Annotated in this window: 58 protein-coding genes (1 of these 58 only partly in view); 14 read left to right on the top strand and 44 right to left on the bottom strand. The window is 61.9% G+C overall.

Features of this window, described 5'->3' with window-relative positions; translation table 11 throughout:
* From tmk to VMA09_04545, 13 genes are all read right to left on the bottom strand, one after another.
* On the bottom strand, nt 1-383 hold the 5' portion of the coding sequence (tmk, locus tag VMA09_04605; protein HUA32861.1) for a dTMP kinase. It extends 262 nt beyond the left edge of the window; only the first 383 of its 645 coding nucleotides appear in the window; its start codon is at nt 381-383; the stop codon falls past the left edge of the window.
* A complete protein-coding gene (locus VMA09_04600) occupies nt 383-1,213 on the bottom strand; it encodes a prepilin peptidase (protein ID HUA32860.1) in 831 nt (276 codons plus the stop codon). The genes tmk and VMA09_04600 overlap by 1 nt, the downstream gene beginning before the upstream one ends.
* A gap of 9 nt (nt 1,214-1,222) precedes the next feature.
* Nucleotides 1,223-1,627, bottom strand: coding sequence for a secondary thiamine-phosphate synthase enzyme YjbQ (locus VMA09_04595; GenBank protein ID HUA32859.1), 405 nt, complete (start codon nt 1,625-1,627; stop codon nt 1,223-1,225).
* A 52-nt stretch (nt 1,628-1,679) separates the two neighbouring features.
* Nucleotides 1,680-3,137 (bottom strand): M20/M25/M40 family metallo-hydrolase, encoded by a 1,458-nt coding sequence (locus VMA09_04590; GenBank protein ID HUA32858.1) that lies wholly within the window; start codon nt 3,135-3,137, stop codon nt 1,680-1,682.
* A 32-nt stretch (nt 3,138-3,169) separates the two neighbouring features.
* Nucleotides 3,170-4,003, bottom strand: coding sequence for a bifunctional DNA-formamidopyrimidine glycosylase/DNA-(apurinic or apyrimidinic site) lyase (mutM, locus tag VMA09_04585; protein HUA32857.1), 834 nt, complete (start codon nt 4,001-4,003; stop codon nt 3,170-3,172).
* The gene (gene rsmA / locus VMA09_04580; protein ID HUA32856.1) at nt 4,003-4,815 is read right to left on the bottom strand and encodes a 16S rRNA (adenine(1518)-N(6)/adenine(1519)-N(6))-dimethyltransferase RsmA; all 813 of its coding nucleotides are present in this window, start codon (nt 4,813-4,815) and stop codon (nt 4,003-4,005) included. The genes mutM and rsmA overlap by 1 nt, the downstream gene beginning before the upstream one ends.
* Before the next feature lie 71 nt (nt 4,816-4,886).
* Nucleotides 4,887-5,891 carry a tRNA (adenosine(37)-N6)-threonylcarbamoyltransferase complex transferase subunit TsaD gene (tsaD, locus tag VMA09_04575; GenBank protein ID HUA32855.1) on the bottom strand — a complete coding sequence of 335 codons (1,005 nt, stop codon included), beginning with the start codon at nt 5,889-5,891 and terminating at the stop codon, nt 4,887-4,889.
* 43 nt (nt 5,892-5,934) lie between these two features.
* On the bottom strand, nt 5,935-6,894 hold the full coding sequence (locus tag VMA09_04570) for a tetratricopeptide repeat protein (GenBank protein HUA32854.1): 960 nt from the start codon (nt 6,892-6,894) through the stop codon (nt 5,935-5,937).
* Entirely contained in the window at nt 6,894-9,260 is a 2,367-nt protein-coding gene (locus VMA09_04565) for a PBP1A family penicillin-binding protein (protein ID HUA32853.1), read from the bottom strand. Before VMA09_04565 ends, VMA09_04570 begins: the two co-directional genes overlap by 1 nt.
* Before the next feature lie 61 nt (nt 9,261-9,321).
* Nucleotides 9,322-10,683 (bottom strand): DegQ family serine endoprotease, encoded by a 1,362-nt coding sequence (locus tag VMA09_04560; protein HUA32852.1) that lies wholly within the window; start codon nt 10,681-10,683, stop codon nt 9,322-9,324.
* 112 nt (nt 10,684-10,795) lie between these two features.
* On the bottom strand, nt 10,796-11,218 hold the full coding sequence (locus tag VMA09_04555; protein ID HUA32851.1) for a DUF1844 domain-containing protein: 423 nt from the start codon (nt 11,216-11,218) through the stop codon (nt 10,796-10,798).
* Between the two features lie 5 nt (nt 11,219-11,223).
* Nucleotides 11,224-12,129, bottom strand: a complete 906-nt coding sequence (htpX, locus tag VMA09_04550; GenBank protein HUA32850.1) for a zinc metalloprotease HtpX — start codon at nt 12,127-12,129, stop codon at nt 11,224-11,226.
* A 128-nt stretch (nt 12,130-12,257) separates the two neighbouring features.
* Nucleotides 12,258-13,262 carry a glycosyltransferase family 9 protein gene (locus VMA09_04545; GenBank protein HUA32849.1) on the bottom strand — a complete coding sequence of 335 codons (1,005 nt, stop codon included), beginning with the start codon at nt 13,260-13,262 and terminating at the stop codon, nt 12,258-12,260.
* A gap of 29 nt (nt 13,263-13,291) precedes the next feature.
* Between VMA09_04545 and cysK the strand changes: the two genes are divergently transcribed.
* From cysK to VMA09_04530, 3 genes are all read left to right on the top strand, one after another.
* Entirely contained in the window at nt 13,292-14,227 is a 936-nt protein-coding gene (gene cysK / locus VMA09_04540) for a cysteine synthase A (GenBank protein HUA32848.1), read from the top strand.
* A 14-nt stretch (nt 14,228-14,241) separates the two neighbouring features.
* Nucleotides 14,242-15,084 (top strand): ATP-dependent sacrificial sulfur transferase LarE, encoded by an 843-nt coding sequence (larE, locus tag VMA09_04535; GenBank protein HUA32847.1) that lies wholly within the window; start codon nt 14,242-14,244, stop codon nt 15,082-15,084.
* Nucleotides 15,085-15,169: 85 nt separating this feature from the next.
* On the top strand, nt 15,170-15,907 hold the full coding sequence (locus VMA09_04530; GenBank protein ID HUA32846.1) for a hypothetical protein: 738 nt from the start codon (nt 15,170-15,172) through the stop codon (nt 15,905-15,907).
* An 18-nt stretch (nt 15,908-15,925) separates the two neighbouring features.
* On the opposite strand, the gene lysS is transcribed toward VMA09_04530, so the two are convergent.
* On the bottom strand, nt 15,926-17,548 hold the full coding sequence (lysS, locus tag VMA09_04525) for a lysine--tRNA ligase (protein HUA32845.1): 1,623 nt from the start codon (nt 17,546-17,548) through the stop codon (nt 15,926-15,928).
* Nucleotides 17,549-17,553: 5 nt separating this feature from the next.
* Nucleotides 17,554-17,799, bottom strand: coding sequence for a hypothetical protein (locus VMA09_04520; protein HUA32844.1), 246 nt, complete (start codon nt 17,797-17,799; stop codon nt 17,554-17,556).
* A gap of 192 nt (nt 17,800-17,991) precedes the next feature.
* On the opposite strand from VMA09_04520, the gene VMA09_04515 reads away from it, so the two are divergent.
* Together VMA09_04515 and VMA09_04510 are read left to right on the top strand one after the other, a co-directional pair.
* Nucleotides 17,992-19,032: a DHH family phosphoesterase gene (locus VMA09_04515; protein HUA32843.1), complete on the top strand. Its 1,041-nt coding sequence runs from the start codon at nt 17,992-17,994 to the stop codon at nt 19,030-19,032.
* Between the two features lie 64 nt (nt 19,033-19,096).
* Nucleotides 19,097-19,348, top strand: coding sequence for an HPr family phosphocarrier protein (locus tag VMA09_04510; protein HUA32842.1), 252 nt, complete (start codon nt 19,097-19,099; stop codon nt 19,346-19,348).
* Nucleotides 19,349-19,360: 12 nt separating this feature from the next.
* Here VMA09_04510 and VMA09_04505 read toward each other — a convergent pair whose 3' ends face one another.
* Entirely contained in the window at nt 19,361-19,717 is a 357-nt protein-coding gene (locus VMA09_04505; GenBank protein HUA32841.1) for a hypothetical protein, read from the bottom strand.
* 216 nt (nt 19,718-19,933) lie between these two features.
* On the opposite strand from VMA09_04505, the gene metK reads away from it, so the two are divergent.
* The 3 genes from metK to VMA09_04490 are packed head-to-tail and all read left to right on the top strand — an operon-like array spanning nt 19,934 to nt 22,764.
* Complete coding sequence (metK, locus tag VMA09_04500; GenBank protein HUA32840.1) at nt 19,934-21,118, top strand: methionine adenosyltransferase; 1,185 nt, start codon at nt 19,934-19,936, stop codon at nt 21,116-21,118.
* Between the two features lie 50 nt (nt 21,119-21,168).
* Nucleotides 21,169-22,485 carry an adenosylhomocysteinase gene (ahcY, locus tag VMA09_04495; GenBank protein ID HUA32839.1) on the top strand — a complete coding sequence of 439 codons (1,317 nt, stop codon included), beginning with the start codon at nt 21,169-21,171 and terminating at the stop codon, nt 22,483-22,485.
* Nucleotides 22,486-22,500: 15 nt separating this feature from the next.
* A complete protein-coding gene (locus VMA09_04490) occupies nt 22,501-22,764 on the top strand; it encodes a hypothetical protein (protein HUA32838.1) in 264 nt (87 codons plus the stop codon).
* Between the two features lie 19 nt (nt 22,765-22,783).
* Here the strand turns inward: VMA09_04490 and VMA09_04485 are convergent, their stop codons facing one another.
* Nucleotides 22,784-23,488, bottom strand: a complete 705-nt coding sequence (locus VMA09_04485; GenBank protein HUA32837.1) for a TVP38/TMEM64 family protein — start codon at nt 23,486-23,488, stop codon at nt 22,784-22,786.
* Between the two features lie 117 nt (nt 23,489-23,605).
* Here VMA09_04485 and VMA09_04480 point away from each other — a divergent pair, with 117 nt between their 5' ends.
* The gene (locus VMA09_04480) at nt 23,606-24,388 is read left to right on the top strand and encodes an SDR family NAD(P)-dependent oxidoreductase (protein HUA32836.1); all 783 of its coding nucleotides are present in this window, start codon (nt 23,606-23,608) and stop codon (nt 24,386-24,388) included.
* Nucleotides 24,389-24,398: 10 nt separating this feature from the next.
* Here VMA09_04480 and rapZ read toward each other — a convergent pair whose 3' ends face one another.
* The 17 genes from rapZ to VMA09_04395 form a co-directional block, all read right to left on the bottom strand.
* Nucleotides 24,399-25,289, bottom strand: coding sequence for an RNase adapter RapZ (gene rapZ, locus VMA09_04475; GenBank protein ID HUA32835.1), 891 nt, complete (start codon nt 25,287-25,289; stop codon nt 24,399-24,401).
* Nucleotides 25,290-25,319: 30 nt separating this feature from the next.
* Nucleotides 25,320-25,781, bottom strand: a complete 462-nt coding sequence (locus tag VMA09_04470) for a PTS sugar transporter subunit IIA (protein ID HUA32834.1) — start codon at nt 25,779-25,781, stop codon at nt 25,320-25,322.
* A gap of 109 nt (nt 25,782-25,890) precedes the next feature.
* Complete coding sequence (raiA, locus tag VMA09_04465; GenBank protein ID HUA32833.1) at nt 25,891-26,316, bottom strand: ribosome-associated translation inhibitor RaiA; 426 nt, start codon at nt 26,314-26,316, stop codon at nt 25,891-25,893.
* A gap of 26 nt (nt 26,317-26,342) precedes the next feature.
* The gene (gene rpoN, locus VMA09_04460; protein HUA32832.1) at nt 26,343-27,917 is read right to left on the bottom strand and encodes an RNA polymerase factor sigma-54; all 1,575 of its coding nucleotides are present in this window, start codon (nt 27,915-27,917) and stop codon (nt 26,343-26,345) included.
* Nucleotides 27,918-27,932: 15 nt separating this feature from the next.
* Entirely contained in the window at nt 27,933-29,276 is a 1,344-nt protein-coding gene (locus VMA09_04455) for an LptA/OstA family protein (protein HUA32831.1), read from the bottom strand.
* Entirely contained in the window at nt 29,254-29,808 is a 555-nt protein-coding gene (lptC, locus tag VMA09_04450) for an LPS export ABC transporter periplasmic protein LptC (GenBank protein ID HUA32830.1), read from the bottom strand. Before lptC ends, VMA09_04455 begins: the two co-directional genes overlap by 23 nt.
* Before the next feature lie 173 nt (nt 29,809-29,981).
* The gene (gene kdsA, locus VMA09_04445; protein HUA32829.1) at nt 29,982-30,824 is read right to left on the bottom strand and encodes a 3-deoxy-8-phosphooctulonate synthase; all 843 of its coding nucleotides are present in this window, start codon (nt 30,822-30,824) and stop codon (nt 29,982-29,984) included.
* On the bottom strand, nt 30,821-32,476 hold the full coding sequence (locus tag VMA09_04440) for a CTP synthase (protein ID HUA32828.1): 1,656 nt from the start codon (nt 32,474-32,476) through the stop codon (nt 30,821-30,823). Before VMA09_04440 ends, kdsA begins: the two co-directional genes overlap by 4 nt.
* A gap of 17 nt (nt 32,477-32,493) precedes the next feature.
* Nucleotides 32,494-33,300, bottom strand: a complete 807-nt coding sequence (gene kdsB, locus VMA09_04435; protein HUA32827.1) for a 3-deoxy-manno-octulosonate cytidylyltransferase — start codon at nt 33,298-33,300, stop codon at nt 32,494-32,496.
* 174 nt (nt 33,301-33,474) lie between these two features.
* Nucleotides 33,475-34,035, bottom strand: coding sequence for a putative glycolipid-binding domain-containing protein (locus tag VMA09_04430; protein HUA32826.1), 561 nt, complete (start codon nt 34,033-34,035; stop codon nt 33,475-33,477).
* 555 nt (nt 34,036-34,590) lie between these two features.
* A complete protein-coding gene (locus VMA09_04425; protein ID HUA32825.1) occupies nt 34,591-34,716 on the bottom strand; it encodes a hypothetical protein in 126 nt (41 codons plus the stop codon).
* A complete protein-coding gene (locus VMA09_04420; protein HUA32824.1) occupies nt 34,713-35,987 on the bottom strand; it encodes a D-alanyl-D-alanine carboxypeptidase family protein in 1,275 nt (424 codons plus the stop codon). The genes VMA09_04425 and VMA09_04420 overlap by 4 nt, the downstream gene beginning before the upstream one ends.
* 23 nt (nt 35,988-36,010) lie before the next feature.
* Nucleotides 36,011-36,655: a tetratricopeptide repeat protein gene (locus VMA09_04415; protein HUA32823.1), complete on the bottom strand. Its 645-nt coding sequence runs from the start codon at nt 36,653-36,655 to the stop codon at nt 36,011-36,013.
* 259 nt (nt 36,656-36,914) lie between these two features.
* The gene (locus VMA09_04410; GenBank protein ID HUA32822.1) at nt 36,915-37,166 is read right to left on the bottom strand and encodes a hypothetical protein; all 252 of its coding nucleotides are present in this window, start codon (nt 37,164-37,166) and stop codon (nt 36,915-36,917) included.
* A gap of 197 nt (nt 37,167-37,363) precedes the next feature.
* Nucleotides 37,364-38,092, bottom strand: a complete 729-nt coding sequence (locus VMA09_04405; GenBank protein ID HUA32821.1) for a glycosyltransferase family 2 protein — start codon at nt 38,090-38,092, stop codon at nt 37,364-37,366.
* 75 nt (nt 38,093-38,167) lie between these two features.
* On the bottom strand, nt 38,168-38,644 hold the full coding sequence (locus VMA09_04400; protein HUA32820.1) for a flavin reductase family protein: 477 nt from the start codon (nt 38,642-38,644) through the stop codon (nt 38,168-38,170).
* A 73-nt stretch (nt 38,645-38,717) separates the two neighbouring features.
* Entirely contained in the window at nt 38,718-39,245 is a 528-nt protein-coding gene (locus tag VMA09_04395) for a flavin reductase family protein (protein ID HUA32819.1), read from the bottom strand.
* A gap of 115 nt (nt 39,246-39,360) precedes the next feature.
* Between VMA09_04395 and VMA09_04390 the strand changes: the two genes are divergently transcribed.
* From VMA09_04390 to VMA09_04380, 3 genes are all read left to right on the top strand, one after another.
* Complete coding sequence (locus VMA09_04390) at nt 39,361-40,203, top strand: L,D-transpeptidase (protein HUA32818.1); 843 nt, start codon at nt 39,361-39,363, stop codon at nt 40,201-40,203.
* 96 nt (nt 40,204-40,299) lie between these two features.
* Entirely contained in the window at nt 40,300-40,698 is a 399-nt protein-coding gene (locus tag VMA09_04385) for a nuclear transport factor 2 family protein (protein ID HUA32817.1), read from the top strand.
* A 28-nt stretch (nt 40,699-40,726) separates the two neighbouring features.
* The gene (locus VMA09_04380; protein ID HUA32816.1) at nt 40,727-41,680 is read left to right on the top strand and encodes a TIGR03560 family F420-dependent LLM class oxidoreductase; all 954 of its coding nucleotides are present in this window, start codon (nt 40,727-40,729) and stop codon (nt 41,678-41,680) included.
* A gap of 78 nt (nt 41,681-41,758) precedes the next feature.
* On the opposite strand, the gene VMA09_04375 is transcribed toward VMA09_04380, so the two are convergent.
* Genes VMA09_04375 through VMA09_04335 form a run of 9 tightly spaced genes read right to left on the bottom strand, consistent with a single transcriptional unit; the run spans nt 41,759 to nt 53,008 of the window.
* Complete coding sequence (locus VMA09_04375; protein HUA32815.1) at nt 41,759-42,580, bottom strand: cytochrome c oxidase assembly protein; 822 nt, start codon at nt 42,578-42,580, stop codon at nt 41,759-41,761.
* A 24-nt stretch (nt 42,581-42,604) separates the two neighbouring features.
* Entirely contained in the window at nt 42,605-42,952 is a 348-nt protein-coding gene (locus VMA09_04370) for a cytochrome C oxidase subunit IV family protein (protein ID HUA32814.1), read from the bottom strand.
* Entirely contained in the window at nt 42,949-45,423 is a 2,475-nt protein-coding gene (gene ctaD / locus VMA09_04365; GenBank protein ID HUA32813.1) for a cytochrome c oxidase subunit I, read from the bottom strand. The genes VMA09_04370 and ctaD overlap by 4 nt, the downstream gene beginning before the upstream one ends.
* Before the next feature lie 8 nt (nt 45,424-45,431).
* Nucleotides 45,432-46,448 carry a cytochrome c oxidase subunit II gene (coxB, locus tag VMA09_04360; GenBank protein HUA32812.1) on the bottom strand — a complete coding sequence of 339 codons (1,017 nt, stop codon included), beginning with the start codon at nt 46,446-46,448 and terminating at the stop codon, nt 45,432-45,434.
* Entirely contained in the window at nt 46,445-47,674 is a 1,230-nt protein-coding gene (locus VMA09_04355; protein HUA32811.1) for a hypothetical protein, read from the bottom strand. The genes coxB and VMA09_04355 overlap by 4 nt, the downstream gene beginning before the upstream one ends.
* Nucleotides 47,675-47,710: 36 nt before the next feature.
* Nucleotides 47,711-48,223, bottom strand: coding sequence for a DUF3341 domain-containing protein (locus VMA09_04350; GenBank protein ID HUA32810.1), 513 nt, complete (start codon nt 48,221-48,223; stop codon nt 47,711-47,713).
* Nucleotides 48,220-49,578: an NrfD/PsrC family molybdoenzyme membrane anchor subunit gene (nrfD, locus tag VMA09_04345; GenBank protein HUA32809.1), complete on the bottom strand. Its 1,359-nt coding sequence runs from the start codon at nt 49,576-49,578 to the stop codon at nt 48,220-48,222. The genes VMA09_04350 and nrfD overlap by 4 nt, the downstream gene beginning before the upstream one ends.
* The gene (locus tag VMA09_04340; protein HUA32808.1) at nt 49,579-52,470 is read right to left on the bottom strand and encodes a molybdopterin-dependent oxidoreductase; all 2,892 of its coding nucleotides are present in this window, start codon (nt 52,468-52,470) and stop codon (nt 49,579-49,581) included.
* Nucleotides 52,471-52,483: 13 nt separating this feature from the next.
* Complete coding sequence (locus VMA09_04335; protein HUA32807.1) at nt 52,484-53,008, bottom strand: cytochrome c3 family protein; 525 nt, start codon at nt 53,006-53,008, stop codon at nt 52,484-52,486.
* 560 nt (nt 53,009-53,568) lie between these two features.
* Between VMA09_04335 and VMA09_04330 the strand changes: the two genes are divergently transcribed.
* Both VMA09_04330 and folK read left to right on the top strand, forming a co-directional pair.
* Entirely contained in the window at nt 53,569-54,738 is a 1,170-nt protein-coding gene (locus tag VMA09_04330) for an LL-diaminopimelate aminotransferase (GenBank protein ID HUA32806.1), read from the top strand.
* Nucleotides 54,739-54,746: 8 nt separating this feature from the next.
* Entirely contained in the window at nt 54,747-55,298 is a 552-nt protein-coding gene (folK, locus tag VMA09_04325) for a 2-amino-4-hydroxy-6-hydroxymethyldihydropteridine diphosphokinase (protein HUA32805.1), read from the top strand.
* On the opposite strand, the gene VMA09_04320 is transcribed toward folK, so the two are convergent.
* Nucleotides 55,299-55,961, bottom strand: a complete 663-nt coding sequence (locus VMA09_04320; protein ID HUA32804.1) for a tetratricopeptide repeat protein — start codon at nt 55,959-55,961, stop codon at nt 55,299-55,301.
* Nucleotides 55,962-56,127 lie beyond the last annotated feature (166 nt).

The raw sequence follows: 56,127 nt of genomic DNA, 5'->3' as shown, positions 1-56,127 counted from the left end.
TTCAGGCCGTCGCTCGCGAGCCGATTCAGCTCGCCGAGCAGCTTCAAATCGAAGCCGCGGCCGTAGCCTTGATACGCGGTGGTCGAATCGGAGTAGCGATCGCAGATTACGATCTCGCCGGCTTCCAAGGCGGGCCGGAGCTTCTCGCGCACGTGCTGCGCGCGATCGGCGAGTACGAGCAGCAGCTCGGCGGAGACGTCGAGCCTGACCGCGGGATCGAGAAAGATCGCGCGAATCGTTTCGCCCGCGCGCGTACCGCCGGGCTCGTGGGTGACGATCGCGCTGCGGCCCGCGGCGCGGAGCGCGTCGGCGAGGATCGCCGCCTGCGTGGTCTTGCCCGAGCCCTCGACGCCTTCGAGGGTGATGAACAGTCCGCGCGCCATCAGCCGCCAAAATACCAGTGCGTCAACTGCGGCTGAAAGAGCGTGTAGATTCCGGCCGCGATCGCGAGGAATGGGCCAAACGGAACTTCGGTTTTCAGAATCGATACGTCGGCGTCGGTCTTTTCGAGCTCGGGATTGGCCGGCGGCGCAGTTCCCTTGTCATTGGAAAGTGCGCTCGCGACGCCGCCGACGACGCCGAAGATCGAGCCGAAGAAAAGCGTGAACACGACGCCGATCCATCCGAGAAAGGCGCCGATCATTCCGAGCAGCCACACGTCGCCCATGCCGATACCCTCGTGGCCGCGCACGAGCTGGTAGAGCTCGCCGGTGAGGAACAACACGCCGCTGCCGATCACGAGGCCGAGCAGCGCGCCGCCGAGTCCAATCTCCGGCATCAGGAGCCACGAGGCGACGAGACCGATGACCATGCCCGGGAACGTGATCACGTGCGGCACGATGCGCCAGTCGTAGTCGATCATCGCGACGATCCACAGCGCCGAGCAGAGGATGAAGCGCGCGATCGCGCTGCCGAGCGGGAACATCAGGAACAGGAAGAGCGCCGTAACGGCAAGTGAGATTTCAGCCAAGAAATGGCGGAATGAAATCGGCGCACCGCACATCAGGCAGCGCCCGCGCAGTCCGATGTACGCTAGGATCGGGATATTCGCCCAGAACGGCAGCGCGCGCTCGCAGCTCTCGCAATACGAGCGCGGCGAGACGATCGAAACTTCGCGCGGCAGCCGCCATGCGACAACGCTCACGAAGCTGCCCACGCTCGCGCCGAGCAGGAACGCGATCGTGCCGCCCACCCACACCGGAATCTCGTCCATGCAGTCCCCCTACGACTTCGCCGCGGCCGCCACGCTCACCACGACCGTGCGCTCGCGCGGGCCGTCGAACTCCGCGAGCATCACGCCCTGCCAACGTCCCAGCCGGAGCTTGCGGCTCTCAACCGGGACATTGATCGACGTGCCGAGCATGACAGATAGGATGTGCGCCTGCGAATTGCCCTCGCTATGGCGAAAGCCGCCGTCGCGCGGCACGAGATACTCGAAATGCTTGAGCATGTCGGTCGTAACGTCGGGATCCCAGTTCTCCGACACGATCACGGCGCAGGTCGTATGCGGGACGAACAGGTTGCAGAGGCCCGACGCCGCGCCGATCTTGCCGAGCGCGTCGTTCACGTCGCCCGTGATATCGACGAACTCGGCGCGAGCGTTGGTTTTTACCCGAATCTCGATCACGCAGATGAAATTTTATGTTCGCCGCGTTCCGACCGCTATCGCGACGCGATCGCTATTTGCCGGGACCACAGAGCTGCATCGTCAGATCATATGTCGCGCGTACGCCGCGATTGAGGTTGTCGATCGACAAGCGCTCGTTGTCGCCGTGCACGCGCTCCATCTCCTCCGGCGCGAGGATGATCGGCACGAAGCCGTACGATGGCACGCCGTGCGCGCGCAGGAATCGCGAATCGGTGCCGCCGGTCGTCATCCAGGGAACGACGCTCGCGTCTTTGAAGTCCTTGGCGGCGACCGCTTTGATCGCATCCCAGGCCTCCCCGCTGGTCGGCGAAGGCTCGGCGTCGTCGGGCTTCTGCAGCACGTCGATCGCGATCCGATCGTCGTTGCCCATCAGCTCGTGAAGATGCTTCAGGAACGCATCGGAGTCGGTGCCGGGCAGGAGCCGGCAATCGAGTCCCGCCTCAGCTTCCGACGGCACTACGTTCACCTTGTAGCCCGACTTCAGCATCGTGAGCGAAATCGTATCGCGCATCAGAGCCTGGATATCGTACGGCGCGAGCGGTCCGCGCGCCGCGAAGTCCGCCATATAGGGCCATCCGAGATGCGCCAGCTCGAACGAGGTGGGGAAGCTCTTGGACTCTGCGACGGTCGCCATCGCCTCGGCGAAGATCGGCGTGATTCGCCACGGCGGCTGATTCTCGGCGACGTTGTGCAGCGCGTTGATCAAAATGAGATTCGGATTGTCGGGCCGCGGCACCGAGCCGTGACCCGCGTGGCCCGTGGCCGTCACGTGCATCCAGAAAACGCGCTTCTCCGACACCGCGACGAGGAACGTCGTGCCGGAAGTGCCGAGCCATCCGGGCTCGGCGCCGCCGCCCTCGTTGATCGCGAAGGCGGGATCGATCGCGTCCCAATGATTCTTCACCATCCATTCGGCGCCGTTCGCGCCGCCCGCTTCCTCGTCGGGATTCACCATCATCTCCACCCCGCGGCTGAGCGGAATGTTCTGACGCTTCAGCGCGAGCAGCGTCATCAGGGCCATGATGCCGTGGGCCTTGTTGTCGATGGCGCCGCGTCCCCACACGAAGCCCTCTTCGAGATCGGCGCTGAACGGAGGATGAAACCAGTTCGAGGCGATCGCCGGCACGACGTCGGCATGCGACATCAGTAGCAGCGGTTTCTTGCCCTCGGGACCGCGCAGCTTGGCGACCAGCGAGACCATCCCGGGTTTGCTTTCGAAGACCGTGTTCTCGATTCCTTCCTTGTCGAGGATTTGCTTGAGGAACGCGATCGCGGCGGTGGTGTTGCTGGGAGGATTGGTCGTGTCGAATTGCAGATAGGTTCGGAAGTAGCCGAGGGCTTCGTCGTTGAGCGCTTTCCAGTCGAGAGCTTGCGTTGGCTGCGGCGCGGATGCATCGGCGCTGAACGCGGGAGCAACGCTGAAGATCGCGAGCGCGATCGCGCACGCGGACATGAGGATCGTAAGTCGCGCGCGGCGTCGTTGATTCATGCGGGTCTCCTCGCGATACGTTCGGTTCATCTTCAGCGCTGGCACTTCGGGCAGTAGAAGCTCGCGCGCTGGCCCACGACGACGTTGCGAATCGGCGTGCCGCAGACGTAGCACGGTTCGCCGTCGCGGCCGTAAACTTGGAGTTGTTTTGCGAAGCGGCCGGGCTGGCCTTCGGAATCGCGATAGCTGCGGAAGGTGGTGCCGCGGCTGCCGATCGCGGCGCGCAGGATCACGGGCGTCGCCGCGACGATTCGCTCGAGCTCGTCGCGTTTGACCTTGCCGGCGCGCCGCGTCGGGCGGACTTTCGCGCGAAACAGGATCTCCGACGCGTAGATATTGCCGATACCGGCGACCACGCGCTGGTCCATGATCAGATTTTTGATCGCGACTTTCTTGCCGCGCGCTTTCGATGCGAGGTAGTCGGCGTTGAATTCGCGCGACAGCGGCTCGGGGCCGATCCCACGCAGCTCGGCGAGGCTCGCCAGCTCGGCGCGCGCCACCGCCATCATCAGGCCGAAGCGGCGCGGGTCGTTGTAAACGAGATTAGTGCCGTCGTCGAGCGCGAGCGTGACGTGATCGTGCTTGGCGTCGAATTCGTCGTCTTTGAAGTCGCGTCCGCGATGCGTCAGGCTGCCGCTCATGCCGAGATGGGTCAGCAGCGTCATCTCGCCGGCGAGCTCGAGCATCAGGTACTTGGCGCGGCGCGTGATGTCGTCGATGCGGCGGCCGGCGAGCGCCGCGGCAAAATCGGCGGCGACGCGGCGGCGCAGGCGCGGCTCGGTCACGCGAACCTTCGTGATCGTGCGGCCCACGGCAGAGCGATGCAGGATGCGGCGGAGCGATTCGACTTCAGGCAGTTCAGGCATCAGCGGTTATCGAGAGTGATTAGATCGCCGCGCATCGCGCGCGCAAGGCTTACGAACGCGCCGACCGCGAGAGTCTCGGCGCGCGCGCTCGGGTTGATACCGGCGTCGTTGAGCGCGGCGTCTATCTTCGTTGGCTCGATCGACAACGCGCCGATGAGAGAATTGCGAATCGTTTTGCGCCGCGCCGCGAACGACGCGCGCACGACAGCGAGCACGGCGCGCTCGTCGCTCGCCTCGAAGGGCCGAGGGTTCAGCGGTACGAAGCGCAGCACTTCGGCATCGACCTTGGGCCGCGGATGGAAGCTGCCGGCTGCGACGATGAAGTGCGCATCGATTCGCCAGTAGAGCGCGGTGTACACCGTCAGCGCCGAGTAAGCGTCGTCGCCCGGGCGGGCGCGAATCCGCTCGGCGACTTCGCGCTGAAACATCAGGACCAGCCGCTTGAACATCATGGCGTCGTCGCAGAGCTTGCGCAGAATCGCGGCGGCGACGTTGAACGGCAGGTTGCCGATCGCAATGGCCGGTGCGGGAAGCTCCGACGCCAGATCGATCTCAAGGAAGTCGGTGTTGAGCACGTGCACGAGATCGATCTCGGCGAAGCGATCGACGAGCCGCTGGGCGAGACGCGGATCGAGCTCGATCAATGTCAGCTTGCCGATCGGCTGCTCGACGATTCTTTCGGTGAGGATGCCGAGGCCCGGCCCGATCTCGATGACATCGTCGCCCGGCTCGATCTCGGCTAACGAGACGATTCGGTGCGCGACCGCTGGCGCGACGAGAAAATTCTGCCCGCGAGATTTGGTCGGCCGCACGCCGGCCGTGGCGAGCGCGGACGCGGGGCGCGTCGGCGACGATCTTAAAGGAGGCTTGCGCGGCAACTGCACTACAGCGCGAGGTTGGCCTCGGCGTCGATCGCGAGGTCGTCGCGCTCGCCGCGGAGCAGCCGGTAGCTGCCTGCGAGCGCGATCATCGCGGCGTTGTCCGTGCAAAACTTAAACGAGGGCGCAATAAGGCGGCGCCCATCCTCGGCCGCAGCCTGCGCCAGCTTGTCGCGCAGGCGCGAGTTCGCCGCAACGCCGCCGGTGAGCACGATAGTATCGACGCCGAGCTCGCGCGCCGCGGCGATCGTCGGCTTGACCAGCATGTCGACCACGGCTTCCTGGAAGCTCGCAGCCAGATCGGAAGACTCGAGCGCCGCGCCGGCCTCGGAGCGCAGCAGCGTCGCGACCGACGTTTTAACGCCGCTGAAGCTGAAATCCATCGGCGCGCCGCGCACGTGGGCGCGCGGAATGCGCACGCTCTTGCGGTTACCCGAGCGTGACAGCTCGTCGATAATTTTGCCGCCCGGATAGCCGAGGCCCATCAGCTTCGCGACCTTGTCGAACGCTTCGCCCGCGGCATCGTCGCGCGTGCGGCCGAGCCGCCGATAGCCGCCGAAGCCTTCGACCGCGAACAGGGCGGTATGACCACCGGATACCACCAGCGCGAGGAACGGGAACTCGACGCGATGCTCGAGCAGCGGCGCGAGAATATGCCCCTCGATGTGATTGACGCCGACCATCGGGATGCCCGTGCTCTGCGCGAGCCCCTTGGCGCACATGAGGCCCACGAGCAGCGAGCCGACAAGGCCGGGACCGCGCGTCACGGCGATTCCCTCGATATCGGCGAGCGTGCATCCCGCGGCGGCGAGCGTGCGCTCGATCACCGGCAGAATCGTGATGACGTGATTGCGCGACGCAAGCTCGGGCACGATGCCGCCGTACGCGCGATGGATATCGTCCTGGTTGGCGACGCTGCTCGCGCGCATCTCGACGATGCCCGGCACCGCAGTCTCGATTACTGCTGCGGCGGCATCGTCGCAGGACGATTCGATTCCGAGAATCAACATGCTGTCAAAGATATCCCGCTTCGATCCGCGGTTGAAGAAGCGCCTAGTTGTTCGGCGAAGCCTCGGGCGGAGGACCTGACGGCGGCGGCGGAGGCGGCTCGGCCTCGGGCGGCGCTTCGGGAGGTGGTGCGCTCTGAGGAGGCGATTGGATGAGCGAGGCATTGCCCTCGGTGGTCGATACACCAACGGGAGCCGCGGGCGCGTAGTCGGCGAGGCGGGTCGCGCCCACGCGCGCGGTCAGATTTCCGGGCTCGATGGCGAGCGCCTTCTGGTACGCGGTCACGGCCTGCTGTTGCTGACCGGCTTCCTCGAGCGCGACGCCCTCGAACGCGAGCGCCTCGCTATGCCACGCCGGGTCGGCACCGAACGAGACCTCGGCTCGCCTGAGGAATGCCTCGGCCTGCGTGTAGTTCTGTTTCGCGATGTAAGCGCGACCCAGGTAGAGATACGCGTAGCCATTGCCCGCGTCGATTGAGACTGCGCTGCCGAGATCGCGGATCGCCTCGTCGGTGTGGCCCGCGACGAGTTCCTTGCGGGCCTGTTCGGTCGCGCGCAGCGAGGCGGCTCGGGCGGGATTCGGCGCGCTCGCAATCAAGTTCGTCAGCGGCGCGTCACTGACCTGCACCGACGGAGCGACCGCGCCGATGTCGAGCGCGGGCGGAATGTCAGTCGGCGTTGACGATGGCGATGCCTCGGCGGCGGGAGAGGCGGCCGCAGCTTCCGAGCCTTGTGCCACAGGCGATTCCGCACTCGAAGGCGATTCTTCCGCAGCGGAAGTATCTTCATCAGATGGGGACGCTGGCGCGGCTGGCGATCCCGCCGCGGCGGCGCTCGGCGCGGCCCCCGGAGAAGCAGCGCCTGCCACAGGCGAAGGCGTTGCGGTAGGAGTCGGGAGATCGGCGCCGCCGATCGACTGCTCGTTGAAAGCCAGCGCCGGTCCATTCAGCGCGAGCGAAGCGGCGAGAATTGCGAGCGCGAATCGCGCCGTGACTATCAGGCGCATCAGTCGTTGGGATCCGCGGCGCCGTCGGGCTCGGGCGGCGCTCCGCTATCAATTGAAGTGAGCGTGCCCCCGCCCTTCTGAATCGAACAGGCTACGGTCGGCGCGAGGTCCTGGGGGAACACGCCCATGATCGCGACAGGCCAGTTTGGCCCAGCTTTGCAGCCTGTCGTCGGGTCGATTCTTTCTACGACGATGTCGGGCGGCGCGACAAAATCGAGCGCCGGGCGCGAGGCCGTCGCGGCTTTCATGAACGCGGTCCACGCCGGCAGCGAGGCTTGCGCGCCGGTGAGACCCAGCACTTCCTTCTGGTCGAAGCCGGTCCATACGATGGTCAGCAGGTTGGGCGTGAAGCCTGCGAACCATGCATCTTTCTCGTCGTTGGTCGTACCGGTCTTGCCCGCGGCCGGCCGCGTGAAGCCCATCGTACGCGCGCCCGCGCCGGTGCCGTGATTGATCACCTGCTGGAGCATGAACTGGCCCATGTACGCGAGCTCGGGCGAGATCACCTGCTCAGCCTTGAATTCGTGTCCTTCGATGACCTTGCCGTTTTCGTCGACGACGGCGGTTATCGCGTAAGGGTGAACTTCGAGGCCGTCGTTGGCGATAATCGCGTAGGCCTGCGCGACCTGCATCGGCGAGACTTCGATACCGCCGAGAACGATCGACGGATAGTTCGGCAGGTCGCCGAAGCCCAGCTTCGCCGCCATCGCGCGGATGCGATCGAGCCCGATATCGTTGGCCAGCCGCGCGGTTGCCGAGTTGAGCGACTCCTGGAGCGCGAACTCGAGCGTGACGTGGCCGAAGAAACGATCCTTGTAATTGTTGGGCGTCCAGCTCATGTCGCCGTACTGCCACGTGAAGGGTGCATCCTCGATGTACGAGGTCGGCAGCAGCTTCTCAGCACCGCCACTCAGCGTTTCGTCGAACGCGGCCAGATAGGTCACCGGCTTGAACACCGATCCCGGCTGGCGCTTGCTCTGCACGACGCGATTGAACTGGCTCTCCTGGTAGTCGCGGCCGCCGACCATCGCGCGAATCTTGCCGCTCTGCGGCTCGATCGAAACGAGGCACGATTCGAGTTGCTCCTTCTTCTCGCGCCTTCTGAGCGCCGCATGCTTGGCCTCAAGATCTTCGAGGTTCTTCTCGATCGCATGTTCGGCCAGCTTCTCCGTATGCACATCGAGGGTGGTGAAGATGCGCAGGCCCTCGGCGTCGAGGACCGACGGCGGATAGCGCTCCTCGAGCTCCTTCTTCACGTAGTCGAAGAAATACGGCGCGTCGTTGTTCTCGGTAAAAACCTCGCGCGCATGAATCGGCTCGGCCACGGCTACGTCGTAGGCGGCCTTGCTGATGTAACCGTCAGTCATCATCGAGGCGAGCACTTCGTTACGGCGCTGACGGGACGCATCAGGATGCCTCAGCGGGTTCAGCCGGTTCGGCGAGCTGATCATGCCGGCAATCGAGGCCATCTCGGCGATCGTCAAATCGCGCGGATCCTTGGAATAGTAATATTGCGAGGCTTCGAAGATTCCGTAGATACCTTCCTGCCCGCGCTGACCGAGATAAATATCGTTGATGTAGTTTTCGAGGATATCGTCCTTGGAATATTTCTGCTCCGCGATATACGCCATCAGCGCTTCTTTGATCTTGCGCTTGTAGCTGCGCTCGCGGGTGAGGAAGAAGTTCTTCATCAACTGCTGTGTGAGCGTCGAACCGCCCTGGCGCACCTGGTGCGAGGTGAAATCGATGTAGGCGGCCTTGATCGTGCGCACCACGTCGATACCGTGATGCTCATAGAAGCGGTGATCCTCGGCGGCGAGGATCGCGTCGATCATCGACGGCGGCACCTGCGAGAGCGGAACCAGATGGCGCTGCTGCCAATCGCCCGAGAAGATGCCGTTGATCATTTCGGGCTCGAGCTCGAAGGAGAAGATCGGATGGTTGCTCGAGGGATCTTCCATCGAGACAATCTGGTCGCTCTTGATATCGAGCTGGATCATTTCGCCCGGGAAGTTGCGGTACGGGTACGAAAAGCTGTGCAGGAAGATCACGAGCTTGCCGTGCGGCTTGTCGAAGTTGTACTCGCCGCGCATCGCGACCTTGCCCGGATCGACGGGATGGTAATTGAGCCGCGCCAGGCGCTCGAAGAAACCGATGTCCTTGAGCGTGACGCCGGGGTAGATCAGCGTCGAATCGGAATAGACGCGCGACGGGATGTTCCAGCGCTTACCCGAGAAGCGCGTGACGACCTCGTTCTCGAGCTGATGGTAGTAGTTGAAGAACAGGTAGAGCGTGGGCGGCACCGCGAACAGCACCAGCAGACCAAACACGAGCAGCACGATCTTGAGGATTCTTTTAACGGTCATTGCGCCGCGCCCGTCGGGGCCTCTTCGCTCCGGTCCTGAACTGTCTCACCGTGCCGCGGGCTCACGCCTCGGGCTTGAGCGCGATGTATTCGGTCTTCTCGGCGCGTTTAATCAGCAGGAGGACGATCTTGTCCCTGCCGCCCTCTTGCAGTGCCTTTTCGTAGGAATGCACGTCGAGGATCGGCTGACGGTTGACCTCGATTATGACATCGCGGGCGCGCAGACCCGCCTCGTCAGCGCGGCTTCCCGGCTGCACCGAAGAGACTACGACGCCGCTCGTGATATCGATACCCAGCTCGTGCGCGAGGTCGGGGCTCAAATCCTTGACGTGTAGCCCGTAGGGCGACGGCCCGCCGATATCGGGCTTGTCCTGGTTCTCAGCCGACGCGAGCTCCTGCTCCTGCGATTCAGTGATCTTGAGCGGCAGCTCGAGCGTATGCTTGTCGCGAATGACCTTGAGCGTCGCGTCTTCGCCGAGCGGAGCGCGTCCGACGAGCAACGGCAGCTCGCGTGAGTCGGTTATCACCTGGTTGTCGAACGCGACGATTACATCACCGCGCTTGATACCTGCCGATTTCGCGGGGCCATTCTTAAGAACCTCGGCGACGAGCGCGCCGCGCGAATCGGGCAGTCCCAGCGACTCGGCGAGCTCGGGCGTGATCGGCTGGATATAGACGCCAAGCCATCCGCGCGTCACTTTGCCCGCGGTCTCGAGCTGCGCCAGCTCCTGCTTGACCATGTTGACCGGGATCGCAAACCCGATTCCCATGCTCGAGCCGGTGCGGGTGTAAATCGCGGAGTTCACCCCGATCACTTCGCCGCGCAGGTTGATCAGCGGACCGCCCGAGTTGCCGGGATTTATCGACGCGTCGGTCTGGATGAAATCGTCGTAGTTGCCCGGGATGAAGCGGCCCTTGGCGCTCACGATTCCGACTGTCACCGAATGATCGAAGCCGAACGGATTTCCGATCGCGAGCACCCACTGCCCGACCTTCACATCGTCCGAGTTGCCGAGCGGCGCGACGGGCAGGTCACGCTTGGGCGCGATCTTCAGAACGGCGATGTCGCTCTTCTCGTCGTGCCCGATGAGCTTGGCGATGTAGATCGTTCCGTCCTGAAGCGTGACGGTGATCTTCGACGGATGGTCGACGACGTGGTCGTTGGTCAGCACGTAGCCGTCCTTGCTGACGATAAAGCCGGAACCGAGGCTCTTGGAATGCTGCGGCTCGCCGAAATCCTCCAGTGGGTTGTGCTTGTGCGGCTCGGGCTCGTCGCTGGATTCGCCCTCCTCCGCTTCTTCGGTTGAGATGTTGACGACGGCGGGGCTGAGCTTCGCGGCAAGATCGACAAAGTCGGGCAGCGTCTGCGCCTTGGGGCGACCGTTATCGGCAGGCAGCTCCGTCCACGGCAGTTGCGACGCCATGCATACGGAATGGGCGGACGCGAAAACCGCTATCAGGGCGAACGCTAAGCAACCGATCAGAGTGGAACGCAAAAACTTATGAGGCATTTCCAACCAGGGAGCGGACGACCCGTCAGCCAGCGGTCGGCTTCGCCAATTCAACGTATTTCATTCGCAACTCAAAGAGAATCGCCTCGATGAGGTTCTGTTCCTCGCGATCGAGATTGCCGCGCGTCTTGTCGCGCAGGATCCCAATTATATCGATGAATTGACGTGCAGCGCCAAGGTCGCGATGCCGCTTGCCGGTGACGGGATCGGGCATCTCGCCGAGCGCCACCAACGCCTCGGTCGAAAGCCCCACCAGGAAGGTCGAAAACGACATTTCGAGATGCTCATGAGCCTCAGGGGGTGGCGGCGGAGGTGGCGGCTCGGGAGCAGCGTGCGCGGCAGACGCAGCCTGCTGAGCCTCGGCATCCTGCCGCGCCTCGCCCTCGGCGTCGAATCGCCGGCGATCTTGAACCTTGAAGCCTTTGCCCTTTTCTTCGGAATCTTCCATTGCGATCAGTTCACGCCTTTTGCCGCCATCTGTTCAAGCCTGCGGATTCGTTCCTCGATCGGCGGATGAGTCGAGAACAGGCGCGCCATTCCAGCCGCGCTCAGCGGATTGACGATAAACAGATGCGCCGTCGCGGGACTAGCCGGCAACGGCATCCGCTCGTTTGCGGCTTCGAGCTTGCGCAAAGCATTGGCGAGCAGCAGCGGGTTATGGGTCAGCCGCGCGCCGCTGGCGTCGGCCTGGTATTCGCGGGTGCGTGAGATCGCAAGCTGAATCAGCGACGCGGCGATCGGCGCGAGCAGGCCGGCGATCAGCAGGCCGGCGATACCGCCTTCCTCGTCGTCGCGCTCGCCCATTCCGAAGATCGCGCCCCACCGTATCCACGTCCCGATCATCATCACGGCGCCCGCGAGCGTGGCCGCGATCGAGCTGGTCAGGATGTCGCGATTGATCACGTGCGACAGCTCATGGCCGAGCACGCCTTTGATTTCATCGCGCGTGCAAATCCGCATGATTCCGCGCGTTACCGCGACCGCGGCGTGATTCGGATTGCGTCCGGTCGCAAAGGCGTTGGGCGTGTCGGTGTCGATCATGTAGAGGCGCGGCATCGGGATGTGCGCCTCGGTCGCGAGTTCCTGCACGATCGAGTAAACCTCGGGCGCGCTCGACGCGTCGATCTCCTGCGCGCCATATGCCCGCAGCACGAGTTTGTCCGAGAACCAGTAGCTGAAGAAATTCAGGACCGCGGCGAATACCAACGCCAGCGCCACACCTTGGCGACCTCCAAGCAGCCCGCCGATCACCATCAGCAGCCCGGTCATCAGGCCAAGTAAAAGCGAGGTTTTGAAGAAGCTCGACATGATCATCTGCTCCAGGCCGCAACGCAGCTCTCGGGCGTATTCGATGACCAAGGCGTCATGGACGATACGTGATCCCGCTGCCTGGCGAGGCGCTCGTGACGTTGTCGTCTGGAGCACCGGCCGGCTGGCAATTTGAAGCTACGCCTGCGAATTTTTACAGTCAACGCAGCCACCGTTTCTCACTCCTTCACTCGAGTTTGGAATCGCTCCGATCGTTGAAGCCGTTCTCTGAGAGCGCTTGCGATATCGTCGGTGGTTGTCGATTCAAGCGACTGATGGGCGACAATAGTAACTTCTCCGATAGGACGCCAACGATCCGGACTCGTCGGTCCGAAAATCGCAACGCCGGGCGTGCCGACCGCCGCCGCAAGATGCGATACGCCCGAATCGTTGCCGACGAACGCCGCCGCCATCCGTGCGATCCCCGCCACGACCGGGAGCTCGAGACCGCTGAGCAAAGGGAGTCCGAGGCCGCTCATGATGAGCGCCAAGTCCTCTTCGGCCGGCCCGAGGATGAACACCGGCCGAGTACCGTCAGGCATCGAGGTCGCGAGGTTCAGGTAATTTCCGATCGGCCAATTCTTGGCCCGGCTACCACTGCCAGGAAAGATCGCGACGAAGGGCTCATCCGGCCCGATTCCAGCGAAGCGCAGCGCCGATGCTGCGGCGTTCAAATCATCGGCGGCAACGACGATGCGAAAAGTCGAAACATCGGCATCCTTATCAATCATTTTCAGATACTCGGCCGCGACGTGGCCGGCGCCGGGGGGGCGAAACGGCAGACACGTCGTGCGCCCGGGAGCGTATCGTTCGAGACGGTCGCGAAACCCGGAATCGTCGTAGGCAAGGTACGAATAGAGACGGCGGAATTGCGAGAAAAATTCGCGCGCCTCGGCGGTTTCGCCACTGAACAGCGCCGCCACCTCGCTCCGATCGATTGAATGTCCCCGCGCGATGCGAAACCGGCCGGCCGCGAATCGCGCCAGCTCCGGCTTGGCCATCAGTTCAATCTTCGCGCCGGGATTTGCCCGCGCGATCGCATCCAAGGCGGGACCAGCACAGACAAGGTCACCCAACGCCCCAGGGAAAATGACGAGTACGCGCGCCGATGACGTAGCCAACTGGATAACGACCTTCGAGGGTAACTTAACCACGGTTTCGAGCACTTTCCGCAGTGTTCGCATCGTGTTCGGATATGGGTAGAATCGGCACCATGCCCGTCAGCGTTGCGCAATCGCCGCTCGATCTCATCGGCCACACGCCAGTCGTGCGCCTTAACAGGATTCCCGGTCCTAACGACGCTGAAGTGTGGGCGAAGCTCGAGAACTTCAACCCGGGCGGCAGCGTCAAGGACCGCATCTGTCTCGGGATGATCGAAGCGGCCGAAAAGGCAGGCCGGATCAAGCCCGGCGATACCATTGTCGAGCCGACCTCGGGCAACACCGGTATCGGCCTCGCCCTGGTCGCGGCTGTCAAAGGCTATCGGCTGATCTTGACGATGCCCGATACGATGAGCGAGGAGCGGCGCTCACTGCTGGTCGCGTATGGCGCCCAGCTCGTGCTCACGCCCGACACCCGCGGCATGCATGGCGCGATCGCCAAGGCCGAGGAGCTGTGCCGCGAGAATCCCAGCTACTTCATGCCGCAGCAGTTCAGCAACGCCGCCAATCCCGACATGCATTACAAGAGCACAGGACCCGAGCTTATCGAGCAGTTCCCGTCGCTCGATGCCTTCGTCGCGGGAGTTGGCACCGGGGGAACCATTACCGGCGCGGGGCGCTACCTGCGCGAGCATTCGAAGACTCGCGTGCATATCGTCGCCGTCGAGCCGCGCAACTCGCCCGTGCTGTCTGGCGGCGAGCCGGGCTTTCACAAGATCCAGGGTATCGGCGCGGGCTTCGTGCCGAAGAACCTCGACACCAGCGTCTATGACGAAGTGATTCCAGTCAGCGACGAAGACGCGACGATTTATTCGCGGCGTCTCGCGCGCGAAGAGGGCCTGCTGGTCGGCATCTCGTCGGGCGCCAACTGCTGCGCCGCGATCCAGATCGCCAAGCGCCTGGGCAAGGGCAAAATCGTAGTCGTCGTGTTCTGCGATACCGGCGAGCGTTACCTGACGACCGATCTTTTCCAGGCCGAGGGCATCTGAAGAAAGACTCGAACATGACCCAGGCATTGCAGGACAAGCTCGAACGGATACGCGCGATCTTCAGCCCGATGAAGTCGGTGATCGTGGCGTTCTCGGGCGGCGTCGATTCGACATTCGTCATGCGCGTAGCGCACGACACGATTGGCGAGCGCGCGCTCGGGCTCACGACGACCTCGCCGACGATGCCCGACCAGGACCGCGAATCGGCGATGAATATGGCGGCGCTGATCGGCGCGCGTCATCTCGTGATCGAGTCCAACGAGCTCGAGGTTCCCGGCTACGCGCAGAATCCGCTCAACCGATGCTACCTGTGCAAGCACAACCTGTTCACTGTTTGTGAAGCGAAGGCCGCCGAGCTCGGCATCGACGAAATCGTTGACGGGCTGAATCTCGACGACTTGCACGATTATCGGCCCGGGATGCAGGCCGCGTCGGAAAAGCGCGTGCGCCATCCGTTGGTCGAGGCCGAGCTGACCAAGGCCGAGATCCGCGAGTTGTCGCGCGCGATGGGCCTGCCGACATGGGACCGCCCGGCGTCGCCATGCCTGTCGTCGCGGTTTCCATACGGCACGGAGATCACGCCCGAAGGACTGCATCGCGTTGGCGAAGGCGAGAAAGTGCTGCACGAGCTCGGCTTCAAAGTCGCCCGCGTCCGCTACCACGGCGACGTCGCACGGCTCGAGCTCGAGCAAAGCGAAATTGCGAGAGCATTCGAGCCGCGGATTCGCGACACGATCGAACGCGAGCTGAAAAAGCTCGGCTTCCGCTTCATCGCGATAGATCTCAAGGGCTTCCGCTCGGGCTCGCTCAACGAAGGTGTCATCGCCACAGCTTCGCCGCAGCGCGCTCCGGAATAAAGCCAAATCCGTTGAACCTCGGCGGATTGTTTGGCAAATCAAATAGCCGGTGGCTGATGGTTTAAAGTCGATTGGCTCGCGTACGATGACCGTGCTTAGCGGTCTCGGCGCGACGGCTACTGCGATCGCCGCGGTCGTCGGTCTGCTGACGCAGTTCGGCTGGATCGGTAGTCGCGGCAAGACCAATGCGACCCCCATCGCGGCAGTGGCGACGACAGCCGCAGCATCGCCGGCTCCCACCAAGGCGATCCTGCAACAACAAGTTTCAGCGCTCGCGACTGCGGCGCCGCAGGTGGCGGCCGCGACGCCGCGGCCGCATCACAGGCACAAGCTGAAGAACCTCAGTGCCGAGGAACTGATCGCCGGCGCTCCCGTCCCTCGTACCGTGATGCAGGCATCCAGAGCGGCGGCAACGCCGAAGGCCGTCGCGATGGCTGATGCTGCGCCGGCTGTTCCTTTAGCAGCAGCGCCCGCGGCCTCGCCGGCCGCGCAACCTTCGGTCGCGATGATCGAGCCCGCGAAGCCGCTCACGTTAACCGGAGCATGGCGCGACGGCGGTATCGGCGCGTGCCATCTAATCAATCAGAGCGGCAACAGCTTCGAGCTGACGAACTTCGATCCGACGACCGGCGAAATCATGGGCCATGGGATGGGATCCATTGACGGCAACCATGTCGAGATCACTTTCCCGCGCGGCCGCGTGCTAATCGACCTGCACGTCTCGCCCGATGGCACGACGATGTACGGAAAAGTTACGCGGCCGGCCGGAGTGTTCCGCGCGATGTGGTTTTATATCGGCCCGCAGTGCTCGAAGACGAGCTGACCGGCAGTTTCTGAAAATTTACGCGGTGCGCGCGATTGCCGCGTCGACCAGCTCGACGAAGCGCGCCGGCGTTGCGAGCCGGATGAACGCACCCAGGCGCGGGCCGCGCTCCTGCCCCAATGTCGAGCGATAAATCAGTGGAAAAATCTTGCCCGGCTTGTCGTAGTTGGCGCGCCCGAGATCGTAGATCTGCTTTTCGATGTCCTCGGCGTTAGAATCCGGATTCGCGCGAAGCCATTCCGCGAGCGAGGCGAGCTGCGCGCGCTCCGCGTCGGTCGGCGCATAAGGCGTTTTGTTGGGCTCGATAAAATCGCGATAGAAATTCAGCGTGCATTCAATCAGCCCGCGGCCCATTGCTTCGGTCTCAGGATCGCCGGCGATCGCGGCGTCGTAGCGGACCAGATAATTCCAAATGAATTCGCGATCGGAGCTGCCCAGCGCCGCCACCAGGTTCATCATCATCCCGAAGCTGAGCTCGCTCCTGAACTGGCGCGGGCTCTTGCTCTGCAGCACGAAACCCAGCGGCGAGTTGGCCTGCGTCTCCTTGTTGGCTGCGGAGTACTCGCGCAGCGCGTCGAGGTATTCGTCGACGTACTGCGGAATCGATTCGAGGAAGAGCTTGCGCGCCCGGCGTGGGTTGAGCAGCAGGAAAAACTTGAGCACCTCGATCGGCGCATAGCGGCGCCATTGATCGACCGTCACGCCGCGCCCGACCGACTTCGAAACCTTGTGGCCTTCCTCGTCGAGGAACATCTCGAACGGGAATCCGAGCGGCGGCCGCCCGCCGAGCAGCTTCACGATTGGCCCCGAGAGCCGCACCGAGTCGGTCAGATCCTTGCCGTATAACTCGTAGTCAACCTTGAGCACGAACCAGCGCAGGGCCCAATCGACCTTCCACTGCACCTTGGCATTGCCGCCGAGCACGCTCTGCTCGCCTTTGAAGGCGCATCCGTGAGCGCCGCCGAAGGCGCGTTCGCATGAGAACTCGACCGTGCCGCGATCGGGATGATACGCCGTGACGAGGGTCGAGTTGACCTGCCCGCAGTTGGGGCAGATCGGCATGAACGGCGACCATCCTTTACGATTTTCTTCGCGCAGCGTGGGCGCGACGATCGCGATTATCTCGCGATGCTTTTGCAGAATCAGCTTGAGCGCGTCGTCAAAGCCGCCGCTCGCGTACATCTCCGAGGACAGGATCAGCTGGTATGCGACTTCGACGGGCGAAAGAAAATCGTCAAGCAGGCTGACCATGTGTGCGGCGAAACTGCGATGGCAATCGCCGAAGGGATCTTCGATGCGCGAGACGGGCTTGCCCAGATGCGGCACCATCCGCTCGCGATTCGGTACGTTCTCCGGCACTTTGCGCAGGCCATCCATATCGTCGATGAAGACGACGAGCTTGGTCGGCCGCTCCGAGTCGAGGGTCTCGAAGGCACGGCGGACGTAGGACGGCCGCAGAATCTCGGCCAGCGTGCCGAGATGAGGCAGGCCCGACGGCCCGAAGCCGCTCTGAAAGACCACCGGCCGCGAGGGTTCGTAGGAAGCGACGCGTTCCTTGAGTTTCTGCGCCTCCTCGTAGGGCCACATATCGGCGCTTTGAGGAGTCTGCCGCGCACTTCCTGCCTGTGACGCACCCGCCATCGGAGCTACTCTTCCTTTTCGTCCTTACCGCGAAGTATTCGCGCGAACGCTTCGTGAATCCACGGATCGATCTGGAGGTCGCGCGCTTTTTCGGAGGCGAGTCTGAGCTTAACCCCGCAGTTGGCGCAGATAAAGGCCTCCTGGCGGAAGCCGGCTGTATCCTCGATCGCGATCTTCACAAACCATTCGGCCGCGGGGCGGCGGCAAATCGGGCATATAACCTTGGTATTTTCGGCGTCGGTGGTGCTCATAAATCGGCCTTATTGTAGCTGATTTGCTTCAACTCCGGAGCCTATGGTATTCCGGGTTCTCCGATGGCCTCTTCCACGGATCCCGCGAAAGAACCTCCACCAGCCCAAATTTGTGGCTGCGTCTACGCGTCTCTTTATTAGAAACCATAGTGCAATGACCTCGCAGACCTGCGAGAGATTTAATTAGTCTGAATGGATTCCGTTTTAACAAAGCAAAAGATTAAGGACCTGCGCTCGATGGTCGGCGAGGGCGATCGCGTCGCGATCGTGCTCCAGGACGATCCCGACCCCGACGCGATGTCGAGCGGGATGGCGTTGCGCAGCCTCCTTGGCCGCAACAAGCTGACCACGCCGCTGTTTTCATTCACGCCGGTTACCAGGCCCGAGAATCGCACGATGGTGCATCTGCTGGAAATCGAGATCCTGCCGGCCAGCACCGAAGAGCTTGCGACCTTCGACAAGATCGCGATGGTCGATGTGCAGCCGCCGTTCTTCGGCGGCAAGCTGCCGCGCGCCGATATCGTGATCGATCATCATCCCGGTTACGAAAGTGGGATCGCGCCCTTCGAGGACGTCCGCACGAAGTACGGCGCGACAGCCACCATCATGACCGAGTACATGATGACGGCGGGCGAGAAAATCAGCGAACGCCTCGCGACCGCGCTGCTTTACGGAATCCGCAGCGACACGCTGCTGCTGTCGCGGCGCGTGACCGAAGACGATATCCAGGCGTTCACCCATCTTTACCCGCTTGCCAACTATTCGCTGCTCAAGCTCATCGATCGGCCCGAGCTGCCAATCAGCTTCGCGCAGATCCTGTCGCGTGCGATGAAGCGCCTGGTAGTTCGCGACGGGTTGATCGTGTTGAACCTCGGACGCGTCGAGCGAGACGACCTGATCGTCCAGATGGCGGATTTTTGTCTGCAGTTCGAGGGCGTGCAGTGGGTCGCGATCGCGGGCAAGCTGGGGCCGAATCTCGTGATCTCCGTGCGTAATTATGGCGTGGGACGAAATAATGCGGGCGCCGCGGTAAAAAACCTTTTTGGCGATATCGGCAGCGCCGGTGGCCATCGCAACATGGCGAAAGCTGTCATCCCGCTGCGTAAGTGGCGCGCCGCGCAGGGCTCGACGCGCGATGCATTCATCGAGCAGCGCCTGACCGAGTTGTTCCCGATCGAAATCCGCCGCGAACCCGAGACCGAAGAGGTCCGCCTCGCCCGCAACGGCAACTAGCGCGTCGTTTACCCGGACATACGATACCTCTATCGTATAAAGCGTGAATGCGGTGGAGGCGTCGGTGGAGGTTAAAAATCGTCTGGGGCTTCATTTGCGCGCAGCCAGCACGCTGGCCCAGACCGTCGCGAAGTTCAAATCCCAAGTCGTGATCGTCAAGGGCAAGAACGAGGTCAGTGCCAAGAGCATCACGGGCCTGATGATGCTCGGCGCGGCCCAGGGCGCCAAGCTCAAGCTTCGCGTCGAGGGCGAGGACGCGGCCGATGCGATGAAGGCGATAAAGAAGCTCTTCGACGACAAATTCGGCGAGGATTGATACTCTTCAGATTCAACTGCCTTGGGTCGAATGCTCGAGGGCTCTCGCGCGCGAGGTTCGTACCAGGTACCAGCCAAACGCGCCGTAGCCGATAGCCAGCGAAAGGCACGCGACGGTTTCGAGCCCACGTTTAAATACCCACGTCAGACCTAGCTGCACCAGCGCAACGACAAATAGACCTCCAACGAGGCTAGCGGACATCGTAACTACGACGGCCACCAAAGCGCCCACCAATATGTCCATCGCATTGAGATTGAATCTGGTAAGCAACTTAAACGGCGCCCAGAGCAGTTTCAGGGTCGTTTGGGGTAGGATCAGTCGCAACAGCAATACGACTGCGAATACAATCAGATAGCCTTTGATCGTCATCACTCGCAGCTTAATCTTGATTCGGCAGGACCTGTCAGTTATACCGTTCCTAATCCAAAAAAGCGCCTGCGCCTCAACAGATTTTGGCCGATTCCGCTGGGCGTCATTCGGCGACTCAGGATAATTGAAGACTAGCGACCGCAGATATCCGCTTCCGCCATCGCGTCGCGACTGAGAACTGCTACCATCGCTTCCCGAACCGAGGAGTTTTCGCGAATGCCGCTTAAAGATTTCCTTTTCACGTCCGAGTCCGTCTCAGAGGGCCATCCCGACAAGATGTGCGATCAGATCTCGGACGCCGTGCTCGATGCGCTTATCGCCGAGGATCCGAACTCGCGCGTTGCACTCGAATCGCTCGCCAAGACTGGGCTTATCGTGCTGGCCGGCGAGATTACGAGCAAGGCCAAACCTGACTACGTAAGTATCGCGCGCAGAGTCGCGCTCGATATCGGCTACAACTCGGGCGAGGTCGGCTTCGACGGCAATATGTGCGCGGTGCTGATGGCGATCGAGCCGCAGTCGGCCGATATCTCGCAGGGCGTGACCGAAGGCCAGGGACTTCATGCCGAGCAGGGCGCGGGCGACCAGGGCCTGATGTTCGGCTTTGCCTGCGACGAGACGGCCGAGCTGATGCCGCTGCCGATCGCGATGGCGCATCGGCTGATGGAAAATGCGGCCAAGCTGCGTAAGTCGGGCGCGATCAAATGGCTGCGGCCCGATGCCAAGAGCCAGGTGACTGTCCGTTATGTCGACGGCAAGCCGGTCGAAGTGACCGCCGTCGTCATCTCGACGCAGCATCATCCCGACGTGAAGCACTCCGAGATCAAAGAGACGATGGTCGAGGAGCTGATCAAGAAAACCATTCCCGCGCAGTACCTCACGAAGTCCACGGTGTTCCACGTTAATCCCACCGGCAGCTTCGTTATCGGCGGGCCACACGGCGATTGCGGCCTTACCGGGCGCAAGATTATCGTCGATACTTACGGCGGCTACGGCAGGCACGGTGGCGGCGCGTTCTCAGGCAAGGATCCAAGCAAGGTCGATCGCTCGGCCTGCTACATGGCGCGCCACGTCGCGAAGAATGTCGTCGCGGCCGGCCTTGCCAAGAAGTGCGAGATCCAGGTCGCGTATGCGATCGGTGTCGCGGAGCCGGTTTCGATTTTGATCGACACTTTCGATACCGGAACCGTGCCTGATAACAAATTGTCATCGGCGCTGCGCGAGCTTTTCGACTTCCGCCCCGCGGGAATCATTAAGACGCTCCAGCTCAAGCGCCCGATTTACCAGGCGACCGCGGCCTACGGCCATTTCGGGCGCAATCCCGTCAACGGGCTGTTCCCGTGGGAGCAGACCAACATGGCCGAGCAGCTGCGCAACGCGTTTGGCGTTAACGGGCGCTAGAAGCGGCGCCCGCGCTCTCAACCCGTAATCTTCCCGGAGTAAAAAATCCGATGGCGACCACTGCGTCCAAGCGCAAGGCCGCGCCCAAGGCGCGCGCGATTCCGAATCTTCCAGAATACGACGTTCACGACCTGGGACTCGCGACCGCCGGTCACAAGCGAATCGAATGGGCCGATCGCCAGATGCCGGTGCTGCGGCGAATCCGCGAGCGCTTCAGCCGCGAGCAGCCGCTCAAGGGCGAGCGCCTGGGCGCCTGCCTTCATATCACCTGCGAGACCGCGAACCTGCTGCGCGCGCTAAAGGCCGGAGGCGCCGACGTATTCGCGTGCGCCTCGAATCCGCTCTCGACGCAGGACGACGTCGCCGCCGCGCTGGTCAAGAATTACGACATCCCGGTTTATGCGATCCACGATGAGAATCGCGACACCTACTACAGCCATCTGCGCGCCGTGCTCGAGCGCCGACCGACGATCACGATGGACGACGGCGCCGATCTCGTCAGCCTGTTGCATACCGAGTACAAGGACCGCGCTGAGGAAGTCCGCGCCAGCATGGAGGAAACGACCACCGGCGTTATCCGGCTGCGAGCGATGGAAAAGGATCGTGCGCTCAAGATTCCCGTCGTCGCGGTCAATGACGCACAGACCAAGCATCTGTTCGACAATCGCTACGGCACGGGCCAATCGACGCTTGACGGAATTATCCGCGCGACGGGCGTGCTGATCGCAGGCTCGGTGATGGTCGTGGGTGGCTACGGATGGTGCGGGCGTGGAATCGCGCTGCGTGCGCGTGGCCTTGGTGCCGACGTTATCGTTACCGAGGTCGATCCGGTTCGTGCGCTCGAAGCCGCGATGGACGGCTTTCGCGTGATGAAGATGGCTGAAGCGGCGAAGATCGGTGACGTGTTCGTCACCGCCACGGGCGACAAGCACGTCATCGCCTCGCAGCATTTCTCGCTCATGAAAGACGGCGCCTTCCTCGCGAACTCGGGCCACTTCGATGTCGAGATCGACGTCTCTTATCTCAATGACACCGCCAAGAAGATCGATCGCGACGTGACGCGCCACGTTGACGCGTACTATCTGAATAACGGCCGCACAATTTATCTGCTCGGCCAGGGGCGGCTCGTCAATCTCGCCTGCGCCGAGGGCCATCCCGCGCAGGTGATGGATATGAGCTTCGCGACACAAGCACTCGCCTCGGAGTGGGTCGCCAAGGAAGAGCAGCTCCAGGTGAAGGTGCACGAAGTTCCGATCTCGATTGAAGAAGACGTCGCCGAAGTAAAGCTCGCCGCGATGGGCATCAAGATCGACACCCTGACCGCCGATCAGAAGCATTACCTGACAAGCTGGGAATCCGGCACCTGATTAAATTTTGAAAGCGTGATCAGAAACCGCGGCACGATCCACGATCGCGCCGCGGTTTTTCTGAAAAATATAGTAGGTTGGGTGTCCCTGCCCGCCATTGATTGCGCTGAGTTTTCGCCGCGCCAGCTTTGTCACAACATCGAAGGCACGCAGCGCGCCGGTTCAATGGCGGCAGATACGCGCGCACCACTGCTTTTTCAATCAATGAAAAGAAAAGGAGCGTCATCCCTCGACGTTGCTCGGATGACGGAACCAAAAGCGGCACTGGATAAGAATTGAATGACAGCCGTATCCACGCTCAGCCGTCCAGCTTGACCTTTGAGTAACGGCGGTAGAGTTCGCCGCAGCCTACGGAGAAAGCGATCAGGAGCAGGGCGAGGAAGAACTTCGGCGACATCGGATGCCACAGCGCGTCGCCGAGGAAGGCGAACAGGATCGTGCCCGGGATCATGCCGATCATGCTGGCCCAGAAATAGTCATGGAATGTGATCGGCGACGCGCCCGCGAGCAGGTTCAGCGCATTATATGGAATCACCGGCACCATGCGCAGGTAGAGGATAATGGGAAAGCCGTTGCGCGCGATTCGCTTGAGCATCGACTCGAAGCGCTCGCCCACGATGCTCTGGACGAACGATCTGCCGAGGAATCGCCCCGCGCCGAACGCGACGATCGCGCCCACATCGGCGCCGATCAGCGAGTACACCGAGCCCCAGGTCGTGCCGAAAGCGAGCCCGCCGGCGATCGTCATCACTGCTCCAGGCACGAGGAACGACGGCCCGACGGCGTAGAGCAGCATGTATACCAGCGGGCCCCATGCGCCCCACTGCACGACCTCGGTTTTGACCAGCGCCGGATTCTCGAACCATTCGGCATGCTTCATCAGCAGCCAAATCGAGCCGCCGACCAAAACCACGATGATCGCAATCTTGATGTAATTGACGACGGGCGAGTTGCCGCGCTTGGGCGCGCGCCTGGGTTTACCGATGGGAGTTACGGCGGCCATTTAGAACGAATCATGATAGGTGCGCTTGATAGATTGAGACAAGCTCACCGTCAGCGATTGTCGGCGCGCATCGATGGCACTACAGTCGGCAGTTATCCGGGCTCAAGAGGAATGGACATGAACGAACTGGCGAACAAAATCGCGATTATTACTGGCGGTGGCTACGGAATCGGCAAGCAGATCGCGCTCATCTACGGCAAGGCGGGCGCGAGCGTCGTCCTCGCCGCGCGCTCCGTCGATAAGATGAAGGAGACGGCGGCCGAGGTCGAGAAGGCCGGTGGCAAGGCGATTTGGGTCGCGTGCGACGTTTCCAAGGAAGCCGACTGCCAGAAGATGGCCGACGAAACCGTCAAAGCGTTCGGTCGCATCGACATCCTGGTCAACAATGCCGGCATCTCCGGCCCGACCAAGCGCATCACGGAAATGTCGCTGGCGGAGTGGCAGGAGACGATCGATATCGACCTCACCGGCACGTGGCTCGCGACGCGCGCCGTGCTGCCCGTGATGGACAAGCAGCGCGGCGGCAATATTCTCAATATCTCTTCGGGCGCGGGACGGCGCGGCTATCCGATGCGCTCGCCGTATGCGGCGGCGAAGTGGGCGATGATCGGGCTTACGCAAACGGTCGCGGCTGAATGGGGCGCGCGCGGCATCCGATGCAACTGCATCTGCCCGGGCGCGATCGAAGGCGAACGTATCGAGCGCGTGATGCGTGCCCGCGCCGACGCGCTCAAGCAACCCTACGAGCAGGTGCGCGCTGGATTTCTCTCGACCACCGCGCTGCAACGGATGGCGACCGAGGACGAAGTCGCGCGCGTCGCGCTCTTCCTCGTATCGCCGCTCGCCGATGGAATGACGGGTCAGACGCTCAATGTCGATTGCGGCAGTATCATGACCTGATCGACGCGCGTCACTTTGCGATGTCGTGGTCGCGAACGATCACTTCGAGTCCGGCGCGCTGAAGCTTTTCGGCCATCTCGTGGGCGAGCACCGGCGAGCGATGCCGTCCGCCAGTGCATCCCAAGCCGATTGTGAGATAGCTCTTACCCTCGCGACGGTAGAGCGGGATCAGGAAGTCGAGCATCCTTGAGAGCTCTTCGATAAAACGTCCGGTCTCCGGCTGCTTCATCACATAATCGCGCACAGCGTCGTCAACGCCGGTGAGCGCGCGCAGCTCCGGTACGAAGAACGGATTCGGGATGAAACGCACGTCGAGCACGAGGTCCATCCCAACCGGCATCCCGTATTTGTAGCCGAACGAGAGGAGCGAGATCGTCATCGAGTTGCCGGTCGCGGTACCGAGCACCGCCGCAGTCACGACTTCGCGCAGCTCGTGCACGGTGAGCGTCGAGGTATCGATTACGCGGTTGGCGCGCTCGCGAATCTCGGCCAGCTTGAGCCGCTCGCGCCGGATACTTTCGGCGACGGTCTCGCCGCTTTCGGCCATCGGATGCGGCCGGCGAGTCTCGGAGTAGCGGCGCGCCACCACCTCGTCGGAGGCGTCGAGGAAAATTACTTCGGGGTGGATGCCGGCTTTCTCCAGCTCGGCGAAGAATCGCGGCCATTCGGGAAAGAATAATCTTTCGCGCGAGTCGATTCCGAGCGCGATTTTCTTCAGTTCCGTATCACCATGTGCCGCGAGGTCGACGACACTTGGCGCGAGCGCGACCGGCAGATTGTCAACGCAGTAAAAGCCGAGATCCTCGAGCACGTGCATCGCCGTGCCGCGCCCGGACCCTGATAAGCCGGTAACGATTACGAGGCGAGTCTGCGATTGCGCGCTGGGCTCCGACAAGTTCATCTAACTTGCGCCGACGGCATCGGCAGCAGCTTAGTACTTGGCGTCTTCGTCCTTGATGAGACGGAACAAATCGTCTTCGGCCGCGGCGCTGAGCAGCTTGTCGCGGAAGCCGTTGTCCTTGAGCAGCCGCGAGACGCGAGCAAGCGCCTTCAGATGCAGGCTCGCGGAGTCCTCGGGCGCCACCAGCACGAAGAACAGCTGGGAAGGGTTGCCGTCGAGTGACTCGAAGTCGACGCCCTCGCGATGACGGCCGAAAGCGCCGATGATGCGCGTCACGCCGCGCAGCTTGCCGTGCGGTATCGCGATGCCATCGCCAATTGCGGTCGAGCCCAAACGCTCGCGCTCGCCGAGCACGGCGGTCAAATCGTCGAGCCGGATTTCAGGGTGCTTTGATGCCAGCGCCTTTGCGAGTTCCTGGAGCACCTCGGCTTTGGTGGAAGCTTCGAGATTGGGCAGGATCAGGTCGCGGCTCAGGATGTCAGTAATCTTCATCGTAAAGTCCCGCGCAATGGTAACGCACTAACGCAGGTAGCTGCCAGCGACGAATCGCGTTTTGCTGAGGCAAACTGGCCCGCGCCATTCGCGCCGTGCAATGCGCGCTCTATTGCTCCTCGGCGGCCGTCGCGACCTCTCCGGTGGAGAGTGCGCGCGTATGGCGCGTGTTGCGTTTGCCGATGGTCTTCTTCAATTGGCGGCTGACCTTGTCGGTGAGCAAATCGATCACCGAATAAAGGTCCTTGGTTTCCTCTTCGGCGGTGACCGACAGGCGGCCGGATTTCAGCGTCACCTCGCCGTGTTGCCGATACTTATCGACGGTGAGAATGACGTGGACCTCGCATGGCCGCTTGAGCAGCTTGCTGACGTGCGCCAGCTTGCGCTCGGCGTAGAGGCGGATCGCGTCGGTCGGTTCGACGTGACGAAATGTCACCGTGACCACGGTCTGCGCGGTGCCGGCTTTGCGCACGGTTGCTTTGGCCGAGCGCGCCGCCTTGCGAGTCGCCTTACCCTTTGCCGCCTTATAACTCATTTTCATTCGCCTTTCGGCCGGCCTGATTATCCGACCTGCTTGCGATTGGCTGACGGCAGAATGCCCATGGCCTGCCGGTACTTGGCGACGGTGCGGCGCGCGATATTGATCTGCTTGGCGCGCAGCATCTCGGCGATCGCCTGGTCCGACAGCGGATTGTTGGGCGCCTCGGCTTCCACGAGGACGCGGATTTTTTCTTTGACGGTTTCGGCGCTGACGTCTTCGCCCGTCGAGGCTTTCACGCCCGAGGTGAAGAAGAACTTCAGCTCGTAGATACCTTGCGGCGTATGCGCGTACTTGTTGGCGGTCGCGCGGCTGATGGTCGATTCGTGCATGCCGATGTCCTCGGCAACATCCTTGAGCACGAGCGGCTTCAACTGGCTGATACCGTGATCGAAGAACGCGCGCTGGAACTTCACGATCGAGTTGGCGACTTTGAAGATCGTCTGCTGACGTTGGTAGATGGACTTCACCAGCCATCGCGCCGAACGCAGCCGCTCTTGCAGATACTCGCGGGTCTCGGCCGCAACGCTCGCGTCGTTGAGCACGCGCTGGTAGTAACCCGCGAGCCTGAGCCGCGGCACCGCCTCGCGATTCAGCGTGACGACGTAATCCTCGCCGACCTTGCTGATGTAGACGTCGGGCACGACGTAGGTCGGCTCTTCGCCGCCGTAATCGCGGCCCGGCTTGGGCTCCAACTCGGCGATGATCCTCGCCGCCTGGCCGACCACCTCGATCGTGACGCCCAGATGCTTGGCGATTTCGCCAAAGCGATGCTTCTCGAGCAGATCGAGATGGTCGCGGACGATTCGCGCCGCGAGCGATTCTTCCATCCCGAGATTGGTGAGCTGAATCAGCAGGCATTCGCGTAGATCGCGCGCGGCGGCGCCGGGCGGATCGAAGCGCTGGATTCGCTTGAGCACACGCTCGAGGCGATCGGCCGGAACTTCGAGCTGCGCTGCCAGTTCGTCGAGCGGAGTTTCGAGATAACCGTCGTCGTTGAGGTTGTAGATCATCGCCGCGCCCAGACGCTGGTCTTCCGCGTCGAGGCTCGACATCCGAAGCTGCCACATCAGGTGGTCTTCGATGCTGGAGCGGCGAATCGAGGTGTTCTCGAGCGCGCTGCGATGGTCGTCCTCGTTGTCGGGCGAAGACGGCACACTCTCCTGCCAATTGTTCGAATAGGTCTCGAGATACTCGCGCCAGTCGATCTGATCGAGCGTCTGGTTTTCCTTGATTTCGAGCGCCGCGTCGCGGCTCTCGCCCGGTGCGCTCTCAGGCAGCGGCTGCTCGCGGGAGGCTGTCTCCCATTCTTCGGGGGTATCGCCCTCCGGCGCGGCGAGACCGTCGGCTTCGGCGGGCAGCGGCTCGCCATCACCTTCCGGCAGCGGAGCGTCGGGATCCGGCATCTCGCCTTCGGCTGCGGCCTCGGCGGGACTGCGATCGAGCGGCTCGAGCATCGGATTCTGCTCGAGTTCGGTTTGAACGATCGATTCGAGTTCAGGCAAGGACAACTGCAGGATCTTGATCGCCTGCTGGAGCTGCGGCGTCATCACGAGCTGCTGACGCAGCCGCAGGTCCTGCCCGAGTTTTACTTCCATTGCCATGCGAAAACTTCAGTGGGAGGAGTTCGACTCGCTCGACCCGCTCCCGTCTGTATCCTTGCTCTTGGGAAATAATACCGCACGCGCATTCTCGACGATGAACTCCTGCGTCTTCATGTGCACGATGATGCGGCTGCCAGTGATCTGATCCTGATCGCCGTCATGAACCACGGGACTGCCCGTCAGCGTAACAGTTTGCGCAGACTGGTCGAGGACGGCGTGATTGCCAGTGGCCCATCGATTGCCCTGGCTGATGCGCACGTTGCCGTCGGCGTACGCGCTTTTGATTTCTTTCATATTGTCATTGTACAGCACGCGCAGCTTGTCCGAGGTCATCATGCCGTTGGGCTGCGACACGCGTACGTGACCGGTAAAGACCGCGGTCTTTTTCGGATAGTCGAAAGAAAGTGACTCGGAGTCGATTTTGGTCGGCCCCTTGTTTGAGGACATGCCGATACCGCCGAAGGGGCCCTGGTCGTTGTCTTCCTTGCTCGCGACCTGGTCGCTCTTGCCGCTGCTGGCTTCGATCGCTGGAGCCGGTTCCGGCGCAGGCGCTATCGCCGGCGCGGCCATCTCCGTTTGCGGCGCTGCAGCAGGTTCAAGCGGAGCAGAAGGCATCGGCGGCGAAACGGCAGCGGGAGCATAAACCTCCGCGACTGACGGCGCCGCTTCGGGCGCACTTGCGAGCGACGGCGCGGGCGCAGGCGCCGCCGCCATCGGAGCCACGGGCGGCGGCTCGTTCGATACTGAAGCCGATGACGCAGGCTCAACGGGTGGCGCAGATGCGATCGAAGGGGCAGGCTCCGGTTCCGCTGCGACAGAAGGCGCGGGCGCTATAGCAGGCGGCGGAGGCGCAGCCGCCACAGAGGGAGCCGGCTCAGGCATCTCGGCGCGCGGCGCGAGACTCGCGTCGGGCGGCGGCGCGCCGGGAAACGAAGCGGGTGCGCTGGCCGTAACTGGAGGCATCGCGGCGGGAGGCGGCGCAACTTCGGCCTGCGCGGGAGGCGCGGAAGCAGGTGCGGGAGCTTCAGCCTCCGGCGCTGGGGCAGATGGTGGCGGAGAGTTGTCCGACGGTCCAACGCCAGCATCGGTCGGTTTCGATTGCGGTCCGCCCGGCACTCCGCCAGTCACACGGATCGAATCGCCCGTGAGATCGTCATCATCAGCCGCCAGCTGAATCGGCGCATTCGAAGATGCGATCGAAGGCGCTTCCGGCGACGACGAGCTTCGCGCAAATACCGCCGGCGTCACGCATAGCGCGGAGAAAATCGCGGCCAGCGCCGCGATCCGCGCGCCCTGTCCAATTCGCGGCGCGTCACTGGGTCCGCGGCCGTTAACTCTTTTTCGGTTTTGCACTGGACTGCTTCGGCGTGATCTCGGTGGTTACCTGCTGATGAAGTTCGAAAACGCGGGTCTTCGGATTTCCCGTCATTCCGACTCCGGTGACTTTCATTCCTTCACCTTCGACGGTGACCAGACCGGGAGCTTCAACCTCATTTTGATCGGGCATGAAGTCGGCACTGTCGGTCGTCATCACGAAGTTGCCGTAGTCGATCACGGCGCCGCCGCTGAGCGTCGCGCGCTTGACGTGATTGCCGTCGAGCACGAGCACGGCACGGGGCGCGGCGACTGAAACTTTCTTGCCATCGTCGGAAGTCATCGAAAGCTTGGGATCGGTCAGAATCAGCGACGTTCTATCCGATGAATAACTGGCGTCGCTCGCCGACAGCACCCACTGCCGTTCGCCCGCTTTCATCTGTGTCCAATGGAAATTGTGCGCGTGAAGGAGTGACCCCGGCACCATCCCGGCGGCAGTCTGGAGCATCTGTACAGGGGTGCGATGACGAACGACCCAGACCGTGACGGCCAGAAGCACAATCAATGCCACAGCGCCGAATGAAGCCAGCGCTTTAGCGATCCGTCTCGGACTCATCTAACACCCAACCCGTTCTTTAAAGGGTATCAACCGAGGTTTTCCAAGTAAACCAAGGCTCGGACAACGCCCGACTTTGCGGCGAAAATAAGACGAGGCGAAGGCTTGCTAATGGCGCGGCACCTCGTTCAATTTCGCGCGCCAATTGTGTTGGCGACCTCGTGGATTCGCTTCAGACCGTCGATAAGGGCGGGCACCTGGGCGAGCGGAATATTGTTGGGGCCGTCGCTCAGGGCGCGATCGGGATCCTCGTGGACTTCCATGAAGATTCCGTCCACACCGGTCGCGACTGCGGCGCGCGCGAGCGGCGGTGCGAACTCGCGCTGGCCGCCGGAACTTACGCCGCCCTCACCTGCGCCCGGGAGCTGCACCGAATGCGTCGCATCGAAGATCACCGGGTAGCCGAGCCGCCGCATGATCACGAGCGAGCGCATGTCCGACACCAGGTTGTTGTAACCGAACGACGCGCCGCGCTCGGTGAGCATGATCTTGTGATTCCCGGTGCTTTCGATTTTCGCGATCGCGGGGCGCATATCCCCCGGCGCGAGGAATTGCCCCTTCTTGATGTTGACGATGCGGCCAGTCTGCGCGGCCGCGATCACGAGATCAGTCTGGCGCGAGAGGAAAGCGGGCACCTGGAGGATATCGACGACCTCCGCCGCGGGTGCGCATTGTGCCGGCTCGTGGATATCGGTCAGCACGGCGAGACCCGTCTCGCGCCTCACTCGTGCGAGGATCTCGAGCCCCGCGTCGAGGCCGGGACCGCGATACGACTTCAGGCTCGTGCGGTTCGCCTTATCAAAAGATGACTTGAAGACAAGCGCAACGCCGGCTTTGCGCGCGATCTCGGCCAGGCGCGCGGCGTGGCGAAGGCACGACTCTTCGCTTTCGATCACGCATGGTCCGGCAATGAATGCGAGCGCGGTGCCGCCGAAAACGGCGTCGCCCGCTTTTATCTCGGCGACGCTCACTGCGCGAGTCGCAGCTCCCGCACCTTCGTATGCCGCGGCGCGACCTGCGTGCGGCGCTGGACCGCGGCGCGAATCAAGCCGCGAAACAGAGGATGACAATCGAGAGGCCGCGACTTCAGCTCCGGGTGAAACTGGCATCCGATGAACCACGGATGTCCCTTCAGCTCCATGATCTCCACCAGCGAGTCGTCGGGCGAGACGCCGGTCGCGATGAGTCCGACCTTTTCGAGGCGCGTGCGGTATGCGTTGTTCACTTCGTAGCGATGCCGGTGACGCTCGGAAATCTTCGCACGCCGATAGACGGAGTTGGTCAGCGTGCCCGGCTTGATCGTGCACGGATACGCCCCAAGGCGCATCGTGCCGCCGAGCTTCGCGACTTCCTTCTGCGACTCCATGATATCGATGACGAGGTCGGGCGAGCTGGGATCGATCTCGCGCGAATGAGCGCGCTTGAGGCCGAGCAGATTGCGCGCCGCCTCGATCACCATCATATGCAGGCCGAAGCAGATGCCGAGGATCGGCACGCTGTTCTCGCGCGCGTAGCGGACCGCGCGAATCTTGCCCTCGGTGCCGCGCTCGCCGAAGCCGCCGGGGACGATGATCGCGTGGGCGTCCTTCAGGCGCTCGTTGACATCCTGTTTCTCGAGCTCTTCGGAATCGACGTAGTCGATGGTGACCTTGGCCTCGTTGGCAACCCCGCCGTGCGAGATTGCCTCGTGCAGGCTCTTGTATGAATCGACCAGGTTGACGTACTTGCCGACGACCGCGATGTTAACATTCAGTTTAGGATTCTGCGCGGTCTTGACGATCCGCCGCCATTTGCTGAGATTCGGCGCGCCCGTCCAGATATTGAGCTTTTCGCATACGCGCTGATCGAAGCCTTCTTCGTGATAGCGCTGCGGCACTTCGTAAATGTCGGGAACGTCGCAAGCCGAGACGACGCTGTTTTCTTCCACGTTGCAGAAGTGCGCGACCTTGGCCTTGAGCTTTTTTTCAAGCGGCCGATCGCATCGGCAGAGCAGGATATCGGGCTGGATCCCGAGGCCGGTCAGTTCCTTGACGCTATGCTGCGTCGGCTTGGTCTTGAGCTCGCCTGCCGACGCGATAAACGGGACGAGGGTCAGGTGAACGTAGATGACGTTTTCGCGGCCGAGGTCCCATCGGAATTCGCGCGCCGCTTCGAGGAAGGGCAGGCTCTCGATATCGCCGACCGTGCCGCCGATCTCGACGATACAAAGGTCGCTGCCTTCGGCCGCGTCGAGGATGCGCCGCTTGATCTCGTCGGTGATATGCGGAATCACTTGCACGGTCGCGCCGAGATAGTCGCCGCGCCGCTCGCGCTGAATGACGGTGTCGTAGATCTGGCCGGTCGTGCAGTTGTTGCGGCGGCCCATCGTGGTCTGCACGAAGCGCTCGTAGTGGCCGAGATCGAGGTCGGTTTCGGCGCCGTCGTCGGTGACGAAGACTTCGCCGTGCTGCGTCGGGCTCATCGTGCCGGGATCGACGTTGATGTATGGATCCATCTTGAGCATCGTGACCTTGAGGCCGCGCGCTTCAAGCAGTGCGCCTAGCGACGCTGCTGCGAGGCCCTTGCCGAGCGAAGACACCACGCCGCCGGTCACGAATATGAACTTGGTCTTTGCGCGCTCCATCTTTATTCCCTCCCCCGTCACCGAGTTGATTCCTCCGCTGCGTCACGCGCCCGCTTCAGATCCTCCGCCGTGTCCACCTCGAGCGAAGGTGCGACCGACGCCACCACCCTTATTCTAAAGCCATGCTCGAGCGCGCGAAGCTGCTCGAGCTTTTCAATTTGTTCCAGCACGCCCTGGCTGAGCGTCGAAAACCGCAGGAGGAAGTCGCGCCGGTATGCGTAAACGCCGATATGGCGCAGCGCCACCTCGGGGATTCCGCCCTCGCGCGCGAACGGGATCGGGCTACGCGAAAAGTATAGCGCGTCTCCCGTCGACGAGCACACGACCTTGACGACATTTGGATTCTGCCACTCGTGCTCGTCGACAATCGGCGTCGCGATCGTCGCCATCGCCAGCGTTTGGTCGGCGCGCATCGGCGCCGCGAGCGCGTCGAGATCGGCAGGCTCGATGAACGGCAGATCGCCCTGGACGTTTATGTAGATGTCGGCGGGAACTTTACGCGCGACCTCGGCAATACGATCGGTGCCGCTCGGATGGTCGGGCGAGGTCATGATCGCCTCGCCACCCGCGGCACGGACGGGAGCTGCGATTCGCTCATCATCGGTGGCAACGACGACGCGCGACAGCGAACGCGAGCGCGACGCCTGCCGCCATACCCGCACCACCATCGGCACCCCCGCGATCTCTGCCAGTGCTTTGGCTGGCAGGCGCGACGAGCCATAGCGCGCCGGGATGACGGCGATCACCGAAGGGTCGGCCAGAGCGATTCTCCTGATGTGAGGATGAACGATCCGAGGTGCACATTCATTGGTAACTGGCGGCATGGTCGGTTGTCAATTTGAAGGCCAGAAGTTTGCGCACAGGTGAATCGGAAGAAGGAAAAAGATCACCACGAAGGCACTAAGGAAAGGACACCAAGGGCACGAAGGGAAGTTTGGATTAGAGAACAGTTGAACCGATCAGTTGAAAATGATCCGGTTCCTTGAAGAAAAAACTGTTTAGCTGACTCGGCGGAAGAGGTCGGGATATTTGACGACGAGGCCGGCACTGTCGATCTCGATTTTGCGGGTGAAGTCGCTGTCGACTGAGTCGTATCGGTAGTGAGTCGCGTCGAGGCGCGTGTAGCGCTGACGATCGGTTATGACTGTGAGCGCTGGCACTTGAATGTAGACCGCGAGGATTTCCTGCGCGTCGCCGGTGTTCATCTTGAGCCTGCGAATCGGCAGCGTGTTCGTAAATGGAGTCGCGGAAATATCGATGTCGATCGCGCCGGCGAGCTTTGGCAACGCTCGGCCTGATTGGCCTGACCAGTGCCCGCGCCCATCGCTCCTGAGTTTGAGCGAGCGGCCGCCGATGAGGTCGGCGTCGAGCTCGCGGACTCTCCACCAGCGATCCGCGACGATGCGATAGCGCAGCGCGAACGGTTTTGCTTCGGCGGTGCCGATAACGACCGACTCCGCCACGATTCGATTGGCAGATTGGGTGAGCACCGAATGCTCGAGACCCTTGCCGCTCCAGTCTTTCCAGCGGGCGATCGTCGCGCTTGCTATGATCGGCATCGTCGAACTCCCCTTGCTCCAACGCGAGGAGCGATATCATAGCGGAGTGCGGAAAGAAAAAGATCACCACGAAGGCACCAAGGGCACGAAGGGAAAGTTTAAATCGATGCGATTGCTCTAGCGATCGCGAATTTTCGCTGGATCGTTCTGCCCGCCATGCAAGCGCGGTTCCGGCAACGGTGCCGCACCTTGATTGCGTTTCCTGCTACTCGCGCGATCTCGTATAGCCTCGCCCGCGGCTGCCGCCGCAGGCGGAAGGCGCAAACGGGGAGAGGCCGCGGAGCGATTCGCGAGCGAATCACTCCGCGGGTGAGGGTGCTGCGGCGTGAGCAGGCAGAAGCCTCGGCGACTAACATTCTGCCGAGCTTCCGGCGGTGCACCCTTACCTGCGCGTCACGGCGCGAGCGAAAGAGAATCGCAAGCGCCGCGCCGCGCGACCGCTCCGGCTTTGCGGGCGAGGTGATTCCCGAATTTGCCGACGAACGTAATTCGACTAAAACGCAGAAGGCACCGGCCATTTGCCAGTGCCTTCGCGATTCTTGCGCGGCTGCGCGCTTACTTGCCGCGGATGCGGGTGCGGCGCATCTTGCGCTTGCGCGACTTGGCCTGCACGGGATCGGTGCGCCGCTTGCGGGCGAGCTTCGAGTTGCGGCGGTTGCGTTGACGGGAAGCGATCTTCATTGGTTCACCTGTGAATGATTGTATTGTTGCGGCGGCGCCGTCGCTCCGTAGGCTTCGCTTGCGCCGAGTTGCTCAGACGGCGCGCCCATGTCTATCGGGCTTATCGCGGTGACCTCGGTTAGCACGCCGGTGCCATCATGCACGACAACCCGGCCGAGCGGTTCTCCCGATCGGACCGGTCCGCTGATCGTCGGCGGCACATCGTACACGACCTTGACGTCCGATACATCCGTCTTGGGCAGCACGACTTTCACGTCGCGCGCCGCGATCGGTGTGATGGTTTCGCCCGTTTGCGCCCGCACTACTACCGGCAGCGGCTCGCCCGAGCGCAGCAGAGCAACCGCCGTATAGCGATCGAAGCCCCATTGCATGAGCTTGCCGGCTTGCGCAAAGCGCTGCTGATTCGACGGCGCACCCAGAATAACGGCGACCAGGCGCATATCGCCGCGCTTGGCCGTCGTGGTGACGTTGAAGCCGGCCATAAAAGTGAAGCCCGTCTTCAACCCGTCGCATCCTTCAAAGTGCCCAATCAGATGATTGGTGTTGTTGAGGATGCATACGCCGTTGTCGAACTCGACGTGCTCCTGGCTTGACCATTGGAGCAGGTTGGTTTCGCGAATGATCGCGCGCGCGACCGTCGCGAGGTCATAAGCGTCGGTGCGATCGACGTCGTGCGTCGGGCGCGGCGGGAGGCCATCGACGGTCTGATACTCTGTATGCGTCATGCCGAGCGAGCGCGCCCGCGCATTCATCATGCGGACCGTCACTTCGACGGAGCCGCCGATTTTCTCCGCGACTGCGACCGCGGCATCGTTCGCCGATTTGACCAGCGCCGCCTTCATCAGCTCACCGAGCGGATAGACGTCGCCTTCCTTGAGGCCGAGGCGCGAGCCACCGGTGTGCGCCGAGCGCTCGGATATCCTGACCGGATCGCTCATATGAACGCGGCCGGCGTTGACCTGCTCCGACGCGACCAGCAGGAGCATCATCTTGGCCATCGAGGCCGGCGGCCACTGCATGTCGGCGTTGTAGGCATAGAGCACGCGGCCGCTGTCAGCATCTTCAAGCAGCGCGCCCTTATACAGCGGGATCGCGGTATGCGAGGCGCCCGCCGCTGTCCCGTTCGAATGATGCATCGCGTGATGCCGATGCGAGGTTGCAGTCGCCATCGCCGGTGAGCCGAGCCCGAATCCGGCGGCGACGAAGATCGCGGTTACCCAGCGCGCAGTCCTGGCAGTTTTCCACACTTCCACATCCACCTTCCTGGCCATCTTCTGTTATCCCCCTCCCGTCCTCAGGGAGCGTGAGTAAAACCCGACGATTCCGCGCCGCCGTGCGAATCGCTGCGCTGGTACTGCTGCAGGATCGCGAGATTGGTGCGCGCGGGAGAGTAGTCGGGATTGGAGCTGACCAGTTCGGTCCACTCCTCGTTGGCTCTCATATATTTGCCCTCTTCGGCATAGATAGCGCCGAGAGTATTGCGGGCATCTGGTTGTTCAGGATCGATCTGCAGCGAGAGCAGATCCTCCTGCTCGGCTTGAGCGAGAAGGCCGAGCCGCTCATAGGCGAGAGCGAGATTGAAATGGGTCTCGGCGCGCTCGGGTCCAAGGAGAGTCGCCAGGCGCAAGACATCGCTCGCCTGACGGACCTGGCCGTTTTCGAGGTAGAGGAGGCCGAGGTTGAGGAACAGCTGCCAATCGTCGAGGCCCAGGTTGATCGCAGCCTGGTATTCGCTGAGTTCCTTGCCATGCTGTCCCATCTCGCCATAGGCGAAGCCGAGATGGTAGTGCGCGAGAGCATTGCCGGGTTCGCGGCGGATCACCGACTGATGGCGACGGATCGCCTCGTTGTAGTCTTCCATGCCGAGGAAATAATCGGCGAGCGGATCGCAAACCTGTTCATCGTGACCAACGCTCTGGGTGCTGGCGGCGACAGCCATCGGACGCTGCATAACGAGCGTCAAAAGGAGCACCAACAAACACAAAGTGCGAAGAATCGCCAACTCTGATCAATGCCCCCGCAAATCAAGGCATACGCGGAAACGCGCTAAATGCTAGCAGGAATCTGTGGATAAAAAAACGCGCGGCGTTTTGGTCGCCGCGCGCTCTTAAAGAAACAGGCGCCGTGCCGCGGATTGTCCGCAGCCAGCGCCGGAGGCAAGCCGCGGGCTCGCCCCCCGATCCTTTTCGGATCTAAGGTTAGTTACCGGTCGAAGGTGCAGCCGCCGGCGAGGCCATCGAACCGCCGCTCATATCGCCGCTGTCGCTCTTCTTCTTGTGATGGCGATGATGATGCTTGGTCGCTGCGGGCGATGCGTCGCCAGCAGGCGCAGCCATACTGGATTCGGCTGCCGGTGAACTTGCCGCCGCGCCACTGTCCTGAGCAAGGACGGGGGCCGCCAGGGCGCCGGCGAACAGGACGGCGGTTAGAACAGAGAGGGTGCGCTTCATACCTTTGAATCTCCTTGGACAGGCGGCCCGACATGGGTCGCAGTGTCGCGTATTGAATACTGCTATAGCTGTGCCACGCGTCGGCGGCAAGAATCCCTCGCAAATAAGCACCTTTTTACTGGCATCCGCTTGCTGCTTAGACCAATCCGTTAATCCTCGTATACCCTTTGGGCTGCTCGAACAAACATCGACTGCCGCTAACGATGCGCCAAAGCGCCCTCGGCCTTGAGCTCGCGATAGAGCTGGAACAACTCCTTGAAGGCGCGCATCACTACTTTCAGATTCGCGCCCGATTGCTCACCGGCAAGGCGCGGCAGATGGCTCACATCGGTCTCGGCGATCCGCACGCCCCGCCCGGTAAGCCGCGCCATCAGCTCGGTCGAGATCATCGCACCGTGGGCGCGTAGATCGATTTGCTCCAGGAAATCGCGCTTGAACAGCTTAAAGCCACAATCTATGTCGCTGATCGTGATTCCGAGCAGCAGACGCACCAGCGTCGTCCATGCTTTGCCGTTGACGCGCCGCATCAGCGGATCGGCGCGATGCGCCCGCCGGCCCGCCACGACATCGTTGTTATCCGCCAACGAAGCCAGCTTGCCGATATCCGCAGGATCGAACTGACCGTCGCCGTCAGCCAGCAGCACCCACGGCATCCGCGCCGCGCGAATACCGGAAATCACGGCGCCACCGTAGCCGCGATTCACCTCGTGATTCACGACCTTCACGTGCGGATCCTCGGCCGCGAGCCGCTCGGCGATCTCGCGGGTGCGATCGCGGCTGCCGTCGTTGACGACGATTACTTCGTAATCGTCGGCAAAGCGCGGCAGTTCTTTTATGAATCCGCGCACGACGCGCTCGACGTTGCCTTCTTCATTATGCGAGGGCAGGAAGACGCTTAGTCCGGGCAGGCGGGCAGACGTGCTCAATGGAGGTTAATCCGAATTTGTCGACGCAGATTTAAGCTGATTTCGCGGGGCGGATAAAGCTGCTTTTTAGGGCCCTCAGTCGCCGATCTCGCGATAGCCGCCGCGGAAGAAGAGCAGAGGCTTCACCTCGCGCGTCTCAGCCTGCTCGACCTCACCCAGGTAAACCGTATGGTCGCCGCCGTCGATCGTATTGGTGACGCGACATTCGATGTAAGCGAGCGCGCCTTCGAGAATCGGCGCGCTGTTGGCGCCGGCACGATACGCGACGCCCTGGAACTTTTCCCCGCCACTGACCGCGAAACGCCGTGAGATCGCCTCCTGGTCCGAGGCCAGGATATTCACGGTGAAGACCTTGCTCTCCTCGAAGCACGGATAGCTCTCGGCCTTCTTGTCGACGCAGATAAGGACCAACGGCGGAATGAGCGACACGGATGTGAAAGCATTGGCAGTCAGGCCGTGCAGCTCGCCCGAGGCGCGCAGCGTGGTGATCACGGTAACGCCGGTTGCGAAGTGTCCCATCACGCGGCGCAGTTCATTCTTTTCGATAGCCATCTCACAACTCCGAGTCGAATCGCGCGATGCTATCAGACGCTTTCCGAACCGGTCAAAAGGTCCCGCCGCGATCTTACTTGTCTTTTTCCTTATCCTCCTCATGATGGCGCGGGATTAGATCCTTGCCGCCGACGTAGACATACTCGAGGTCGAGCGAGGTAAGCGGATCGTCGCTCTGGCAGATTCTGGCCCCCTCTGGCGAAGCGATGAAGATAGTGTGATCTCCTGCCACGACACTCTTCACAACGCGTGCTTCGATCGAGACCATCGCGAGCTTGAGCCACGGCACGCCGAGCACCGGCGAAAGCTCGTATTCGGACTCGTCGAGGTTGTCGGGGCGGCGGGCGCGCGCCGAATAGAAGTAATCCTCGAGTTCCCGGCCGCGCTTTCCGACGACATTTAGACCGAGCATTTGGGTGCGGGTGATAATCCCGTGGCTGAAATGGCGATTATCTACGGCCGCCGAGAAAAGCGCCGGCTCGCCGGATACCTGCGTGACCCATGACGACGACATCCCGTGGGTACGACCCTCCTCGTTCACGGTCAGTACGTAGATTCCGGTCGTCAACGATGCGAACGCGCGGGCTAAATAAGGCTCCATAGCATCTACGCTCTCCAGAACATTTTAGATGATTCGAAAGGTGAAACGGGAGCGGTGACGATTGATCTTCGTCGTCAGCATTTTCAGAATATAACCAACTGAGGGAAGGTTGCTGGTGGTGGAGAAGTCAACGTCATTTTTTTCAGTCGCCCTCGCCGCTATCTTTATGCTCTTGCTAGGATGCGCGAGCCTGGCCGTTGCCGATCCTTCGGCGGTCGATGGCACTCCGCCGATCACTGGCGGCGAAGCGGAGAAGCAGAATATCGTTCCGCAGGCGCCCTCTCAGATACTCCCGCACGAGGCTTACGTTCCGCCGCCCGATACTCCTGTTGCTCTGCCCACGCCCGCTCCTGAAGCCAACTCTAGCGCCTCGCAGTCTGGAGCTTCGAGCGCATCGGCGGCGCTCGACGGTGCCGGCGCCGAGGCCGCATCCAGGGCGAATGATCGCGAGCCGACGCCCGGTCTCTTGCTTTTCAAGCGCACGCGCGATCTGTCGTTTGCCGACCCGCTCAGTTGGTCGGTAATGGTTTACAAGAGCCGCCACATTCTCGTGGTTTACTACAAGGGCCGACGCTATCAGACCTATCACGCCGTGTTCGGGCGCAACCTCGACGATGGCGAAAAGGAATACGAGGGCGATCGCCGCACTCCCGAGGGCGTTTACACGATCATCGAGACGCATCGCAGCCGGCGCTGGCGATGGTTCCTGACGCTCAACTATCCGAACCTCGTGGACCGGCTGCGCTACTACGAGCTCGTCGATAGCGACGTCATCCCTATACATAACGGGCACGTGGTCGGCGTCGGCGGCCGCATCGGCATCCATGGCACGGATGATCCGGTGCTCAATCATGGCAACGTCAACTGGACCACGGGATGCATCTCGGTCGACAACGATGTAATCGACCAGCTTCATCGGCTGTTGCCGGTCGGCACGATCGTGATCATCAAGCCGTAATGTCTGCTGCTCCCTAAAATCAGGTTTACTCGCGCCCCGCATTGCGCCATCTAGGTAATACGCTCGCGGCCGTATCGCGGCGCGGAGGGCACTCCGATGGGCACTGCGGAAAACAAGGAACTGGTACGCGGATTCTTCGCCGATATCGCCAAGGGCAACCTCGATGGCGCGCTGAGCCGGCTGGCCGAGGATCTGCAATTCACCTTGATCGGAACCACCCGGCTTTCGGGCGTGTTCAAGAGCCGGCAGGAATTCGTTGACAAAGTGATGATGCCGCTCGGCTCGCAGCTCGACGGCGGACTCACGATCACGCCCGAGAACATCATCGCGGAAGGCGACTTCGTCGTGATGCAATCGCGCGGGCAGTCGAAAACGCGCAGCGGCGCTTCCTACAACAATACCTATTGCCAGGTGTTTCGAATCGGGGGCGGCAAAATCCAGGAAATGACCGAATACCTCGATACTGAGCTCGTTACCAAAGTTTTCGGCCAATAATCGATCGATAGTCACTCCCGGAGGGCAAATGGCTGATCATCCGATTCGTTTCGGCGTTCAGACTGCACAGCAGAATACCAGTTGGGAAGCACTGCGCGATTTCTGGGCCAGGGCGGACGACTGGGGCTACGACTCGCTATGGGTATTCGATCATTTCTATCCGATTTTTTCGCCCGACCCGGCTGGGCCGTGTTTCGAGGGATGGACCTTGCTCAGTGCGCTCAGCCAGAACACCAAGCGCGCCCGAATTGGCGCGCTCGTTAATGGCAATACCTATCGCAATCCGTGCCTGGTCGCGAAGATGTCGGCGACGCTCGATCATGCAAGCGGTGGCCGCTTCAACCTGGGCATCGGCGCAGGATGGTTCGAGCTCGAGCATCGGAGCCTGGGGTTCGATTTCAAGACGGTTGGTGGCCGCCTCGAGGGGCTCGACGAATCGTGCCAGATCATCAGGAGCATGTTCACCAACGACAAGACCACGCTCAAGGGAAAGCATTTCAACGTCGTTGACGCGGTATGCAATCCCAAGCCGGTGCAGAAGCATCTGCCCATGATGATCGGTGGACACGGCGAGAAGGTATTGCTGAAGCTCGTCGCGAAACACGCCGACATGTGGAACATGACCAATGCCGACGCGGGCGAAATGAAGAGGCTCATCGGCACTATCGAGCGCCACGGCGATACCGTCGGCCGCAATACTGACGAAATCGAGAAAACCCTGATGCTGGCGCTATGCTACAAGGCGCCCAAGCAGCGCGAGGAGACGCTCACATCGCTAATCGCGATGATGGCGCAGACGACGCCCGAAAAGGCCCGCGACCGAATCATTATCGGCAGCAAGCAGGAATGCATCGACAAGCTCGAGGGCTTCATCAAAGCCGGCGTTACTCACTTCATATTCATGCACAGCCCGCCGCTCAGCGACGAAAACGATATCCAGGCCTTCGCCGAGGACGTAGCACCGCAGTTCAGATCGCGCTGAAGAAATAGCAACTAGCTATTCCGCTTTGCACCCTCTCCTGCTGGTCCCCTCTCCTTATCCTAGGAGAGGGGATCAGAATTAGGCACTAGCGCGATGATGATCGGGGCGCACAACTCTCAGCTCGGGGCGGCCTGTGGGAGGCACCACTGGGATATCGTCGTCTTCGCGGCGTGACCATCTGAAGAAAATCAGCGTAAAGACGAACATCAGGTAGGTGCCCTGCCCGACCCACATCATGAGACCGCCGAGCACCTGGTCGTCGATCGGCTTGATGCCCCAGCCGTGCGCACCCTCGGCGTACCACGGGTAGATCACGTTCGTCGCGAGTGTGATCGGCGCGGCGACCGCCGTCATCGGGATCATCAGCAGGAACAAGTAGAGAATCTGCGCCGGGTACGAGAGGCGCGGCAGCTCTGGAATTGGACTCAGGATCGGCCACCACATGATGACGCCGGCGGTCATGAAGGTGAGATGCAGGAAGATGTGGAAATTCTCATCGCGGCACATCCGCTCGAAGATCGGCGGGAAGTGCGCCGTGACGAACACCGCCGCGAACGTCACGAACGCGACGACTGGATTAGTGAACAGCTTCGCGATCGGGTTGACGAATCGATTCGTCAGGATCGGCGCAATCATCCAGCCCGGCGTGCCGAGCAGCAGAAGCGGCGGAATCACGAAGGTCTGCAGCAGATGCTGCAGCATGTGCATCGCAAAGATGCGCTGGTCGGCCAGCTCGTCGAGCGTGGTGTGCGTGAACAGGATCGCGCCCATCGCAAGTGCAAACCACATCGCCTGACGGCGCGTCGGCTTGCGGCCGCATAGACGGCTCGCCAGCAGGTAAAGCCCGATCAGCGCCGCGACGCCGAGCGGGATACTGGGATGTTCGAAATACTCGTCCATTTGCCGGAACTCCCGGCGGCGCTCCTAGAGCGGCGTCGTAATCAGAAGATGATGCGACAGATACGCGAAGAGCAAAACCAGCGCGAGCAGCAACAGCGTCGCCATTATCAACGGAAAAATGAAGATGCCGCTGAGCAGCCATCCGTCGTACTTCAGATGCATGTAGAACATCGCGACCAGCACGAACTTCGCGCCTGACAGTACCAGCAGGAGAGGCACCAGCACGGGCCGCAATGCGTGTACGTAGAAGACAGTGACTTCCATCACGGTCAGCGCGACCAGGAACGCGGCGACGATCAGATAGGTCGCCGCGCCGGGATGATGAAGTTCCCCGGCCGGATGCTCAGTCATCACTTCAGCGGTTGCGCTCATGCTCCACTCACCGTCTGCATCAAGTACACCAAGGTAAAGATTACAATCCAGACCACGTCGACGAAATGCCAATAGAGGCCGGCCAGTTCGAGCGACAGCGCGCGCGACTTGCCGAGCTTGCCCATGAACGCCGCGACCAGCAGCACGCTGAGCCACAGCACGCCGATCGCGACGTGCGCGCCGTGGAATCCGACCAGAGTGAAGAACGACTGCGAGAACAGGTTGGTCGTGTAGCCCATGCCCTCATTATAGAAGTGCGTGAACTCGTAGACCTGGCCGCCCAGGAAGATCAGGCCGAAGAAGACCGTGCCGCCAAGCCAGATTTTTTCCCATCGGCGATCGCCGCGCTGCGTCGCCGCGAGCGCGAGCACCATCAGCAGCGAGCTCATCAGCAGGATGAACGTACTGAACGAGGTCAGCGGGATTTCGAGGATCTCGGGGCCCGGGTGACCAATGCTGCGTGACTTATAAACGATGAAAGTCGAGATCAGGCTCGCGAAGAACACGCACTCCGAGCCCAGGAAGGACCAGATGCCGACCTTGCGCACATCGATTCCGCCGGAGGACGGCGCATGCTCGGGATCGTGCGTCTCCCGTCCAAAGCCCGGATACTCGAAGGCCATTCCGATGATCGACAGAATCGCGGTCGCGGCGCCGATGAAAATGATGCGGTAGTAGCCGACGATCAGGCCGAGGCCCATCAGGCCGATCCCCAGGCTGATCACGAGCGGGAAGATCGATGGCGCTGGCATATGCACGTGCGACAGGTCGACCGGCCCTTCAGGCTCGGGCAGTTGGGGCGCCTGGCCTGAGACGTATGCCGCGACGCCGCGCGAACCGGCACGGCCGTATTTCAGGCTCCACCACGCATCGCGTCCGCGAATCGCGGGCAGCGTCGCGAAGTTGTACGCGGGCGGCGGCGAAGCGACCGACCATTCGAGGGTGCGGCCGTCCCATGGATCGGCAGGCGCCTTTTCGCCGCTCATCAGGCTGCGAATTATATTGATATAGAAAACCAGGAACGCGATTCCGAGGATGAACGCGCCCACGGTCTCGAGGCGGTTGAGGCCTTCCCAGCCGAGGTCAGCGCCGTAGGTATAGGTGCGCCGCGGCATCCCCCACATCCCAAGGAAATGCATCGGGAAGAAGGTCATGTTGAAGCCGATGACGGTGAGCCAGAAATGCAGCTTACCGAGGCCATCGCTCATCGTGCGGCCAGTGATCTTCGGCCACCAGTAGTAGAAGCCGCCGAGGATCGCGAACATCACGCCGCCGAACAGCACGTAATGGAAATGCGCGACGACGAAGTACGAGTCGGTCTGCTGCAGATCGATGGGCGCGCTCGCGTGCATGATTCCGCTGAGGCCGCCGATCGTGAATTCGAGCACCATGCCCAGTGCGAAGAAGAACGCAGTCGTCATCCGCAGCGAGCCGCCCCACACCGTCGCGATCCAGCTGAACACCTTGATACCGGTCGGGATCGCGATGAGCATCGAGGTGATCGCGAAGGCCGAGTCCGCCACCGGGCCCATGCCGGTCGCGAACATGTGATGGCCCCACACGCCGTATGACAGGAACGCGATCAGCACGATCGAGTACGCCATCATCGGATAGCCGAACAGCGGCTTGCGCGAGTTGGTCGGGATGATCTCCGAGATGATGCCGAAGGCGGGCAGCGCCATGATGTAAACTTCAGGATGACCGAAGAGCCAGAAGAGGTGCTGCCACAGAATCGGCGTCGCGCCCGCGGTCGAGACGTAAAAGTGCGTGCCGAAGAAGCGATCGAGGAGCAGGAAGATCAGGCCGACCGTAAGCGGCGGAAAGGCCAGCAGGATTAGGATCGACGTGATCATCAACGACCAGATGAACATCGGCATGCGCATGTAGCTCATGCCCGGCGCCCGCATCGTGACAATCGTCGTCAGGAAGTTGATGCCCGTCAGAACTGTCGAGGTACCCGAGACCAGCAGGCCGACGACCCACCAATCGACAGCGAGATCGGGCGAGTAGTAGCGCTCGGTCAGGTTCGCGTAGCCGAACCATCCGGCGTTCGGCAGGCCGCCGCGGATCCATCCGAGATGCAAAATGATCGCCGCCGTCAGCGCCATCCAGAAGCTGAGCGCATTGAGCCGCGGGAACGCGACGTCGCGCGCGCCGATCTGGAGCGGGATCATGAAGTTGCCGAAGGCGCCGAGCAGCAGCGGCATCACGACGAGGAAGACCATCGTCGTGCCGTGCATCGTGAACATCTCGTTGTAAGTCGCGGCGGTGATGAAATGATTGTCGGGCGACCAGAGCTGGATGCGGATCAGCATCGCCTCGATACCGCCGAAGACCAGGAAGATAAGTGCGCTCGCCAGGTACAGCACCGCGACGCGCTTATGATCGATCGTGGTCAGCCAGCTTAGTATGCCACCGCCTTCGAGGTAGCTCGGCTGAGGAATCGTAATCGGTTTTGGTTGGGCAGCCATGCGAGCTCCTACTTCAAGCTCTCAAGGTAAGCGACCAGGGCATCGAGCTTTTGCCCCGGCAGCAGGAGACCCGGCATATTCGCGCCGGGCTTGATTTCCTGAGGATCGGTAATCCATTTCTTGAGATTGTCGGGGTCGTTCTTGAGCACTCCGGCGGCAATCGTCGTGCGGCTGCCGATGTGCGTCAGGTTGGGTCCGAGATAACCCTTTGAGATGCCCTCGACGGTATGGCAGGCGGTGCACGGACTCGTCGCGAAAATCTTCGCGCCGTCGCTCGCTAATTGATCGTTGTCAGGAGGCTGAACTGCCCCGGCGAGCTGCGCCTTCTCCCACATCGCGAAATCGGTGGGCGTCTCCACAAAGGTGCGGAAGCGCATGTTCGCATGCGAGAGCCCGCAGAACTCGGCGCACTGGCCGGGATACATGCCCGGCACGGTTGCGATAAACGTCAGCTCGTTGATTTGGCCGGGCACGACGTCGCGTTTGCCGCCGAGCTGCGGCACCCAGAAGCTGTGAATGATATCGGCCGACTCGAGATGCAGTCGGATCGGCTGTCCGGTCGGGATATGCAGTTCGTTGGCGGTCTTGACGCCGTCGGGATAGTCGAACTCCCACCACCATTGATGCGCAACGACCTTGATCTCGAGCGATCCTTCGGGCGCCTTTGCCGGTTGCGAGCGGAAAATCGTTCGCACCGTCGGGATCGAGATCATTAAAAGGACAAGCGCCGGGCCGAGCGTCCATGCGACTTCCAGTTTCAAGTCAGAGGAGGCCTGGCTTGGCGGCGCGGCTTCTCCCGCGCGGGTCGAGAACACGAACACGGCAAGGAAGAACGCGACCAGCACGATCGCGAGGATGATCGCGTCCCACAACGTCACCTCGATAAAGAGGTGATGAATCCACTCGGCCATGTCGCTCTTGGGCGCGAGCGTCGTCATCGGCAGGTTCGCCGATTGCTCGCATCCCATGAGCGCCAGCACAGCCGCCGATAACATCGCGAGCGCGGCTCGTTTAGACCGAATCATTCGTCGTCTCCAACCGGCTCACCCGCGCTCGCCGCGGTCGCAACGCGGTTCAAGCCGGGAATCGCACAAAGAATAAACGCACCCAGGAAGCCGAGCGTGATCAAGAGCTGCGTCAGCCCGAACGGGATCGCGTCGAGCGACAGCGACGGCACCACCAGCACATAGCGCTCCAGCCACATCCCAATGAGGCCGACGAATGCGACGCCGCCCAGGATCGCGGGCGTCTGTTTGGCCTTCACGCTCATCAGCACGATGAACGGGATGACGAAGATCATGATCGCGCAGGCCAGTGAGAGCGGCGACCACGGCATATGATGCACGCGCTGGACGATGAAGAACGTCTCGACCGGCAGGTCGCCGTACCAGATCACGATGTACTGCGAGAAGAGCAGGTATACCCAGAACACCGAGAACGCGAACACGAACTTGCCGAGGTCGTGCAGCACCTTGGGCTTGGTAAACGTGTTGCCGGGCTTGAGTCGCCCGCGCAGGAGCACCGCGCAAAATGCCATCGCCACGACACCGCTCCAGAACGCGCCCGCCAGGAAGAACCATCCGAACAGCGTGCTGCGCCAGACCGGTGCCAGCGACATCACGAGATCGATGCCGAACATCGAATAAATGAAGACGTAACCGATCGCCAGAGCTGGTCCGACACGCCAGATAATCGGCGGAGGGAAGTCGATCGTCTCGGGAGAGAGGATCCACATGCGTGCTTTGTCGCCGCGCGAGAACCGTACGAGGATCGTGCTCATGAGCGCCAGGAGGAAAAAGCCGAGGCCATCGCGCAGAAACAGGAACGGCGTGTTGAGGTAGGCCGCCTTGTGCGCGATCGGATGCAGCACCCACGGGAAGATCACGGCCCGGCCGAAAAAGAGTCCCCAGAAGAGCGCGAACCCGACCCACAGGAACGGCAGGAAGGCCTCGGCGAGGCGATACTGCGTGGTGCCCGCCCATCGCGCCTGAGTCAGGTAGTAAGCGGCTGACGCAACCATCGCGCCCTGCGCAACGCCGGTGAAATACAAAAGACCGACGAGATAGGCTTCCCAGACCGTGGCCGCGTCGCCGCGCATGATTCCCATCGCGAAGCCGATCACGCCGAGAACGACGAGAATCGCACCGACGACGCCCGTGGCAGTGCCAACGACCGCGACCGGTTCATAGCGCAGGTTAGCGATCACCTCAGCGCGGCTCGGGCCGCCCGCGGCATGTACATTGGCGCTCATCTCAAGACCGCCTCGCTGGATGAAGAAGAAAAATCGCTAAGCGGCTTCACTGGTTACCTCTTCTGCGCCCGCGGTCCTCATCAACCCTTCGATCAACGAGCGATTCTCCTCATCGCAATGGACCGCCAGACCGAAAGCGTCACCGGTGAAGCGATCCTTGAAACCCTCGGCCGGCTCCAGCGCGGGCACGCCTGAAAATCCCAGGAAGCCGAGAAAACCGAAGATACCGCCGAACAGGATCATGAGCTCGAAGCAGATCACGATGAACGGCGGCCACGAAATCAGCGGCTTGCCGCCGGCATTGAGATGCCATTCGTAGGACGTGCCGATCGTTATCGCGAGGCCGGTGAGCACGCCGGAGATTCCGCCCGTCAGGGAGACCCAGCGCGCCCGGCTTTTCGGCTTGCCGATTGCGTGCGCCACGATATGGCTCGGGAAGGGCGAGAACGTCCTGAACTGCGAGATATTCGCGGCGCGCAGTTCCTCGATCGCATGCGCGCACTGCTCCTCTTCCGCGAAGCTTCCGACGATGACGACGGCGTTGCTCATGCCGCCCTCGAGTAGTCCTTTTTGAGCGCGCGGCGCAGGAAGCTCAGGCCTTCCTTCATCTCAGTCATCGAAATGATCGGCGCGAATCTCGTGAACAGCGAGAACAGGCCCAGGAACCACGCGAAGCTGCCGACGGTGATCATGATTTCCGTGATCGACGGCGTGTAAGGGCCCCACTGCGAGGGTTCGAAGTTGACGCGCAGCGAGCCCGCGATAATTACGAAGCGCTCGAACCACATCCCGATGTTCACGAAAATCGTGATGATCCAGAGCGCCGTCAGGTTGACGCGGATCTTCTGCGAGAAGAGCAGCAGCGGGATGACGCAGTTGCAGGCCACCATCGTCCACCACATCCAGCCCCACGGCCCAAAGTAGCGCATATGAAAGGTCATCTGCTCGATCGGATCGCCGGAGTACCACGTCATGAATGTTTCAGTGAGGTACGAGTACGACACGATAAGCGAAGTGAGCAGAACAACTTTCGCGAGGTTGTCGAAATGCCACGGCGTCAGCAGCTCCTCGAGGCCCAGCATCTTGCGCATCGGGATGAGGAGCGTCATGACCATCGCAACGCCGGAAAAAATCGCGCCCGCGACGAAGTACGGCGCGAAGATCGTGCTGTGCCAGCCCGGTAGCTGCGCCATCGCGAAGTCCCATGACACGACCGAGTGAACCGACAGCACGAGCGGCGTCGCGAGCCCCGCCATCAAGAGGTAGATCATCGAATAGTGGCGCCACTGGCGATCCGTGCCCTGCCAGCCCATCGCGAGCACGGTGAAGATTTGCTTGCGGATACCGACCGCCTTGTCGCGGATACTCGCGAAGTCGGGGATCAGACCCATCGTCCAGAAGAGCGCGCTGATTGTCAGGTAGGTGCTGACGGCGAAGGCGTCCCATACCAGCGGCGAGCGGAAGTCCGGCTGCAGATAGCGCTCATTGGGATAGGGCAGCAGCCAGTACGCGAACCATACGCGGCCAAGGTGGATCAGCGGGAAGAGGCCCGCGGTCGCGACGGCGAAGATCGTCATCGTCTCGGCGGCGCGATACACCGCCGTGCGCCAGCGCGTGCGGAACAGGAACAGTATCGCCGAGATCAGCGTGCCCGAGTGCGCGATACCGACCCAGAAGACGAAGTTCGTGATGTATATCGCCCACATGACGGGCTGGCGCAGTCCCGTCACTCCCAGGCCGTTGTAGATTTGGCGCGTCCACAGCGCGGCGGCGATACCGACGAGCGTGAAGCAGAAGCCGACCCACGCCCAATAGAGGAGCCCGGGCGGCTCCATGACCTTGAGCACGTTGCGATCGACGTCGGCAAAAGACGGCTCGGCGATCTGCTTGGGTACGGCAGCCACTTACGCTTTTCCTTTCTCGCGATAGATATCGCGCAGGTAGACGATTGCGGGTTGAGTATTGAGCTCTTCGAGGGAGCGGTAGTCGCGAACTTTGTTGAGCTCGCGCCGCTGCATCATCGCACTCGAGGAATCCTTGATATCGCCAAAAGTGATCGCCTTGGCGGGACAGGCTTGCGCGCAGGCCGGCGTGATTTCGCCGTCGCGCACCGGTCGCGACTCCTGCATCGCATCGAGCTCGCCGTACTGGATTCGCTGCACGCAGAAGGTGCACTTTTCCATCACGCCCGCGCTGCGCACGGTCACATCGGGGTTGAGCTGCAGATTCATCGGCGCCGGAAAGTCGTATTGGAAATAGTTGAAGCGCCGGACCTTGTACGGACAGTTGTTCTCGCAGTAACGAGTTCCGACGCAGCGGTTATAGACCTGGCCGTTGAGGCCTTCCTGAGTATGGTAGGCCGCGAACACGGGACACACCGGCTCGCACGGTGCGTGATCGCACTGCTGACAGAGCATCGGCGCGAGATAAAGCTGCGGCGCGTGGTCCTTCTCGTGCTCCTCGGGGTAGTAGCGCTCGATTCGGATCCACGACATGATCCGCCCCTCGTCAACCCGCTCCTTGCCAACCACTGGAACGTTGTTCTCGGCGTAGCAGGCGGCGACGCAGGCACTGCATCCGGTGCACGAGTTGACATCGATCGTCATGCCCCACTTGTGCTTGGGGTAATCCCAGGCCGGATAAAATTCGTATGGGCCTTTGACTTCTTCTTCGTTGCTCTCGGGAACTTCGCCGCGCGCGAGCTGCTCAACGCTGATCGCTTCGATAATCGAGCGTCCCAGCATCTCGCTCTTGCCGAGCGGCGTGACGAGCTTGCGCGAATCTCCCGTCGCGCGGGCATTCACGGCGCCGGTCGTGCGTGTCGCCGCCAGGATCACCCACGGATTTCCGCCGACGTTGGTCGCGTAGCGGCCGTATGCCGTATGGCCTTGGCCGAACGGCACCGCGACAACCCCCGGCGCGACGGTATCGCGCACCAAGGCGGGCGCGAGCATCACGCCCTGATCGGTCTTCAGCTCTACGATCGCATCCTGCACGATTCCGAGTTTGGAAGCGGTGTCGGGATGAATCTCAGCCCAGTTGTCCCAGACGATCTGCGTGACGGGCTCGGGAATCTCCTGCAGCCACGGCTTATCCGCTCCGCGTCCGTCGTAGAGGAAGATATGCGGATAAGCGTAGAGCGAAAGCTCGCGCGGCTGCCTCGGCGCGGGCGCCTGCACGTTGGCGAGGTTGAGTTTTACAGTCGAGACCTGCTGGTCCTGGTAGAGGCCGCCTTCGCGGCGCGCTTTCACCCAGAAATCGTCGAACGAACCGCCCGCCTTCGCGCCGAGCGCCTGCCACGCCGCCTTGACCGCGTCGGCAGTCGTCGCCCAGGTCGGATTCTTCGTGGTGCCGAGCAGCACGTCGCCGAGCGCTTTGCTCTGGAAGACGGGCTGCATGACGGGCTGGCCGAGGCCATTAACACCTGCGCGCGCATTCGTATCGCGCCAGGTCTCGAGCGGGTGATGCGCGGGGAGCAGCAGATTCGCCATCCCGGCGGTCTCATCAGGCACACCGCCCGCCCACACCACTGTTGGGACTTTCTGCAGCGCCTCGGCAACGCGGTAATCCGACGGCATCGAGTAGACGGGATTCGCACCCGCAACCACGAGCACGTCGACTTTGCCGTCGCGCATCGCATCGACCAGCGCCTTTACCTCGTCCGTGGAACTGACGGACGCATCGGGGGCGCCGTCGAGGTACATGATCGTCTTGCCGAAGTTGCCGGTGACGGAATTCAGGATGAGCGCCGCGTAATGAGCTGCGGGATCATCAGTGCCGGCGATCGCAAGCGCGCCATCGGCCTTGCCGAAGGCCTCGCCAATGCGATTGATCGTATCGACTGGCACGCCGGTGCGCTGGCTGACCGTTGCGGGATCGTAATTGGCGACGAGAGTGCCGAGCGCGTTGAGATCGACGCCGGAGTTCTGCGAAACCCAGCGCTGCTTGAGCATCACGTTCAGCACGGCGAACGCAATATCAGTCTCGGCGCCGGGAGCCACTCCGACCCATTCATCGCACTTGCCGGCCGTCATGCTGAGACGCGGCCCGACATAGAACGAGCGGCCGATCGTCAGCGCTCCGCGGCGGTCCCTGGGTGCGCGAAACTGCGCGTACTGGCGGTTGAATTCGACGGGCGAGATCCAGGTCTCGAGGAAGTTGGCGCCAAACGACACCAGCACCTCGGCTTGATCGATTCGAAATTGCGGGATGTCTTTGCGGCCGAAGAGCGCCTGCGACGCTTCGCGCATGCCTTCGTTGTTGAGAGGAGCGTAGAAAACGGCGCGGCTCGAATTGTTGGCCGCGGTCCAGGCCTCGACGATCTTGCGGAATGTAGGTCCCTGGGGAAGCCCGAGGAACGCGACGCGATCCTTGCCGGCCTTGGAGGCGGTATCGAGCTTGTCGCCAAGAGTCTTTAGCGCTTCGTCCCATTCGATCTTCGTGAGCGCGCCGGTGCCGTCGCGTTTCTGCGGAAATGCCAACCGATCGGGATTGTAGAGGCCCTGCAGACCCGCCTGGCCGCGCGCGCAAATCGAACCCGAGCTGATGGGATCGGCGGGATTGCCATCGAGATGGGTCGCGCGGCCCTCGCGCACGGTCGCAATCAAACCGCATTGCGCGGGGCATTCGTTACACGTCGTCGCAAAGAAACTCGGGATACCGGCGCTGACGTTCTTGTCGGGAACAACATAGGGGACGAGCTTGCGCGCGGCGGGCTCGCAGCCGGGAATCGCCGCGGCCGCTCCTGCCCCTGCAGCAACCTTCAAAAACGAGCGCCTGGAAAGCCCCTCTGGCATCAAATTCCTCATCTCAGTGATGGCACGCGACGCAGTCGAGTGTCGCCTTCCTTTGCGTATGGCAATCGACGCAGAAGCCCATGTTGATCTGCTTGGCCGGGACCACCCGATCCATCGTTTCCACCGGACCATGGCAGGTCTGGCAGGCGACGCCATTGAAAATATGCGGGCGATGCGGGAAGCGCACGAAATCGGGCAGCGTATAGACGCGATTCCATTGAATTTCGAACGGCGCCCGCCGATCGTCGGTCCAGGCCCGCGTCACCGGCTCGATACCGGCGGCAGGCGTGCCAGCGATATTGTTGCCGTGGCATCCGACGCATCGCGCGACCGAGGGAATCCCCGGCTCGGAGGAGCGCGAGGCCAAATTGTGACAGTACTGGCAGGGGATTTTGTTCACCCCGGCATGCAGGCGGTGGCTGAACGGTATCGGCTGCTCGACGTCGGCCCGCGGCTCCCATGGCCTTTGCGAGAATGCGAGCGCGCCGAGACCCGTGATCAGCATCAACAAGGCAAGCGGGAGCACTATGCGGTTCATCGTCACGGCGGACCGACTTTCCGAACTACTGCCGCACCGCGCGGTTCACACTGGAACCGAGGGGCGGGAAAATCACTATCGTTGACGAACCCAACTGCGAGGCAAAAAGAGCGTCTGGTGGAGGTGCTTCCTTGATGATGTTCACAACTGAAAACTCAATCGCGGTCTCGGTGTTACTTGCGACCGTCAAAAATTTCTAACAATACGGCCATCGCTAATCAAGTAAACGTTATGGCACCCGGTATTCCATACCTGTCTGCGCGCGGCAGATCCGCGGCACACGACGCTACAAGGAGCCCTACTGGACTGGATTTTCCGCAAACGACAGGTCCGCATCGGGACCAAAGACGCACGACAGAAAAGACCGTCCGTGGCAGAGCTTAATATTCGGATCGAGCGGCTGAGGCAAATCCCCGGCCCGCCATCCAATGCACATGCGAAGCGCGCAACTGTGGATTTATGCACGCGCACAAGGGCGGGCGAAATGCGCCGGAGTTTCGACGGGCGCCGAAGTGTGTTAGTTAAATCCTGACTCTGTTTGGTTGAGGCTGCTTCGACAGGTGCAAATCAAAACCGCTTCCCGGCTTTCACTCTTACCGCCCTACCTTTTCGCCGAACTCGATCGGTTGAAAAGAGAAGTCGCACAAAAGGGCATTGATGTGATTAGCCTCGGAATCGGCGATCCCGACCTGCCAACCCCGTCCCATATCGTCGAAAGCCTCAAGCGCGCCGCGGATAAAACCGCCAATCATCGCTATCCCGACTACGAAGGTCTGCCCGAGTTCCGCGCTGCCGCGGCCAACTGGTTCAACCGGCGCTTCGGGCACCGCTTCGACCCAAATACCGAAGTTTGCGCCCTCATCGGCTCGAAGGAAGGTATCGCCAACTTCTCAACCGCCGTCGTCGATCCGGGCGATATCGTGCTCATCCCCGATCCCGGCTACCCGGTGTACTACTCGGGATGCGTCTTCAATGGCGGCGAACCCTACTTCCTGACATTGCGCAAGGAAAACGGCTTCAAGCCCGACCTCGAGGCGATTCCCTCCGAGGTCGCCAAGCGCGCCAAGCTGCTGTGGCTCAATTATCCCAACAATCCCACCGGCGCGACCGCCGATCGCTCGTTCTTCGAGCAGGCGGTCAAGTTCTGCCTCGCTAACAACGTCATCCTCGCCCATGACAGCGCTTATTCCGAGATTGCCTACGACGGCTATCGCGCGCCGAGCATCTTCGACGTCGAGGGCTCCCGCGATTGCGCGATCGAATTCCAGTCGCTGTCGAAGACCTTCTCGATGACCGGATGGCGGGTAGGATTCGCGATCGGCAACGCGCAGCTCATCGCGGCGCTCGGCAAAGTCAAAACCAACATGGATTCGGGCGTCTTCCAGGCCGTGCAGGAAGCCGCCATGACCGCGCTCGAAGGGGGCGACGGCGACAAGCTCGCCCAGTATTGCGCGATCTACAAGGAACGGCGCGACCAGGTGGTCGGTGCGCTGCGCGCGCTCGGCCTCGAATGCGATCCGCCGCGCGCGACCTTCTACATCTGGGCCCGCGTCCCGCATGGCTACACTTCCAAGTCGTTAGCAGAAAGAGTGCTCAAGGAAGCCGGGGTAGTGATCACGCCCGGCTCCGGTTTCGGTAAGGGTGGTGAGGGGTACGTCCGCTTGTCTCTGACTGTGTCGAGCGAACGTTTAAAAGAGGCTGTGGACCGAATAAAAGCGCTTCGACTGTAACGGCGAGGATGCCCAATAGGGCTTTCATCGGAATAGGCACCAACTTAGGCGATCGAGCCGCCAATTATCGTGAGGCGATTCAACGCATCGCCGCGATCCCGGAAACGCGGGTCGTGCGCCAATCCTCGATCTACGAGACCGAGCCGGTCGGCGATCTGAAAGGCGCATTCCTGAACGGAGTGATCGAAGTAGAGACCGAGCTTCAGGCCGAAGCGCTGATAAAGCGGATGCTCACCGCCGAGCGTATCATGGGCCGCAAGCGCGTGCGCGGCAAAAAGCCGTCTCGGGGCAAGTATAAACCGCGTGTCATCGACCTCGACCTGCTCTTCTTCAACAAGGAAACGATCAAGACCCGCCTCCTCGAGGTGCCGCATCCGCGCCTGCACGAGCGCAAATTCGTGCTCGCCCCGATGGCCGAGCTGGCGCCCACTCTTATCCATCCCAAGCTGAACGTCTCGATAAGCGAGATGCTGTCGCACCTGAAATCGCCCTACCGAGTAAGCCTCGCCCGCGCGGACGTCCTGCGGCCGCCGCAGCCGTCGCGGGCCCTCGTGCACTAGTCATTCGCTCCAGCGAATTTCGAATAATCTTACCCGCAACATTCGCAAGCGGGCGGATTTCAGCCGCAGCCGCCGGATGGCGCAGTGGGGATGGGCGGTCATCCAGCTGTTGGGAAAGCATTCGACGCCGCCGCCGGGCAATACTTTTTGATCGGTACAAACCGTGGCGAGGTTGTTCCAATAACTGGGGCGCTCAGGCGCAAGCTGGGTCGCCCGCGATAATGCGTCTGCCGCCTGCTGATATCGGCCGCTCGCAGCGTAAACCTGTCCCAATGCGTTCCAGGCCTCAGGCCAGTTCGGATTGATGCTGACTGCGTGTTTAAAAGCAGGCGCCGCGCTTGCCGGATCGTTCAAACCGATCCCATAGGTATTGCCGAGATAAAACCACGCGGTCGCATTCTCAGGCTCCGCCTGTGTCCATCCCTGCGCATACGAGAGCAGCCCATTCCAATCTTTCGATTGCACGTAAGCATTGGCGCCCTGCACCGAATAGCCCTGTGCGAAGGAAGAGTTTGCGATCGGGACGAGTACTAACAAAGGAAGTCCACTTGCAGTGTGACCTTTTCTAATCGCCATCGCATGGCTCGACTTGGCAAGGGGGAGGTTGAACGCTGGCGTCCAGCGGATATCAAAGACCTGTGGCGTTCGTGGAATGCCTGGCAATCACGTCTCCCCGACCCTCTCCTTATCCTAGGAGAGGGAGCTCAGCGATGAGCATCGGGAGATGGAGATGAAGTTCAATTCGCGGCGGCGCTATCGGCCTGGCGTTGCGCTATCAGTTTGTCAAGTTCGGTGCGGAGCTTGGGCAGAACCTCATCGTAGCCGAAGA

The sequence above is a fragment of the Candidatus Binataceae bacterium genome, assembly GCA_035508495.1.
GTDB lineage: Bacteria > Desulfobacterota > Binatia > Binatales > Binataceae > JASHPB01.
The sequence above is the reverse complement of the archived record's forward strand: the minus strand, read 5'-3'. Positions and strand labels throughout refer to the sequence as shown.

What these genes read in the sequence shown, in the direction of transcription:
- VMA09_04600 (HUA32860.1), bottom strand. Translation starts at nt 1,213, where the DNA reads ATGGACGAGATTCCGGTGTGGGTGGGCGGCACGATCGCGTTCCTGCTC.
- VMA09_04590 (HUA32858.1), bottom strand. Translation starts at nt 3,137, where the DNA reads ATGAATCAACGACGCCGCGCGCGACTTACGATCCTCATGTCCGCGTGC.
- mutM (HUA32857.1), bottom strand. Translation starts at nt 4,003, where the DNA reads ATGCCTGAACTGCCTGAAGTCGAATCGCTCCGCCGCATCCTGCATCGC.
- tsaD (HUA32855.1), bottom strand. Translation starts at nt 5,891, where the DNA reads ATGTTGATTCTCGGAATCGAATCGTCCTGCGACGATGCCGCCGCAGCA.
- VMA09_04570 (HUA32854.1), bottom strand. Translation starts at nt 6,894, where the DNA reads ATGCGCCTGATAGTCACGGCGCGATTCGCGCTCGCAATTCTCGCCGCT.
- VMA09_04565 (HUA32853.1), bottom strand. Translation starts at nt 9,260, where the DNA reads ATGACCGTTAAAAGAATCCTCAAGATCGTGCTGCTCGTGTTTGGTCTG.
- VMA09_04560 (HUA32852.1), bottom strand. Translation starts at nt 10,683, where the DNA reads ATGGCGTCGCAACTGCCGTGGACGGAGCTGCCTGCCGATAACGGTCGC.
- VMA09_04555 (HUA32851.1), bottom strand. Translation starts at nt 11,218, where the DNA reads ATGGAAGATTCCGAAGAAAAGGGCAAAGGCTTCAAGGTTCAAGATCGC.
- VMA09_04545 (HUA32849.1), bottom strand. Translation starts at nt 13,262, where the DNA reads ATGCGAACACTGCGGAAAGTGCTCGAAACCGTGGTTAAGTTACCCTCG.
- cysK (HUA32848.1), top strand. Translation starts at nt 13,292, where the DNA reads ATGCCCGTCAGCGTTGCGCAATCGCCGCTCGATCTCATCGGCCACACG.
- larE (HUA32847.1), top strand. Translation starts at nt 14,242, where the DNA reads ATGACCCAGGCATTGCAGGACAAGCTCGAACGGATACGCGCGATCTTC.
- VMA09_04530 (HUA32846.1), top strand. Translation starts at nt 15,170, where the DNA reads ATGACCGTGCTTAGCGGTCTCGGCGCGACGGCTACTGCGATCGCCGCG.
- lysS (HUA32845.1), bottom strand. Translation starts at nt 17,548, where the DNA reads ATGGCGGGTGCGTCACAGGCAGGAAGTGCGCGGCAGACTCCTCAAAGC.
- VMA09_04520 (HUA32844.1), bottom strand. Translation starts at nt 17,799, where the DNA reads ATGAGCACCACCGACGCCGAAAATACCAAGGTTATATGCCCGATTTGC.
- VMA09_04515 (HUA32843.1), top strand. Translation starts at nt 17,992, where the DNA reads ATGGATTCCGTTTTAACAAAGCAAAAGATTAAGGACCTGCGCTCGATG.
- VMA09_04505 (HUA32841.1), bottom strand. Translation starts at nt 19,717, where the DNA reads ATGACGATCAAAGGCTATCTGATTGTATTCGCAGTCGTATTGCTGTTG.
- metK (HUA32840.1), top strand. Translation starts at nt 19,934, where the DNA reads ATGCCGCTTAAAGATTTCCTTTTCACGTCCGAGTCCGTCTCAGAGGGC.
- ahcY (HUA32839.1), top strand. Translation starts at nt 21,169, where the DNA reads ATGGCGACCACTGCGTCCAAGCGCAAGGCCGCGCCCAAGGCGCGCGCG.
- VMA09_04485 (HUA32837.1), bottom strand. Translation starts at nt 23,488, where the DNA reads ATGGCCGCCGTAACTCCCATCGGTAAACCCAGGCGCGCGCCCAAGCGC.
- VMA09_04480 (HUA32836.1), top strand. Translation starts at nt 23,606, where the DNA reads ATGAACGAACTGGCGAACAAAATCGCGATTATTACTGGCGGTGGCTAC.
- rapZ (HUA32835.1), bottom strand. Translation starts at nt 25,289, where the DNA reads ATGAACTTGTCGGAGCCCAGCGCGCAATCGCAGACTCGCCTCGTAATC.
- VMA09_04470 (HUA32834.1), bottom strand. Translation starts at nt 25,781, where the DNA reads ATGAAGATTACTGACATCCTGAGCCGCGACCTGATCCTGCCCAATCTC.
- raiA (HUA32833.1), bottom strand. Translation starts at nt 26,316, where the DNA reads ATGAGTTATAAGGCGGCAAAGGGTAAGGCGACTCGCAAGGCGGCGCGC.
- rpoN (HUA32832.1), bottom strand. Translation starts at nt 27,917, where the DNA reads ATGGAAGTAAAACTCGGGCAGGACCTGCGGCTGCGTCAGCAGCTCGTG.
- VMA09_04440 (HUA32828.1), bottom strand. Translation starts at nt 32,476, where the DNA reads ATGGAGCGCGCAAAGACCAAGTTCATATTCGTGACCGGCGGCGTGGTG.
- kdsB (HUA32827.1), bottom strand. Translation starts at nt 33,300, where the DNA reads ATGCCGCCAGTTACCAATGAATGTGCACCTCGGATCGTTCATCCTCAC.
- VMA09_04430 (HUA32826.1), bottom strand. Translation starts at nt 34,035, where the DNA reads ATGCCGATCATAGCAAGCGCGACGATCGCCCGCTGGAAAGACTGGAGC.
- VMA09_04425 (HUA32825.1), bottom strand. Translation starts at nt 34,716, where the DNA reads ATGAAGATCGCTTCCCGTCAACGCAACCGCCGCAACTCGAAGCTCGCC.
- VMA09_04420 (HUA32824.1), bottom strand. Translation starts at nt 35,987, where the DNA reads ATGGCCAGGAAGGTGGATGTGGAAGTGTGGAAAACTGCCAGGACTGCG.
- VMA09_04415 (HUA32823.1), bottom strand. Translation starts at nt 36,655, where the DNA reads ATGGCTGTCGCCGCCAGCACCCAGAGCGTTGGTCACGATGAACAGGTT.
- VMA09_04410 (HUA32822.1), bottom strand. Translation starts at nt 37,166, where the DNA reads ATGAAGCGCACCCTCTCTGTTCTAACCGCCGTCCTGTTCGCCGGCGCC.
- VMA09_04400 (HUA32820.1), bottom strand. Translation starts at nt 38,644, where the DNA reads ATGGCTATCGAAAAGAATGAACTGCGCCGCGTGATGGGACACTTCGCA.
- VMA09_04395 (HUA32819.1), bottom strand. Translation starts at nt 39,245, where the DNA reads ATGGAGCCTTATTTAGCCCGCGCGTTCGCATCGTTGACGACCGGAATC.
- VMA09_04385 (HUA32817.1), top strand. Translation starts at nt 40,300, where the DNA reads ATGGGCACTGCGGAAAACAAGGAACTGGTACGCGGATTCTTCGCCGAT.
- VMA09_04380 (HUA32816.1), top strand. Translation starts at nt 40,727, where the DNA reads ATGGCTGATCATCCGATTCGTTTCGGCGTTCAGACTGCACAGCAGAAT.
- VMA09_04375 (HUA32815.1), bottom strand. Translation starts at nt 42,580, where the DNA reads ATGGACGAGTATTTCGAACATCCCAGTATCCCGCTCGGCGTCGCGGCG.
- VMA09_04370 (HUA32814.1), bottom strand. Translation starts at nt 42,952, where the DNA reads ATGAGCGCAACCGCTGAAGTGATGACTGAGCATCCGGCCGGGGAACTT.
- ctaD (HUA32813.1), bottom strand. Translation starts at nt 45,423, where the DNA reads ATGGCTGCCCAACCAAAACCGATTACGATTCCTCAGCCGAGCTACCTC.
- coxB (HUA32812.1), bottom strand. Translation starts at nt 46,448, where the DNA reads ATGATTCGGTCTAAACGAGCCGCGCTCGCGATGTTATCGGCGGCTGTG.
- VMA09_04355 (HUA32811.1), bottom strand. Translation starts at nt 47,674, where the DNA reads ATGAGCGCCAATGTACATGCCGCGGGCGGCCCGAGCCGCGCTGAGGTG.
- VMA09_04350 (HUA32810.1), bottom strand. Translation starts at nt 48,223, where the DNA reads ATGAGCAACGCCGTCGTCATCGTCGGAAGCTTCGCGGAAGAGGAGCAG.
- VMA09_04340 (HUA32808.1), bottom strand. Translation starts at nt 52,470, where the DNA reads ATGCCAGAGGGGCTTTCCAGGCGCTCGTTTTTGAAGGTTGCTGCAGGG.
- VMA09_04335 (HUA32807.1), bottom strand. Translation starts at nt 53,008, where the DNA reads ATGAACCGCATAGTGCTCCCGCTTGCCTTGTTGATGCTGATCACGGGT.
- folK (HUA32805.1), top strand. Translation starts at nt 54,747, where the DNA reads ATGCCCAATAGGGCTTTCATCGGAATAGGCACCAACTTAGGCGATCGA.